At 40.8% G+C, this 44,105-nt stretch carries 43 protein-coding genes, 1 tRNA gene and 1 other annotated feature; of the genes, 36 read left to right on the top strand and 8 right to left on the bottom strand.

The window, feature by feature from the left end; translation table 11 throughout:
* The first annotated feature begins 68 nt into the window (after window positions 1–68).
* Window positions 69–344, top strand: coding sequence for a branched-chain amino acid transport system II carrier protein (locus FFM67_RS09725; protein WP_137614370.1), 276 nt, complete (start codon window positions 69–71; stop codon window positions 342–344).
* A 141-nt stretch (window positions 345–485) separates the two neighbouring features.
* On the opposite strand, the gene trhA is transcribed toward FFM67_RS09725, so the two are convergent.
* The 5 genes from trhA to FFM67_RS09700 all read right to left on the bottom strand — a co-directional run bounded on the left by trhA (window position 486) and on the right by FFM67_RS09700 (window position 4,346).
* Window positions 486–1,121, bottom strand: coding sequence for a PAQR family membrane homeostasis protein TrhA (trhA, locus tag FFM67_RS09720; RefSeq protein ID WP_137614369.1), 636 nt, complete (start codon window positions 1,119–1,121; stop codon window positions 486–488).
* 87 nt (window positions 1,122–1,208) lie between these two features.
* On the bottom strand, window positions 1,209–1,496 hold the full coding sequence (locus tag FFM67_RS09715) for a hypothetical protein (RefSeq protein ID WP_137614368.1): 288 nt from the start codon (window positions 1,494–1,496) through the stop codon (window positions 1,209–1,211).
* A 299-nt stretch (window positions 1,497–1,795) separates the two neighbouring features.
* Window positions 1,796–2,458, bottom strand: coding sequence for a methionine ABC transporter permease (locus FFM67_RS09710; protein ID WP_137614367.1), 663 nt, complete (start codon window positions 2,456–2,458; stop codon window positions 1,796–1,798).
* Window positions 2,459–2,486: 28 nt separating this feature from the next.
* A complete protein-coding gene (locus tag FFM67_RS09705; protein WP_137614366.1) occupies window positions 2,487–3,500 on the bottom strand; it encodes a methionine ABC transporter ATP-binding protein in 1,014 nt (337 codons plus the stop codon).
* Window positions 3,501–3,521: 21 nt separating this feature from the next.
* On the bottom strand, window positions 3,522–4,346 hold the full coding sequence (locus tag FFM67_RS09700; RefSeq protein ID WP_137614365.1) for a MetQ/NlpA family ABC transporter substrate-binding protein: 825 nt from the start codon (window positions 4,344–4,346) through the stop codon (window positions 3,522–3,524).
* 252 nt (window positions 4,347–4,598) lie between these two features.
* Window positions 4,599–4,831 (bottom strand) — a binding site (T-box leader).
* Window positions 4,832–4,966: 135 nt separating this feature from the next.
* Here FFM67_RS09700 and FFM67_RS09695 point away from each other — a divergent pair.
* From FFM67_RS09695 to FFM67_RS12285, 34 genes are all read left to right on the top strand, one after another.
* Window positions 4,967–6,034, top strand: coding sequence for an iron-containing alcohol dehydrogenase family protein (locus tag FFM67_RS09695; protein ID WP_137614364.1), 1,068 nt, complete (start codon window positions 4,967–4,969; stop codon window positions 6,032–6,034).
* A 925-nt stretch (window positions 6,035–6,959) separates the two neighbouring features.
* Window positions 6,960–7,808, top strand: coding sequence for a ParA family protein (locus FFM67_RS09690; RefSeq protein WP_137614363.1), 849 nt, complete (start codon window positions 6,960–6,962; stop codon window positions 7,806–7,808).
* Between the two features lie 12 nt (window positions 7,809–7,820).
* Entirely contained in the window at window positions 7,821–8,360 is a 540-nt protein-coding gene (locus FFM67_RS09685; RefSeq protein ID WP_137614362.1) for a hypothetical protein, read from the top strand.
* Between the two features lie 651 nt (window positions 8,361–9,011).
* Entirely contained in the window at window positions 9,012–10,070 is a 1,059-nt protein-coding gene (locus FFM67_RS09680) for a replication initiator protein A (RefSeq protein WP_137614361.1), read from the top strand.
* A gap of 54 nt (window positions 10,071–10,124) precedes the next feature.
* The gene (locus FFM67_RS09675; protein ID WP_137614360.1) at window positions 10,125–11,642 is read left to right on the top strand and encodes a chloride channel protein; all 1,518 of its coding nucleotides are present in this window, start codon (window positions 10,125–10,127) and stop codon (window positions 11,640–11,642) included.
* A gap of 145 nt (window positions 11,643–11,787) precedes the next feature.
* Window positions 11,788–12,858 (top strand): M24 family metallopeptidase, encoded by a 1,071-nt coding sequence (locus FFM67_RS09670; protein WP_137614359.1) that lies wholly within the window; start codon window positions 11,788–11,790, stop codon window positions 12,856–12,858.
* A 449-nt stretch (window positions 12,859–13,307) separates the two neighbouring features.
* Window positions 13,308–14,066: a threonine/serine exporter family protein gene (locus FFM67_RS09665; protein WP_137614358.1), complete on the top strand. Its 759-nt coding sequence runs from the start codon at window positions 13,308–13,310 to the stop codon at window positions 14,064–14,066.
* Between the two features lie 20 nt (window positions 14,067–14,086).
* On the top strand, window positions 14,087–14,536 hold the full coding sequence (locus tag FFM67_RS09660; RefSeq protein WP_137614357.1) for a threonine/serine exporter family protein: 450 nt from the start codon (window positions 14,087–14,089) through the stop codon (window positions 14,534–14,536).
* 524 nt (window positions 14,537–15,060) lie between these two features.
* Window positions 15,061–16,137 carry a M24 family metallopeptidase gene (locus FFM67_RS09655; protein ID WP_137614356.1) on the top strand — a complete coding sequence of 359 codons (1,077 nt, stop codon included), beginning with the start codon at window positions 15,061–15,063 and terminating at the stop codon, window positions 16,135–16,137.
* A 15-nt stretch (window positions 16,138–16,152) separates the two neighbouring features.
* Window positions 16,153–17,034, top strand: a complete 882-nt coding sequence (pepI, locus tag FFM67_RS09650; RefSeq protein WP_137614355.1) for a proline iminopeptidase — start codon at window positions 16,153–16,155, stop codon at window positions 17,032–17,034.
* Between the two features lie 26 nt (window positions 17,035–17,060).
* Window positions 17,061–18,422 (top strand): peptide MFS transporter, encoded by a 1,362-nt coding sequence (locus FFM67_RS09645; protein ID WP_137614354.1) that lies wholly within the window; start codon window positions 17,061–17,063, stop codon window positions 18,420–18,422.
* 566 nt (window positions 18,423–18,988) lie between these two features.
* Window positions 18,989–20,278: a proline reductase-associated electron transfer protein PrdC gene (prdC, locus tag FFM67_RS09640; RefSeq protein WP_174784475.1), complete on the top strand. Its 1,290-nt coding sequence runs from the start codon at window positions 18,989–18,991 to the stop codon at window positions 20,276–20,278.
* A 27-nt stretch (window positions 20,279–20,305) separates the two neighbouring features.
* The gene (gene prdA / locus FFM67_RS09635) at window positions 20,306–22,204 is read left to right on the top strand and encodes a D-proline reductase (dithiol) proprotein PrdA (protein WP_137614352.1); all 1,899 of its coding nucleotides are present in this window, start codon (window positions 20,306–20,308) and stop codon (window positions 22,202–22,204) included.
* Window positions 22,205–22,213: 9 nt separating this feature from the next.
* The gene (locus FFM67_RS09630) at window positions 22,214–22,519 is read left to right on the top strand and encodes a CBO2463/CBO2479 domain-containing protein (RefSeq protein ID WP_137614351.1); all 306 of its coding nucleotides are present in this window, start codon (window positions 22,214–22,216) and stop codon (window positions 22,517–22,519) included.
* 3 nt (window positions 22,520–22,522) lie between these two features.
* Window positions 22,523–22,975, top strand: coding sequence for a glycine/sarcosine/betaine reductase selenoprotein B family protein (locus tag FFM67_RS12630; RefSeq protein WP_218022200.1), 453 nt, complete (start codon window positions 22,523–22,525; stop codon window positions 22,973–22,975).
* Between the two features lie 27 nt (window positions 22,976–23,002).
* Window positions 23,003–23,248, top strand: coding sequence for a hypothetical protein (locus FFM67_RS12625; RefSeq protein WP_196805502.1), 246 nt, complete (start codon window positions 23,003–23,005; stop codon window positions 23,246–23,248).
* A 147-nt stretch (window positions 23,249–23,395) separates the two neighbouring features.
* Window positions 23,396–24,133 carry a proline reductase cluster protein PrdD gene (gene prdD / locus FFM67_RS09620; protein ID WP_137614349.1) on the top strand — a complete coding sequence of 246 codons (738 nt, stop codon included), beginning with the start codon at window positions 23,396–23,398 and terminating at the stop codon, window positions 24,131–24,133.
* 27 nt (window positions 24,134–24,160) lie between these two features.
* Window positions 24,161–24,640: a glycine/sarcosine/betaine reductase component B subunit gene (locus FFM67_RS09615; RefSeq protein WP_137614348.1), complete on the top strand. Its 480-nt coding sequence runs from the start codon at window positions 24,161–24,163 to the stop codon at window positions 24,638–24,640.
* A 179-nt stretch (window positions 24,641–24,819) separates the two neighbouring features.
* Window positions 24,820–25,836, top strand: a complete 1,017-nt coding sequence (locus FFM67_RS09610) for a proline racemase family protein (protein WP_137614347.1) — start codon at window positions 24,820–24,822, stop codon at window positions 25,834–25,836.
* Window positions 25,837–25,933: 97 nt separating this feature from the next.
* Window positions 25,934–26,815, top strand: coding sequence for a TSUP family transporter (locus FFM67_RS09605; protein WP_137614346.1), 882 nt, complete (start codon window positions 25,934–25,936; stop codon window positions 26,813–26,815).
* Window positions 26,816–27,074: 259 nt separating this feature from the next.
* Window positions 27,075–28,097, top strand: a complete 1,023-nt coding sequence (gene selD, locus FFM67_RS09600) for a selenide, water dikinase SelD (RefSeq protein ID WP_137614345.1) — start codon at window positions 27,075–27,077, stop codon at window positions 28,095–28,097.
* 14 nt (window positions 28,098–28,111) lie between these two features.
* The gene (gene yedF / locus FFM67_RS09595) at window positions 28,112–28,702 is read left to right on the top strand and encodes a sulfurtransferase-like selenium metabolism protein YedF (RefSeq protein ID WP_137614344.1); all 591 of its coding nucleotides are present in this window, start codon (window positions 28,112–28,114) and stop codon (window positions 28,700–28,702) included.
* Between the two features lie 61 nt (window positions 28,703–28,763).
* Entirely contained in the window at window positions 28,764–29,030 is a 267-nt protein-coding gene (locus FFM67_RS09590; RefSeq protein WP_137614343.1) for a putative Se/S carrier protein, read from the top strand.
* Entirely contained in the window at window positions 29,031–30,908 is a 1,878-nt protein-coding gene (selB, locus tag FFM67_RS09585; protein WP_137614342.1) for a selenocysteine-specific translation elongation factor, read from the top strand.
* 39 nt (window positions 30,909–30,947) lie between these two features.
* The gene (locus tag FFM67_RS09580; RefSeq protein ID WP_137614341.1) at window positions 30,948–32,072 is read left to right on the top strand and encodes an aminotransferase class V-fold PLP-dependent enzyme; all 1,125 of its coding nucleotides are present in this window, start codon (window positions 30,948–30,950) and stop codon (window positions 32,070–32,072) included.
* Window positions 32,073–32,086: 14 nt separating this feature from the next.
* Window positions 32,087–33,481: an L-seryl-tRNA(Sec) selenium transferase gene (gene selA / locus FFM67_RS09575; RefSeq protein WP_137614340.1), complete on the top strand. Its 1,395-nt coding sequence runs from the start codon at window positions 32,087–32,089 to the stop codon at window positions 33,479–33,481.
* Window positions 33,478–33,981 (top strand): CD3072 family TudS-related putative desulfidase, encoded by a 504-nt coding sequence (locus FFM67_RS09570; RefSeq protein ID WP_174784476.1) that lies wholly within the window; start codon window positions 33,478–33,480, stop codon window positions 33,979–33,981. Before selA ends, FFM67_RS09570 begins: the two co-directional genes overlap by 4 nt.
* Window positions 33,974–34,519 carry a CD3073 family putative ECF transporter S component gene (locus FFM67_RS09565; RefSeq protein WP_137614338.1) on the top strand — a complete coding sequence of 182 codons (546 nt, stop codon included), beginning with the start codon at window positions 33,974–33,976 and terminating at the stop codon, window positions 34,517–34,519. Before FFM67_RS09570 ends, FFM67_RS09565 begins: the two co-directional genes overlap by 8 nt.
* A 202-nt stretch (window positions 34,520–34,721) precedes the next feature.
* Complete coding sequence (locus FFM67_RS09560; protein WP_137614337.1) at window positions 34,722–35,081, top strand: YxeA family protein; 360 nt, start codon at window positions 34,722–34,724, stop codon at window positions 35,079–35,081.
* Window positions 35,082–35,087: 6 nt separating this feature from the next.
* Window positions 35,088–35,840: an ABC transporter ATP-binding protein gene (locus FFM67_RS09555; RefSeq protein WP_137614336.1), complete on the top strand. Its 753-nt coding sequence runs from the start codon at window positions 35,088–35,090 to the stop codon at window positions 35,838–35,840.
* A gap of 10 nt (window positions 35,841–35,850) precedes the next feature.
* Window positions 35,851–37,650 carry an FtsX-like permease family protein gene (locus FFM67_RS09550; RefSeq protein WP_137614335.1) on the top strand — a complete coding sequence of 600 codons (1,800 nt, stop codon included), beginning with the start codon at window positions 35,851–35,853 and terminating at the stop codon, window positions 37,648–37,650.
* A gap of 297 nt (window positions 37,651–37,947) precedes the next feature.
* The gene (locus tag FFM67_RS09545) at window positions 37,948–40,014 is read left to right on the top strand and encodes an LTA synthase family protein (RefSeq protein WP_137614334.1); all 2,067 of its coding nucleotides are present in this window, start codon (window positions 37,948–37,950) and stop codon (window positions 40,012–40,014) included.
* A 114-nt stretch (window positions 40,015–40,128) separates the two neighbouring features.
* Window positions 40,129–40,482 (top strand): DUF1622 domain-containing protein, encoded by a 354-nt coding sequence (locus tag FFM67_RS09540; RefSeq protein ID WP_137614333.1) that lies wholly within the window; start codon window positions 40,129–40,131, stop codon window positions 40,480–40,482.
* 121 nt (window positions 40,483–40,603) lie between these two features.
* Window positions 40,604–40,700, top strand: a tRNA-Sec gene (locus FFM67_RS12285).
* 647 nt (window positions 40,701–41,347) lie between these two features.
* Here FFM67_RS12285 and FFM67_RS09535 read toward each other — a convergent pair.
* The 3 genes from FFM67_RS09535 to FFM67_RS09530 form a co-directional block, all read right to left on the bottom strand.
* Window positions 41,348–41,668, bottom strand: coding sequence for a hypothetical protein (locus FFM67_RS09535; RefSeq protein WP_137614332.1), 321 nt, complete (start codon window positions 41,666–41,668; stop codon window positions 41,348–41,350).
* A 51-nt stretch (window positions 41,669–41,719) separates the two neighbouring features.
* Entirely contained in the window at window positions 41,720–41,866 is a 147-nt protein-coding gene (locus FFM67_RS12280) for a hypothetical protein (protein ID WP_170178020.1), read from the bottom strand.
* Between the two features lie 704 nt (window positions 41,867–42,570).
* Window positions 42,571–42,870, bottom strand: coding sequence for a hypothetical protein (locus tag FFM67_RS09530; protein ID WP_137614331.1), 300 nt, complete (start codon window positions 42,868–42,870; stop codon window positions 42,571–42,573).
* Window positions 42,871–43,746: 876 nt separating this feature from the next.
* On the opposite strand from FFM67_RS09530, the gene FFM67_RS09520 reads away from it, so the two are divergent.
* Window positions 43,747–43,947: a cold-shock protein gene (locus FFM67_RS09520; RefSeq protein ID WP_071862100.1), complete on the top strand. Its 201-nt coding sequence runs from the start codon at window positions 43,747–43,749 to the stop codon at window positions 43,945–43,947.
* Window positions 43,948–44,105: the final 158 nt, after the last annotated feature.

Here is a 44,105-nt window from a genome sequence, read left to right as displayed (position 1 = left end):
ACAAAAAAACCGCTATATATCAAGCGTTACAGCGGTTTTTCGAGTGATTATCGTTACACAATTCGGGAATGCAGGCTTTAACTCATCATTATTTCAATAAAGAATCGTTCGTTTATCAAATAACCATGGGCTTTACTGTTGTCCCAGCCGTTTTAGACATGCTTGCCAACGCACCCAAAGTTGTCGCTTCTCAACCAGTCGTTGCCAGTCTGCTGCAGCTCTATCATAGCTATGTTCCCTTTGCCGCTTTAGGCCTAGGGTGGGTGTTGCCAACTCTGATCGGCTTTACTTGCGGAGTGATCTACGTAAAAGCTGTCCCACGAGTAGTATTGGATTCAAAATAAGAAGGGCTTTTGTGAAGCCGGACATAGATATACCTGCTGTAAAGCGATTTATTTATATGAAAATTCTATACTTTCTTTAAGAGTTAAAAATAAGGACTATGACAAGTTGTCATAGTCCTTATTTTTTTGAGGGCTTTTCCCTTACGAATAAATCGAAAAGAACATTAGCAAGGCCCCTAGCATTACAAATAAATGCCAAACCACATGCATGAAGCGTTTGTTTTTCATACTATAAAAGACTGAACCCACCGTATAGGCCACACCACCGCCAACTAGTAGCAACAAGCCCTTTAGGCCAACATTTTGATACAAACTAGGTAAGGCGATCACGACCCCCCAGCCCATCACATTATAGAGAATCGTTGAAAGCTTCGAGACCGATTTTACTTTGCTCAGAGTCAAACTCTTGTAGACGATCCCCACGATCGCCGCCAGCCAAATGATACTTAATAGCACGATCCCGATTGTCCCTTTAATATACAACAGACAATACGGCGTATAAGTTCCTGCGATCAATAAGTAGATCGAACAATGATCGAAGACTTGAAATACTTTTTTCGCCTTCGTAAAGATCAAACTGTGGTACAAGGTTGATGCTAAAAACAGCAGCAACAGCGAGATCCCATAAATCGTGAAGGAAACATAATCCAGCCCTGTCTCGGCCTTTCTTAACAGAAAAACAAACCCAACAATACTCAACACCACACCCACTCCATGGGTCACCGCATTCAACACTTCATTTGTGATCTGATACTTTCGGCTAAATTTCATTTCCATTACCTGTCACCTCGTACTCATTTATTAAAGATAATATATCACGGTTAACAAGATAATTCAATCTAGTTTTAAAAACTATTTGTTAAATTATCCTAAAAGAATCCCCTCTTCAACCAAACGATAGCCAAAGATCAATTCCTCGTTAAGGTAAATATCCGCCTCTTTTGACTCATTCAAGACCTTAATGAATTGATTCAAGGTCAAACGCGTGTTAGCTTGTTGCTTCAAAACGATCCTATCCGTTTCGACTTGGATCACTAGTTGGTTGGTTTCCTTTTCTCCCTTACGGACGAAAACATAGGCATAAGTCGATAACTTTTTCAGCTCACCCGCAGCATCTACTTGAATCGCCGTCAATAAATCCTTTGCTTTCACAGTTTCCCCTCCTGCATCTAAAATTCTCTTTCTATTATACCCACCTCAAAGAAAAAAAAGTCAAAAAAAGGAATCCTAGCCCAACGATTTAGGCTAAGACTCCCAGTTTTTATTTCTACCAATTACTCAACAATCAAAATGAAGCAAACGATTCGCAACCCAAACTTTTTCACCGGCTGTCTTCCCCTTTGGTTCGGGCTATGATTCTTTAGTTTCCTATCAGTAAGCCGCCAAATCAAAAGTAAGAGAAACCCTTTTTTAAAATAGTGAAAAATACCCTTCGTTGTGACTTTTTTCTACTAGCTCCGATCTAAGCTTTTAGCCAGTTGATTGCCTAGTGACTGAACGATTTGGACTAAAACGATCAGTAAAAGAATCGTCGTGTACATCACCGCGGGTTCATTTCGCAAAAAACCATATTGATAGGCGATGCTGCCGAGGCCGCCAGCCCCCACCAGTCCTGCCATCGCCGTGGCACCAATCAGACCGATCATTGCAATCGTCAAACCGCGAATGATCCCGCCTCGCGCCTCTCTTAGCAACACACTGCGGATAATATGAAACTGACTGATTCCCATTGCTTGATACGCTTCGATCACGCCACCGTCAACTTCCAGTAACGATGTCTCCACCAACCGAGCGAGATACGGCGCCGTATAAATAATCAGAGGCAGCAACACCCCTTGCACCCCGATCGTGGTTCCTACAATCAACTTCGTCAAGGGTAAAATCAAAAACAATAAAATAATAAATGGCAAGGATCGCAAAACATTAATGACACTGTTCAGTACCGAATACAGCGCTAAATTACTGTTCAAGCCGCCAGGGCGCGCGATCACTAACAACACTCCTAAAGGAATCCCAATCACGATTGACAAACCTAGCGCGACACAGACCATCACTAGTGTCTGCCCCAGCCCTTCCACTACAACCGAACCCCACTGGCTCCAAAATTCACTCATTGGACACCCTCACTTTCTCTTTCTTTCATCAGTAGACCTCTTTAATCAAGACTCCCTGACTCTTGATATAGTCTTTTGCGGCCAGAAAATCCGCTTCTTCACCGCCAGAAAACTGGACTAATAATTGTCCGTGACGTTTCTCTTTCAAATAACCGATCGTACCGCTTAAAATATTCGGTGACAACGCAAAATCCTTAGCGACCCGCGATAAGACTGGTTCCGTCGCATCATCACCGATAAATTGCAGTTGAACCAATCGACCAGTGCCCTTATACGCCGTTAAAACATCTTCTGGGACACCGTAGCTGTCATTTGCCCCAATGAATCGCTTGGTGGTTTCTTCTTTAGGTCGGGTAAACAGATCGATCACAGGTCCGGTTTCCACGATGCGCCCTTCTTCCATCACTGCTACTCGATCACAAATTTTCTGAACCACCTCGATCTCATGAGTGATCAAAAAAATCGTAATCCCTAACTCTTGATTAATTTTCATCAGCAAACGTAAAATCGATTCCGTCGTTTCCGGATCAAGAGCACTCGTCGCCTCATCAGACAGTAAGATCTCAGGCTCGTGAGCCAACGCCCGCGCGATAGCCACCCGCTGTCTTTGCCCACCCGATAGCTGAGCGGGATAATTATCCTTACGGTCTGTTAATCCCACGAGGGCCAAATACTTCGCCACTCTCTCAGCAATCACGTCTTTGGCCACGCCTTCAAGCTTCAATGGCTTCGCAATATTTTCATAGACCGTCGCCGTTGATAATAAATTATAACCTTGGAAAATCATCCCGATCTTCCTTCTAGTTAACAATAATTCCTTTTTGTTAAGTTCCCGCAAATTCTGATCATTAATCAAAATATCTCCACTCGTTGGCGGCTCTAAAAAATTAATCATCCGGATCAAGGTGGATTTTCCCGCCCCAGAATAACCTACTACGCCGAAGATCTCTCCCGCTTCAATTTTTAGACTAACCTCCTTGACCGCCTCGATCTGGCGTTTTTTCTGCTGATAAACTTTGGAGACATTTCTAAGCTCGATCATGTGGATCCTCCTTCTTTTTCACTAAAATGCCGGAACGACCGAACCTTTGAATTTTTTCTCAATAAATTTCTTTGTTTCAGCCGAATGATAATACTTTTCAATTTCTTTAATAACTTTGTCGTCCTTATTCTTCGTCCGTACCGCAAACACATTGTAGTTTGGATTATTCTCTAATGGTTCATGATAGATCGCGTCGTCATTGATTGTCAGCCCCGCCCCAAAAGCAAAGTTTGTATTGATCGTAGCGGCTGCTAATTCCCCTAGTTGTGAAGGAATTTGAGAAGCCTCCAATTCAACAATTTCAATTTTTTTAGGATTCTCAGCAATATCATTTTTGGTCGCTTTCACATTTACGCCAGCTTTCAATTTCAACACACCGGCTTTTTCCAAAAGCTTCAACGCTCGAAACTCATTGGTTGGGTCATTGGGTACACCCACTTTGTCTCCTAATTGAAGTTTACTTAAATCAGAAATCTTTTTAGAGTAAACCCCTAATGGGAAAGCTACTGTTTTAAAAGCAGAACTGATTTGATAGTCTTTATCCTTCACTTGTTGCTTTAAGAAAGAGAGTGTTTGGTAGCTATTACCATCTAAATCACCGTCATTTAACGCGGTGTTAGGTGTATTATAATCATCAAAACTTTTTACGGTTAACTCTATTCCATCCTTTTTTGCTTGCTTGGCAACTTCTTCCATGATTTCCTGATGGGGACCCGAAGTCACTCCGATCGTCACTTTCTTCTGATCTAACTGTTTGGCCTCTCCTTTACTGCCACAACCTGCCAATAAGCCACTCACCGCAAACAACGCCACACTCAATACAATCCCTTTACTCAATTTCTTCATTCGTCATTCCTCCATTTTTTCATTTGAATCTCAATTTGCTAACAACTCACTAACGTATGTAGTATGCAGAAGGTCACACGATTGAGCTCAGCCTAGGAACATAACTTCTAAAAAAAATTTAGACCTACCTTCATCGAGCTACGATTACGCTAAGCCGCAAGACTACTCAATAATTGAAAACAAAATTTCATTTCAACTTTTGTGAATAGTAAAAACAAAAAAAGCTCGTCCTTTTCCGCACATTTTGTGCTGGAAAAGGACGAGCTTGCTCGCGTTACCACCTTCATTTGCAATAGTCTCGCGACTATCACCTTAACAAGTACTAGTATACTTGAGCGTTGTTAACGAGCGCTACCCCGTCACCGTCTACTTATCGACGCTGCCATTCAGAGACCATTTTCTAAATTCTTCCACATATCCGCTCTCACCTACCCGGATTCTCTTTGATGCTTTGTCATTTATACTTTTCTCTTCATCACGTTTTTGTTTTGCAAATTGATAAAACGTATCTTACATCTCAAAATGAAAACTGTCAATATTTTTTATCAGCAAAAACACAGTTGACTTTCATTTATTTTAAGCATAAACTAGTTGAAATTTAATTTTAGGAGCTGATCATTATGGATATCACTACCGAAGTCCGACCTGGCGCGAATCGCTACGTCAGTGGAAGCAACATTTTACAAAGCTTACCTAGCTATTTATCCGATTTTAAAGAGATCGCCATCGTTACTGGAGAAAAATCTTCAGAGGCCTTTAGAAGGTTTTACCATAAAGAGCTCCCTTATCCAACGTATTCCTATGACGGCAGTTCGAGTCATGAAAACGCCGTAGAAATCGCGGAAAAAATTCAACAGTCGGACTTGATTCTGGCGATCGGTGCTGGACGCGTGATTGATACCGCAAAAATGGTTGCCGAAGAGCTGAACGCTGAGCTGATAGTGATTCCAACATTGATTTCCAACTGCGCACCTTTCACACCAATCGTTGCCGTTTACCACCCAAATCAAACCTTTAAAGCCATCGGCTACATGAAACGCGCGCCGTTTTTGACATTAGTGGACTGGAACTTTCTACTAGCCACTCCAAAAGAATATTTTGTGGCCGGTATTGGCGATACGCTAGCAAAATGGTACGAAATCGAGGGCATCACGAGAAATTTAACAGAAGATGAGAAGTCCGCCTACGTTCGGCTAGGAATTGCTAGTGCAAAGGCCATTCAAGCGCTTTTGCTTACCGATGCAATCCCCGCCATTCAGGACCTGGAAAATCGTCAAGCCACCCCTGCCTTTAGTCGTGTGACCGATGCAATCATTGGTTTAGCTGGTGAAACCGGCGGCTTTGCAGCTGGTTTTGGCCGTTCAGCCGGAGCTCACGCCATTCATGACGGCCTATCCTATCTTGAAAACACGCACGAACAGCTCCACGGTAAAAAAGTTGCCTATGGTATCTTAGTCCAATTAGCTCATACGAATAATTTAGCAGAAATCGAAAATCTAAAACCCTTTTATCAAGCGACCGGCCTCCCTTTAAAGCTAGCAGAATTAAACGTTTTTGATCGATCAGAAGAAGCCCTGACACCCGTTGTCAACCATGCTGCATCTTTGAATGAAACCTTTAATATGGTCGATCCCACAATTACATCTAAAAAAATCTACCAAGCAATTCAAACAGTCGAATCTTTATAAAGTTTACTTTAATCCAATGAGGTATACCTCATTGGATTTTTCTTTTATTCAAGTAAACCTCCTTTCAATAGTCATAATAACTGCTAGATAGTGCTTGAATTCTAGCACGCTTCTCCCTAATACGGTATACTTTAATATGTTTTTTACAGTTTACTTTTTATATGATCAAAATTTTCTATTCTAACATTTAAAAAGTACACTTTAATTCCAAGAATTCCCCCTTAGATCCGGCTAACCTTAAAGAACGCAAAAAGAAGTAAACCTTTATTAAATAGAGTTTACTTCTTTTTGTTTTTTGTAGTTTACTTTATTTCTATTTTATAAAAAGTTTACTCTAAACGATTGTAATACCGTTTACCTCAAATTTAAAGAGTTTACTTTTTAAATAATTATAGGGTTTACCTTATAGATCTATTATTCATTATGCTCATTTAAATGTTTACTTTAAACCCTACTTAATTGAGTAAACTTCAATTACATAAGTTTACTTTTATGTTTTTAAGAGTTGACCTTTTAATTTAATTAGGTTTACTTGATTAATTTAAAAGTTTACTTTTTATATGATATAATACTGTAATAAAAGCATTTAAACATTTATATAGTTTACCTAAATGAAATTCAAGTAAACTTTATCATATAATAGAGTCTACTTTATTTCATCTAAGAGTACACTTTATTAATTAAAGTCTTACTCTTTTAATAATATTTGCGGTAAACTTTTTAAAAAAGTGTCTTTGATCAGTCAATTTGAAGTTTACTTATACTATAAAATTAGAGTAAACTTTTATTATACAATTTTTGAGGCGTACTTCAATTTAGTTTGTCATTGTGGTTTACCTTATTAAAACAATTGTAGTAAACTTTATTGCTCTTTCAACCGTTTTATAGTAAACTTTAAACGAGAACTAATGATTGGAGAATCTTTATGCCAAAAAGAGCTGAAACGTATGTAGTAGGAAATTTTAAGGGCGGTGTTGGTAAATCAACAACGGTTCAAATGCTTTCTTTTGAGAGTGCCTTTCGCAAGAAGCGCAAAACCTTAGTCATCGATTTGGACCCGCAAGGAAATACAAGTGATGTATTATCTCTAACCGCAGAAAATTTTGGAAATGACACCTTGCCAGAGGAATTTGACGCGACTATTTGGGAAGCAGTCCGCTCAGGAGACATTCAGTCTTCGATTTATCAAATCATTCCTAATTTGGATCTGATTCCTGCAAATATTTCATTTTCAGATTTTCCAGATTATATGATTGAAAAATATCCTGGCGATAAATTAATGCAATTTAAATATATAGAAGCGTTGATTGAACCCTTAAAGAGTATCTATGATGTCATCTATATCGACGTTCCGCCGACGATCAGCACGTATTCAAATGCGGCCATGTACGTAGCAGAATATGTTATTGTGATTCTACAAACGCAGGTGAAATCACTAAAAGGCGCACAGAACTACATTGATTACATGAATTTCTTCATTGAACAATACGAAACCGACCTAGAAGTCGTCGGCATCGTTCCTTTTATGATGCAAAAACGTGATTCGGTAGACCAAGAGATTTATACCGCAGCAAAGGACATCTATGGGGCACACCTTTTAGACACCGTTGTCTTAAGTCAAAGCCGATTGAAACGCTATGATGGCTCTGGAATTACTTATGAAATCAACAAAAATGGCAAAGTGGAACAGTGGGATAAGCGTGCACATGAAGTTTTCGTCAATATTTTAGATGAAATTGACGAACATCGTCTGATATTAAGCGGAGAAGAGTAGGGGAGACGTTAAATGGCGAAAAAAATGAAACTAGATTCGCTTTTAACGGCGAACAAGAAGAATAAGGGCATTGAAAAAATGTCCGAATATTCCAATCAAGACAAAGAGGAGAAGAAGCCAACCTCTCAGGATTTGTTAGCAAACCGAACCTTGAGTCAGGAAACTGACTTTCGACGCGCTGCTGCCCATGAGGAAACGCGGCACTTCAGTGAACGTCATCCTTCGCAAGAAAATTCCGCTTCCTCTTCCGAAAATGAAGCAGGGAAGAGGGGTAGAAAGCGCCAATACTACGATCCTCGTTTAAAAGCGTTAGAAATGCAAAAAATCTCAGCGCGAACTAAAATTCGTATGCAAAATTTGATCAATGCTAAGTTTGACGGCTATACTCCTGATAAGATGATTGATTATCTTTACGATTATTATTTAGAAAAGGGCTTGTCGAGAGACGACCGAAACTTCCTAAATCAGCTAGAAGAAGCCTCTATGGAGGAGTATAAAGGCAAACCGAAATACCAAAAACTATTCAAAGAATTAGAAAATGATGAGAATTAGAACTAAAAAAAGTAAACCTCAATGTCGATTATATCCTACATTGGGGTTTACTTTTTTTTATGTTATCTTATATTTCAGTTTACCTTTATTAACCTTAATTTTCTTTAAAAAGTTTACTTTTGCAGGAAAGCGAGTCCAATTTCTCTTCTGTGGATAACTAATAGAGGCCTTATCGAGCATACTCTTTATCCACAGCTTCGATAGAAGAGGACGAATGTTTCGTTAAGTTGGAGTTTACCAAAACAGATTTTGTATCCTTTAATAAAGTAAACCTTATTCGTTTTTATTTCAATATTTCGGTAAACCACAATTGCTTTTGCAAACAAATAAAAAGTTTACTCTAAAAAAAGATGCTCAGGAATCGCTTTACAATAGGGTTTCAATCTATTATTCTAGACATGTAGAAAAAAAAGCGAAAAAAAGAGTTTAAAGATTTGGCGATCTTTAAACTCAAAGGTTTGAGCTAATTTTGGCGAATTAGCATGTCACATACAAATAAATCTTTAAAGGGTTAGAAAAATTGGTGTTTGCCTAACCTTTATTAAGTGTACCATATTTGGGACATTTTCTCAATTAGTTAATGTGACAGTAAGCATTCCTTTAAAAACTTTCGTTAATAAATATGAAAGACTAAATAAGGAGGTTTTTGTCATGTCCACAAATTTACCAAACATCATGACCGCAACGAACTTACCCAACGGAAATTATATCCCAATTGATTTGAATTTAATCAATAATCCCCGCTATGAACAACTTTCTATTGAAGCAATGATGCTGCATGCGTTATATACCATGCGTATGACTTGCAGTATTTACAATTCTCAAAAAGAAGGGAATTGGCTGGATGAAGCTGGACTGCCGTACATTTATTTTTCTAACGAAGAGGCAGCTGAATTGCTACGCGTATCACAAAGAAAAATCACCAATTTGAAAACTAACTTGACGAACGCTGGGTTGATTCAAGTTCTTCGTCATGGCTTGAAGAACTATCGAATTTATGTGGCGAATCCTTTGGCACCTGAAAAGGGCATTTTGCCGAAACTGGCCTTTAAAAACTATACAACCACTAAATCTTTAGTTCCTGTGGAAAATAAAGCGGACGAGAGCGAAAAGTTATCCACTGTGGATAGAGAAGCAGAATCTGCGGCTACGAACAAGCAAAATTTGCTTACAAGTACACAAAAACACCTAGTAAAACCAATAACAAATGCAACAAATGTAACGGTCCCAGCCTCGACATCGACCCTTTCTCAAGATCAAACGTTGATCCAGGCCCTAAGTGCTCGTTATGCTCATTTAATTCCGGAACAAGCGTTTCAACGGTTCCTGCCTTTTTGTGAAGGCAAGTATCAAAAAGCACGCTGGTTTGTTGACACCATTTTTAAAGCCAAATTCGCAAGCACGAAACAATTTATTCAAGCCGGGTTACCGGCGGAGTCCGATGTGTTAACGTTTGAGCATAATGACTACTTCCGTGGAGAGCTAGCGGATGCGATAGCCAAAGCGATTGAACAAATGTATCGTTACAAAACCGTCAAAAATCCTGAAGCTTTCTTCTTTGCCTTTATGAGAGGATTCTTCACGGAAAAAACGAGACAGTATTTAGTAGACCATTACCAGCTAACACCAGAGCTAAAGCAAACCCTTTCAGGCGTACAAATGCTGATTCAACAGAAAAAAACGCAAAAAGTCGCTAAAAAGGCCTCCTAAGAAGCAAAACCTTTGTTATAATGTAGCGGAGTCTAACAGAGAAAGGTTAATTTTATGAATAAGTTTAAACTAACGTTTTTTGGCTACAGTGGTGCTTTAGGCTTTGCTGTCGGAGCGATTGTAGCCTTGTTTATGGGATTGTCGGAATTAGGCCATCAGCTTTTATGGCAGTTATTGCCGCAAGCTGTTGGCAATCCGCGGATTTATCCTTTGATTGTCTGCACGATCGGAGGCGTAGCGATTGGATTCTTTGTAAAAATATTTGGTCGTTATCCCCGAACCTTGCAGGAATCAATGAAAGAGTATCAAAAAACGCAACGGATCGATTATCATGATGGGAAGCTGGTCAAGAACTTACTGGGGGCCTTGATCGTCTTGCTTTTTGGAGCCAGTTTAGGGCCGGAGGCGGCGTTAGTCGCGATTATTGGCGGCTTAGTTACCTATGTGGCGGATCGCCGCAAGATTGGGGAGGCGCAGCGGGCAGACTTGGTAGAGTTTGGCGTTGGGACGTCTCTAGGAGTCATTTTTATGACACCACTGTTTGGAGTTGGTCGTTCCCTTGAAGGGGATGATTGGCAGATAGTGACGGAAAGCAAGATCAAGAAATATGTCTTGTATATCTTCGCGACGTTTACGGGCTTTATTGGCTATTTGTTAGTTTACAATATTTTTCCAAATCAAGAGCAAGTCTTTGCAATTCGCAGAATGGAGAGCAGTTTTACTTGGCAGGGATTATTACTAGTGATCCCACTCATTTTGCTAGGGGCGCTTTTTGGAAAATTCTTTTTAGTTTTACAGGAACAAAGTGATAAATTGAACCAACGGATTGCGAATCCGTTGCCGTTAGCGATTGCTGCGGGGATTATTTTAGGTGTACTAGGCATTATTTCACCGTATTTCCTTTTTTCCGGGGAACATAATTTATTGTCCTTTACTCGCCAAGCAGAAACGATGAATTTCTTTTGGCTATTAGTGATTGGTTTTGGAAAAGTTGGGATTACGATGCTTTGCTTAGCCTGTAATTGGCGGGGTGGAACCATCTTTCCAATGATTTTTTCCAGTATTGCCGTAGGTTTAGCCTTTGCGAACCTCTTGCCTTATTCTCCAGGCCTTTTGGTTGCTGTATTTACAGCGAGTGCCTGTGCAGTTATCATGAAAAAACCGTTTGCTACGGCGTGTCTGTTTTTATTGCTGTTTCCAGTGGAATTATTCTTATGGATTTGGTTGGCAGGCTACTTAGGAAATTTATTTTTACAACGGGTCCCGTTTTTCCAAGAGGAACAAACAATCAAGTCCTTCAAATTTCCTGAATTGCCGAAGCGTCCAATAAAAACGAATGTTCAAACGGAGGAAAAATCGTCTGCCACTGAAGTAGCGGAGTTGAGAAGGGCTGCGGAGCGTAAAAAAGCCGCTAAACTTGATACTCAGCCAAGAGTGGAAGCACCGAAAAAAGAACTTTTGACTCGCGAAATAAAAGGCCTACGAACGACAGAAAGAAAGATCAAGACGTCTTCAAATCCGTCTGCAGCTGAGCAGCCACGGACTCGAATGAACCGTCATCGTCGAAAATAAAAAATAGAAGCAGCGATCAATTGATCGCTGCTTCTATTTTTTTGCAAGGTGGGATTTTTTTTTTACAGCGTTGACCAAAGTTCTGCCGACTGCTACTCTTGTTAGTAGAAGGCTAGAACTTCAAAATAGAAAGGAACGTGTGACAATGTTAAACGAAGAAAAGATTCGTGGGTATTTGGAAAAAGAAAAACTGGATGCTTTTTTTATTGCTAAAAGAGTGAATGTTCGTTTTACGAGCGGTTGGACTGGAGACGACTCATTTATTTTGCTCACACAAGAGGGTCAATATTTTTTAACAGACCCACGTTATACGGAACAAGCCGATATCGAAGTTCCCGATTATGAAATCATCAACTGGCGGTTGCCGGGGAAAACCGTTGGGGACACGGTGGCGCGCTTGGTTGCTGAAAAAAATATAAAAACAATCGCTTTTGAAGCGGATTATTTAACTTACGATATGTATTCTGACTTTACGACGAAAACGAAGGCCGAATTTGTCCAAGCGGGTGGTGTGATTGATCGTATGCGGGCGATTAAATCTCCACAGGAAATCCAATACATGCGCAATGCTTGTGAAATTTCTTGTCGTGCATTAAACCGTCTGCTGCCTGAGATTCGAGTGGGAATGACCGAAAAAGATTTAGCCGCGAAGCTTTCAATGTACATGGTCCAAGAAGGTGCGGATACACAACCCTACGGTAATATTTTGATTTCTGGCGCCAATACCTCGCTATTACATGGAATTCCTTCGAAAAAGGCCATTGAATATGGCGATTTTGTGTTGATGGATTTCGGTTGTCAGTATGAAGGGTACATGTCTGATATGACACGGACGGTCGTTGTCGGCAAGGCGTCAGAGAAACAGCGGGAAGTATACGAATTTGAAAAACAAAGTTTAGAAGCTTCAATGGCTGTAATGAAAAATGGTGCTGCGGTAAAAGATATTTATCAAGCTTCGTTGAAACCGCTGGAAGGCACGGAATACCCGCAATATACGTACCGCAATATCGGCCACAGCATCGGCTTATTTGTTCATGAATTACCCTATATCGATGAACAATACGAGGATGTGTTAGAGACTGGCATGGTGATGACCATCGAACCTGGTATTTACATTCCGGATTGGGGCGGTGTACGAATTGAGGACCAAGTTTTGATCACTGATGAAGGCTATGAAAATATGATCAGTATTTCTCATGATTTGATTGAATTATAAGTAGTAGATACGCTATACTATTGACGACGACAGCAAAAAAAGCTGTCGTCGTTTTTGCGAACTGGACTTTTCGCAGAATAAAGAAGTTGTAGACGATTTTAGGGGATTAATCAGAATAGTGTAAGAACGATTTAGTCTGATTGTCTGCGTGACGAGACATAGTACAATTTTTGTGTTTTTCAAAAAATGATTTCTTTAATTGTGATAGCTGTCAGTTGCGCTTGTTGCCGTTTATGGCTGGGATCTATCTATGAATTGAGTAAATCGCTAGTTGGAATTGTTTCGCGCAATAATAGGCGTATGAAAAATATTTTCGTAGTATTAAGGAACGGCAAGTTGGATTTTTAATAGAATTAAAAACCGATAGACAGGATTCGTCTTTTTCTCCGAATGTACATAAGGTTCAGTCAGAAAAGGGCATTTATTTTCATTTAGAGAGGGGGAGGCCGATGAAAGAGCAGGAAGCATTTGATTTTGTTTATGATATAGGCGAGACATTATTAAAAAATGGGGCGGAGATCAAGCGGATCGAGACGACGATTCGCCATATTGCCGAAGCGTTGGAATTGAAAGAATTTGACAGTTTTGTTTTGATTAATGGGATCTTTATGACTGCACGGTTAAAAGATCAAACGGTGCAAGCGCGAGTGCGAGACATTCCCATTTCGCCCATCAATTTGGGGCGGATTGAACAGATCAATACGTTATCTAGACGGCTAACAGAAAAACGGCTGAGTCCAGAAGATGCTCGTGAGTGGCTGCAAGACATCAAAAGTGAGTCTTTTGCTTCAAATCCATTGAAAATTTTTGCGTACGCGTTTGGTAGTGCTAGTTTTTGCTTTATTTTTGGTGGCAGTTTGTGGGATACCATTGGGGCATTGTTCTTAGGGGTTTTGTTGGCCTGTTTTTCGATGTATTTACTGCCAAAATTCAATATGTCAGACATCATTTCAACCATTACCAGCAGTGGGTTTGTCAGTATCTTGGCTTGTTTATTCGTCCATTTTATTCCGGCTTTACAATTAACTAGCTTGATAACTGGCGGGATCATTTCCCTTTTACCGGGTGTGGCGATCGTCAATGGGATTCGCTATTTATTTGATGGAGATTATAGCTCTGGCTGGGGTCAGATGATCAATGCACTGATCACGGCTTTGTGTGTGTCGGTAGGTGTGGGACTCGTCTTGCAAATTTTTAATACGCTGTAAAAAAGGAGAAGGTAAGGTCGATGATCAATTTATTCTTTCAAATTTTGGCGGGTTTTTTAGGGACGATTTCTTTTGCGGTCCTATTCGAAGTCCCGCGTCGCTACTATGTTCATTGCGGAGCAATCGGTGCTTGCGGCTGGTTCATCTATCTATTGATCATGCGCTTTTGGGTGGCACCGGTGGGAGCAACTTTTATCGCTTCATTGGTCTTAATCTACCTTTCCCGCGAGGCCTCCTTTGCCTTGAAGGCACCGGTGACAATTTTTTTAATTTGCGGGATCTTTTGTTTAGTCCCAGGGATGGGCATCTATAACTTTACTTACAATTTTTTCATCGGGGACTCCCTCAAAGCGGCACAAATAGGTGTGCAAGTGTTGAAAATTGCGATCGCGATCGCAGTTGGGATTACTGCAGGCTATGAATTATCCCCCAAATTTTTTTATTCCTATCATAAAATGAAACGCAGCTAATTTCAGCTACGTAAACAAGAAGAGAAGGCAAACTGTTGCACAACAGTTTGCCTTCTCTTTTTGTTTTAGCGGTTTAATAGGAATTTTTTTTGTGAATAAGGTGTTATTGATGATTCCAACTTTTTAATAAAAAAATAAATTAATGAGAAATAGATAATGTAAAGATTATAATAGAGATAGGGAATATTTGTTGCTATGCTTGAGAAAATAATAGTCAGATAGCACGTGACGCGAAAAAAGTTTTAAGAAATGTTTAAACCTCGCGGAAATTATAGTAGAATAATGGGAGCGGATACGAATTTTGAAAAATGATTTTTTTGCAATTAATCCTTGAAATATACATGGTTTTATGGTTATTTTAAAACTAGTATTAGGTGAATAGCTGCACATTTTTCTATCATGAATATTTATCTGTTACATAGCAGATAGATTTCCGCGAACGATGATTATTGACAGCTGAGTGAAATGTCGAGCTGTTTTTAATAATGCCTACGGGCGAATACCATTTAAAGGAGTGAAAGATTTTGAAAGAAAGTCGCGTTGAAAGAGTAATTGAAAAAATGAATGAACAAGGTTATGGCCAACTGTTAGTATCAGATCCAACAACTATTTTCTATCTAACAGGTCGCTGGATTCATCCTGGTGAACGGTTGTTAGTATTAGTAATTACTCCTGAAAACAAAAACACATTGATCGTCAACAAATTATTCCCAATCGAAGAAGATTTGGGCGTGGAAAAAGTATTTATTGATGATACCGACGACGCTGTGAAAAAAGTTTTAGAGTATGTTGATACGGACAAAAAAATCGGTATCGATAAAAACTGGCCAGCGCATTTCTTATTGCACTTGTTAGAACTTGTGCCAAATGCCCAATTAGGCAATGGTTCAGAAATTACTGACGCTGTACGTGCAATCAAAGATGAAGAAGAAAAACAATTGATGCGCGACGCCCAAGCAGATAACGAAATTGCTATCGATCGCTTGAAAAAATTACTGCCACAAGAATTGACTGAAGCAGAAATGGCAGACAAATTAGGTGAGATTTATAAAGAGCTAGGCAACACTGGCTTCTCATTTGATCCAATCGTCGGCTATGGTGCCAATGCAGCGGATCCTCACCATGAAACGGATGATTCAAAAGTTAAAGCCGGCGATTCGATTATTTTAGACATCGGCGGAATCAAAAATTCCTATGCTTCAGATATGACTCGGACATTCTTCTATAAAGAAGTCTCTGATAAAAGCCGTGAAGTCTATGAAGTCGTCAAGGAAGCTGCGCAACGTGCAATCGACCTTGTAAAACCAGGCGTAAAATTCTCTGAACTTGATGCAGCGGCTCGTGATTACATCACAGAAAAAGGCTACGGCGAATACTTTACGCACCGTCTAGGCCATTTCATCGGTATCGATTGCCATGAAACGGGTGATGTTTCCGGCGCTAACGACAATGTGGCGGAAGTCGGCAATGTCTTTTCAATCGAACCAGGAATTTATATTCCAGGCGAAGTCGGTGTGCGGATTGAAGATTTGGTGATTGTGACCGAAGACGGTTGCGAAAACTTGAATCATTATTCGAAAGATTTAGAAATAATCGGTTAGGAGGCCGCGCAACGTATGAAAATCGAAGAAGGCTATATGCCCTATTTAGGGCATCAGACTTACTATCGGATTGTCGGCGAACAAGCTGGCAATAAGAAACCATTGATTGTCATGCATGGCGGACCTGGATCAACCCACAATTATTTTGAAGTACTTGATGAAATGGCGGTCGATGGCCGTCAGATCATCATGTATGATCAATTAGGTTGCGGGAAATCCGCGGTGCCATCTCAGCCAGATCTTTGGACAAAAGAAACATGGGTCAATGAATTAATCGCTTTGAGAGAACATTTAGGTTTGGATGAAGTTCATTTATTGGGTCAATCTTGGGGCGGCATGTTAGAGATTATCTATGTTTGTGATTATGCTCCTAAAGGCGTGAAAAGTATGGTGCTTTCAAGTACATTGCCATCTGCGAAACTTTGGGCTCAAGAACAGCATCGAATGATCAAATTCATGTCTGAAGAAGACCAAGCGGCGATTGCGAAAGCGGAAGAAACGGGTGTTTATGATGATCCGGCCTATCTTGCGGCAAACGATCGTTACATGGTTCGTCATGCAGCTCCGGTCTTTACCAAAGAAGATCCAGAACCTTTGTGGCGAAAGAAAGTTCCGGGAACCGAAAGCTATGTAGTGGCTTGGGGTCCGAATGAGTATTCACCGGAAGGGACATTACAGGACTATGATTACACTGAAAAATTACGTGATGTGACGATCCCAACACTGGTAACCAGCGGAACCAATGATTTATGTACACCGCTCGTTGCAAAAACAATGTATGACGCGATTCCAGAAGCAAAATGGGAGCTGTTTGCCTACAGCCGACACATGCCATTTGTTGAAGAACGAGAAAAATACATGAAGCTGTTGACGGAATGGTTAGCAGCAAACGATTAAACTAGTTGAAGAAAGAAGGAATGATAGTGGAAACAACTCCAGTAAAAAATAAAAAGCCTTTTGGGTTTTATGTCTGTGCCATGGGCTTCACATTTGAACGGATGGCATTTTATACTGCCAAATATATGTTGGCGATTTGGATTGCTACTCGAGCAACCGCATCAACTGGCGGGTTAGGAATGACGACAGCACAAGGCGCAATGATTTCAGCTTATTTTGTAGCAGCAACCTACATCACGCCGACATTCGGCGGAATTATTGCTGATTATTGGATAAGCCCACGGATTTGTGTACCAGTGGGAATGCTGATGATGGGTGCCGGTTATTCCTTAGCTTTTTGGGCAAATTCCATGAGCATGGTAATAGTGATGACTGTTCTAGTGGCTCTTGGAACAGGATTATTTAAAGGAAATCTATCAGGGGTGAATGGGTTGCTTTTTGATGACGAGAAAGAGCTAAACGAAGCCTTCTCCATTCAATATTCATTCGTAAATATCGGATCATTCATCGGGACTACGTTCTTGGTATTGTTAATTCCTAAATTTGGCTTTAATTTTGTATTCTTGATTTGCGGTCTTTTATTAATCCTTGACGCGATTTGGTTTGTTGCAAACGGTCGCTCTTTGGGGGATGCAGGGAAGAAACCATTTAAAGTTGACCAACGTAAATTCGAATCTGCCGGTAAAAAAGCAGCAGACGAAGATACGAAATTGACTTCAGGTGATAAAAAACGGATGTTTGCGATTTTCTTAGTAACGATGTTCTCTGTAATATTCTGGATGGTTTGGTATATGGCATACATGCCAGCATATTACTACTTTGGTTATGGCGATGGTGCGGGATTCTTGGAACGTGCTAATTGGCTAGTCGGTAGTTTTAAAGTTCCAACGTCTTATTTCGACTCAATGAACGCTTTGACTTGTATCATCTTAGGTCCGATTTTAGGACGTTTATGGACAAAATTAGCTGCCCGTCCTAAGGGTGATATGAGTATGTTCAAGAAAACAGCGCTAGGTATGATGTTAGTAGGCGTTTCTTACCTTGCGATGGTATTAGGTGATATGGTTGGTAAAGGACATGCAAGTATCTTGTGGTTAGTTCTTGTTAGCTTATTGATGTCAGTCGGTGAAATGGTCTTCTCTCCATTAGGGAACTCCTTTATTTCGAAATTGGCACCAGCTAAATTCATGGGGATGCTGTTAGGGTTCTGGACGATCGCAGTGTTCTTCTCACAATTGATTTATCCGATTATCTACGCTTATTTGGAAACAAGTGATCCTGCTCGTTTCCAAATGGGATATGGCTTGTTAGGAGCAATTGTTATTGCACTAGGATTAGTCTTATGGATCGGCAGTAAAACATTGGATAAATTAGAAACAGCTGAATAATGTCAATTTACGCAAGCTCTGCCCTTCAGTGGGTAGAGCTTTTTTTGTAGTTTGACTCAAGGAGGAAACGTTTTTAAGCAGTGGAAAAAGAAGACTAACGTTGGCCCTTGTAAAACCGAGTAAAAAGAAAGGATATGTGCACAAGTATACATATGAAAAAGAAACATAATAATTAAATTAACGATAGATTTTGTTTATAGAATAGCTGTGTAATTGATAATAGCTCTCAATTAAATAACGAAAATGGAAAGCTTTAGAATATGTGAAATAACAACTTTTATTTTTGGATGCAAGCTCTTTTTTAACGCATAATTATTTTTAGTGTTCAACAAATCGCTTAATTTGCAACGAATGTAATCGCTTTTTGTAAACGCAAAGAATTCCATTAATTTTTAATTAGAGAATGCAAAAAAATATACTTTTCTTAAAATTGTTCTTCAGAAAATATCAAAAAGATCAGGAAACAACCTTTTATCGTGAGTACGAGTGTGCTATTATTTATTTGAACTACGGGTGGCTGATTTGCTCAAGTTCGAACAAATGTAAAAGTTAGGAGGTGAAATAATTTGACACAAATTCTTATACCATTAAAACAACATGTTGGGGCTCCTTGTAAGGGAATCGTCAAAGCTGGGGACCACGTAGATCGCGGACAACTAATTGCTGAACCCAATGGGTTGGGTGCAAACATTCATGCGAGTTTTTCTGGAAATGTCGTTGATGTAAATGGTGAAAATATTGTTTTAGTGATTGATGAAGAACAAGATTTTTCAACGTATGTACCGATTCCTGAAGTGGAATCACACGCAAAAGCAATTGAATCTGCTGGAATCGTCGGTGCTGGTGGTGCGGGCTTTCCAACTTTTTTGAAGCTTGCCTGTGAAATTCCTGAAGGTCTTTTTATTGCCAACGGTGCAGAATGTGAAGCGTTGTTAATCCATAATGTCAAGCAAATGAATGAACACATTGATCAACTGATCCGTGGAATGAAATACTGCATGGAAATGACGAAAGCGCCAAAAGGTGTGATCGCAGTCAAAGGCAAACATCGCTTATTGGTGGCACGTCTACTGAAGGCTGTTTCTGAAGATGCAACCTTAGATGTTTATCAATTGCCGGATATTTATCCAGCCGGTGATGAGCGCATGATCGTTCGTGAAGTTATGGACATTGTTTTAGAACCTGGCCAACTTCCAACTGAAGTCGGAGCGGTCATTGATAATGTTGAAACAATCAAACGTATCGCGGAAGCAATCGAGGATCGTAAGCCTTTTATTGATAAAGATGTCACTGTTTCTGGACGTGTGAAACAAAAAGAAACAGTCTTTGTAGATGTTCCAATCGGTACACCAGTCAAGACGCTGATCAACAATGTCGGCGGCTATGTCGAACCTCATGGTGAGATCGTCATTGGTGGACCAATGACGGGAAGAAGCGGCGATGAAATGACACCAATTACCAAAACAAGTGGTGGTGTGCTCGTTGCAATGCCGTTCCCACAAGAAAGTCGGAAAGTCGGTCTTTTAATCTGTGAATGCGGAGGCTCCGCTGAACGGATGACTGAAATCGCGAACAATATGGGCGCTGAAGTTGTCGCTGCAGAACGCTGCAAGCGAATGGTAGAAGTAAATGGAAGATATAGGTGTGCCTTACCAGGTATATGCCCAGGTCAAGCTGCGACTGTTATGTCCTTGAAAAAACAAGGCGCGGAAGTAGTAATGACCGGGTCCTGTTCCGATTGAACAAACACCGTCATGGGTGTAGCTCCTAGGTTAGGAGTTCCGGTTTATCATCATACAGATCATGTACTGCGGGCTGATGGGCACAGACTATATCGTAAATTACCTACAAATTAAGAAAAACAATTTAGGAGGAATTAACGAATGTCTATTACAGCAGAAACTGCTAAAGAACATGCCAAAGATCCTGCAGTATTATGTTGCCGTGCAGAAGCGGGCAAAGTAATCGCAGCAGATGATTTAGAAGATCCAGCGATCTTTCCAGATTTAGAGGATTCAGGCTTACTAGAATTAGCCGAAGATACTCTAACAATCGAACAAGTACTTGGTACTACTTTAAAAGAAACAACAGATGCACTGATTCCATTAACAAGAGAATTATTAGATGGTGTTTCTGAGGACACTAAAGAGGAAGCTCCAGCGGCTCCTGCTGAAGACGCAGCTCCGGCTGCGCCAATGGCTCCAGTACCACCGGTTGCGCCAGTTGCATCAGTGGGCGGACAAACAATTAGAATCCATATCGCTGAAGGACGCGGCATTGATTTAGAAGTACCAATGTCTGTTGCCGGCCAAATGGGTGTCGCTCCAGTAGCAGCACCGCCAGCACCATCAGTTGAAGGAGCCCTTGCTCCAACACCTGAAGCAGCAACTCCAGAAGCAAAAGTAGAAGAAAAGGTCGTTCGTTCTGTTCGCCGTGACCATATTAAGATCGAAAAAGTCATCTTCGGCGACGAAACAAAGATCGACGGTACAACTTTAGTTCTACGCAAAATGGAAGACATGTGCGAAGAAGCAGCGGAACTAGAAGAGCTAGTTGAAAGTGTTACTTTTGAAATCATTACACCTGACAAATACAACGAATATAGTGAAACGATCATGGACGTACAGCCAATCGCTGCTAAAGTTGATGGTGCCGATATCGGCCATGGCGTTACCCGTGTCTTAGACGGCGTTGTCATGGTTCTTACAGGTACTGATGCCAATGGTGTACAAATCGGAGAATTCGGTTCATCTGAAGGTGAATTAGACCGTAACATCATGTGGGGACGTCCTGGTGCACCAGATAAAGGCGAAATCTTCATTAAGACACAAGTAACCATCAAAGAAGGCGCGAATATGGAACGTCCTGGACCATTAGCCGCTCATAAAGCATCTGACCACATTACTCAAGAAATTCGTGAAGCTGTTAAAAAAGCAGACGAATCCTTGGTCGTGGAACATGATGAAATCGTACAAACACGCCGGATTGGTAACAAACGTGTGGTCATCGTTAAAGAGATCATGGGTCAAGGTGCGATGCACGATAACTTGATCATGCCAATCGAACCAGTTGGGACATTAGGCGCGAAACCAAACGTTGACCTTGGTAACTTACCAATTATGTTGGCACCAACGGAAGTATTAGATGGTGGGATCCACGCGTTAACTTGTATTGGACCAGCATCAAAAGAAACTTCTCGTCACTACTGGAGAGAACCATTAGTACGTGAAGCAATGGAAGACGAAGAAATTGATTTAGTCGGTGTTCTGTTTGTAGGTTCTCCGCAAGCGAATACAGAAAAATACTATGTTTCAAAACGTTTAGGTATGACGATCGAAGCAATGGATGTTGACGGTGCAATCGTTACAACCGAAGGATTTGGGAATAACCATATCGACTTTGCTTCACATATCGAAGAAATCGGCAAACGTGGTATCAAAGTTGTCGGCGACTCTTATTCAGCTGTCCAAGGTGCGTTAGTTGTCGGAAACCCTGAAATGATCGCGATGGTTGACAACAACAAATCAATGCAAGGGATCGAAAACGAAATCTTGTCAAATAACACACTATGTAAAGAAGACGCAATTCGTGATCTAGCAATGTTGAAGACATTAATGGGCGGCGGCACAATCAAAGCTGCTGAACGTAAATGGAATCCAAATGTAAAAGCGAACAACATTGAAATCATCGAAAAAACGACTGGGAAGAAAGTTGAGTTAGTTAATAACGAACAAATCTTGCCAAAGAGTAAAAAACGTCAAGAAATTTACGAAGTAGAATAAGGTGAAGTAATGGATGGAATGAATAAACTCAAATATATTTCGACGGAACAAATGTTTGAAGGGATCATTGTTGAACTTCATGATGCCAGCGTGACGATCGATTTAAAGGGTCGTTTAGGCCAGCTTAAAATTCCTCGTCGAATGATCATTTCTGAGTATGATTTAGAAATCGGTCAAGAAGTTGGGTTTTTAATGACTTATCCAGAAGTCTTGGCAGAAGAGCCGGATGAACATTACAAAACGGCTATTTATGAACATGAACGTCGTCGAGCCGAGGCCAGAAAAAAACGTGAAGAAACAAGAGAGGAGAATTAACACATGGGCTTAACAGTCTTTGAAGGGTTACAGTCAGAAATTTTTGTGCCGATTACGCCAAAATCTGTCTTTACCCCTGTAAAAAAAGAACTTAAAGAAATGCGTGTGGCATTAGCAACAGCTGCCGGCGTACACTTAAAAACAGATAAACGGTTTAACTTAGCAGGTGATACTTCATACCGTGAAGTACCAGATACTGCAACCACAGATGAATTGATGGTTTCACACGGTGGATATGATAACGCTGATGCCAACCGTGACATCAATGCAATGTTCCCAATCGACCGTTTACATGAATTAGCAGCAGAAGGATTTATCAAAGAATCTGCACCTGTTCACTACGCCTTCATGGGTGGCGGTGGGGACCAAGACGCATTCCACGATGTGACTGGTCCTGAAATCGCTCAAAAATTAGTCGAAGAAGAAGTTGACGCAGTCATCTTAACCGCTGGCTGAGGAACCTGTCATAGAACTGCCGTGATCGTGCAGAGAGCTATTGAGGAAGCAGGGATTCCTACTATTTTAATCGCCGCGTTACCACCAGTTGTACGCCAAAACGGGACTCCACGTGCCGTTGCACCACGTGTACCGATGGGTGCCAATGCCGGTGAACCACACAACATTGAAATGCAGACAGGTATCATGAAAGATACACTGGAAGCACTAGTATCAATCGAAACGCCAGGGAAAATTGTTCCATTACCTTATGAATACATTGCCCACGTCTAAAGTCAAGAGGTCGAGCTAATAAGTGCCTAGCGTCGAGAAATAAGACGGAAATTTCTAAAATAATTGTTCTACTTTTTGTAAATTTTCGGCTTGTTTCTGAGGACGCTACTTATTAATCGCCGTTTACGTTGAAAGCAGGTGTGAATCATGCGAGGCGAAACGTTAAAGATCAAAGTTTTCCATATGGATGAGGTTACGATCGGTAACGACTTCCGGATGGAACCGACTCGCTTGCAAATCAAGCAAGACTTTGATTGCGAGGACGCCGCTATTCAGAAGCTGACGATTCGATTGCTCCAACCACATCAGCATAATGTTGAGACCAACACCATCATGGATATCATCCCGATATCCACGAAGGTGCTGGGTGTGTTGGGTTCTGGGATCACGCATACACTTACCGGTGTTTCCGTTGTAATGACGGGAGCAATCGAAGAAGGAGAACAAATGCATGAATTTGGTTCTTCTGAAGGCGTATTGCGTGATCATTTAGTATTGAATCGAGCAGGGACGCCTAACGCAGAGGATTACATCATTTTGATTGATCTTTTAGCGAAAAAGGGGACCCCTTTTAATCGTGAGCTTTGTCTTAAAATGTTTGCGATCGTGGATGAATTTATGCAAGAAATTCGCGAACGAATGAAAATGCTGGAAGGCAGATTTGCCTGTGAGACCCATGTTTATGAAGAAAAAACAAATCCAGGGAAGCCAAAGGTCGCGTTAGTCAAACAAGTGGCTGGCCAAGGAGCAATGTACGACATGCTGCTCTTTCCCAATGAACCCAGCGGTTTCAAAGGTGGGAATTCTATTATCGACATGAATAATATGCCGGTCTTTTTGTCAGCCAATGAGTATCGTGATGGTGCAATTCGTTCCATGGTCTAAGGTAAATAAGGGATAGGTGGTGGCGTTATGGGAATTGGCCCATCGACAAAAGAAACATCCCTGCATCATTTCCAAGACCCGTTAGTGGATCTTTTAGGAAAGGACCCTGATATTGATTTTCAAGGAGTCGTAGTTGTTGGAACACCGCAAAGCAATGCAATGAAGTACTTAGTCGGGCAGCGAACGGCTGCATGGTTGGAAGGTATGCGCACTAATGGTGTGATCGCTTCAACCGATGGCTGGGGCAATTCAGATGTGGACTTTGCGAATACCTTGGAAGAAATCGGTCGGCGAGATATCAGCGTGATTGGTCTTAAGTTCATTGGTACACAAGCGAAATTTGTGGTGGAAAATGACTTTACGAAGCATGTCTTAGATTTTAATAAATCAGAAGTAGGTATCGAAACCGAGGTCGTTGGTGAAAATACGATCAATCAGCGGGATGCAGTAAAAGCGCTTGCGTCAATCAAATTAAAAATGCGAAAAGACAATCAGCAAATCAGATAAGCTATCGGTGTCTTGATAGATACGGATGCAGAAGAATCAAACGGAGTCGCTCTAAAGTTAGCGTTAGCTCCTACTTGGGGCTACGACTTTTGCTTGATGATACGCGACTCGACAATCAGATTTATTTTTCCCGAATATGGAAAAATAAATACTTTATGATGAATACGAGGAGGAACATCATGAAAGTATCAAAAATGATCTCAGCAATCGATACCCATACAGCGGGTGAAGCTGCACGTTTAATCATCGGCGGAATTCCCAGATTCCCTGGTGAAACAATGGCGGACAAACGTGCATATTTAGAAACAGAAGCAGACGATATCCGTAGAATGTTGATGCTTGAACCTCGTGGACACCGTGATATGTTCGGCGCATTTATTACCGAACCTGTTCACGAAGAAGCGGATTACGGTATTATCTTCATGGATTCAGGTGGCTACTTGAATATGTGTGGACACAATACGATTGCGGCGATGACCTCAGCGGTTGAACAAGGCTGGGTCGAAGTAAAAGAAGGCGAACGGGAAGTCAAAGTTGTCCAAGATACACCAGCAGGAATCGTTCGTGGAACAGTCCATTTAGATGAAGACTATTCAGCTGAGTCAGTGTCATTTGAAAATGTGGAATCATTCCTTTATAAAGAAAATGTCACTGTAAATGTTCCTGAAATCGGTGAATTAACAATGGATATTTCCTTTGGCGGCAGCTTCTTTGCAATCTTGCCAGCTGCGTCAATTAATTTAGAAATCAAGCCAGAAAACGCGTCTAAATTTAATGAAATCGGTATGATCATTCGTGATGCGGTCAATGAACAAATTGAGATCCAACATCCAACGTTGGAACACATCAAAGAAGTTGACTTGGTTGAATTCTATGGACCAGCAACAAGTCCAGATGCAACGTATCAAAACGTAGTGGTCTTTGGTGATGGCCAAGTCGATCGTTCACCTTGTGGAACAGGTACTAGCGCCAAACTTGCAACATTGTATGGCAAGGGTGAAATGAAGGTTGGCGATACGTTTGTTTATGAAAGTATTTTATGTACTAAATTCAAAGGCGAAATTGTTGAAGAAGCTGAAGTAGGTGGCTATAAAGCAATTATTCCGCGAGTGTCAGGCTCAGCTTATGTCACTGGATACAACTCATTCTTAGTTGATCCTAAAGATTCACTGAAGGACGGTTTCTTGTTGGGATAAAAGATGAAGGCTTTTTAGCAGAAGGATATATAGCATGGAAATGGGAATTATTTTGTTTAGAAAAATGGTTTCCATTCACTGAATAGGGAGGGATAATATGGTAACTTTATTATTAGCAATTTATGTAATTTTGATTTTGATGCATACATTTGTTATGGGGCGTGATCTCGTTGCTCATAAAAATGATCTAGGACATGGAAATTGGGCAGTTTCTGGGGGAATCGGATTTATCACTGACTTTTTAGATACTCTAGGGATCGGGAGTTTTGCTCCAACAGCGATGCTATTAGATTTTACCAAGCAATTGGGTCATGACCGTCTATTACCGGGCACGCTGAATGTCGCTCATGCGATTCCGGTATTGGTTGAAGCATTTATCTTCACCACTGTGGTAAAAGTTTCACCGGTTACTTTGTTTTCGTTGATTATTGCTGCAACCGTGGGTTCATTTATCGGTTCAAAATTTGTAACGAAATTACCAGAGAAAAAAGTTCAGTTTTGGATGGGAGTTGCCTTGATCGTCACAGCAGTCTTGATGGCCTTGCGTCAATTAGGCATGTTGGATATGTTAGGTGCCGGCAATACGGCCACAGCCTTGACTGGAATCAAATTAGTGATTGGTGTCGTTATTAACTTTATTTTAGGTGCGTTGATGACTATTGGTGTAGGTCTTTATGCACCGTGTATGGCAATGGTTTATATGTTAGGGTTGAGTCCATTAGTAGCGTTTCCAGTTATGATGGGTTCTTGTGCTGGCTTAATGCCCGTTGCTAGCGTGAACTTCGTTAAAGAAGGCGATTATGCACGTAAAGTTAGTTTAGCGATTACAATCGGTGGGATTATCGGAGTAATTATTGCTGCGAAATTTGTCACGGGTCTGAATTTGGATATTTTGACTTGGATTATTATCGCGGTCATTGTCTATACAGGCTTTACGTACATCACGAAAAGCCGTAAGCCAGTAGCAGCAGTTAACTAGAATAAAAGTGGAAACTACTTGCTCGAATTGAGCAGGTAGTTTTTTTGTGCGAAAACCAATTCATTGTTAAGAAAATCATGAAAATTTAAGCAATTTAAAATTATTTTCGATACTTTGTGCTAGGATGATCAAAGTGGTGGATAAAGCAAAGATGACCATTAGCATAGAACGCTTCCAAGTCACTAGTAGCTGACTAAATATACATAGAGAAATAACAATCAAACTGCTATAATAAAACACGTGAAGGATGGTGGAATACATGGAGTCAGTTCAACAATTAATTGTCTGCGGTGGGTGCAACGCGAAGATTGGACCGGGCAATCTCGGTGAATTATTAGCGGACCTTCCTAAGACGACCCATGAAGATTTATTGGTGGGGTTTGACTCAACCGATGACGCGGCTGTTATTAAACTGCGAGAAGACCTAGCAATTATCCAAACCTTGGATTTTTTCCCGACGATGGTGACAGATCCGTATCTGTTTGGCAAGATTGCGGCGGCGAATGCGCTGAGCGATGTTTACGCGATGGGAGGCGAAGTGTTATCAGCCTTGAATATCGTCGCTTTTCCGGAAGAAAAAGACTTAACGATCTTAAAAGAAATTTTACGCGGCGGTGCGGAAAAAGTACAGGAAGCCGGTGCAATTTTAGCGGGGGGACACTCGATCCATGACCAGTCGGTAAAATACGGTTTGTCGGTGACCGGAACGATTGATCCGAATAATATCTATCAAAACAATACTTGTCAGCTGGGGGATCATTTGATTTTGACGAAGCCCCTAGGGGTTAGCATTATTACGGTAGGTTACAGCGCAGAGGAGATCAGTGAAGAGGCTTTTGTGAAAGCCACCACGAGCATGGAAACGTTGAATAAATATGCGATGGCGATCATTCGTAAATATCCCATTACTAGCTGTACTGATGTAACAGGCTTCGGGTTAGCTGGACATTTGCATGAGATGCTGAACGAACAGTTTAGCGCAAAGCTTGATTCTCAAAATCTACCGTATTTTGAAGAGGCCTATCAAGGAGCAAAGGAATTTATTTTAACTGCTGGTGGTCAGCGAAATCGCAACTACATGGAAGCTAAAATGGATTTTCAGATTGATGATTTTGGAATCGAGGAATTATTGTTTGATCCGCAAACTTCAGGGGGGCTTTTGGTTAGCGTACCGGCAGAAAAGGTTGCGGCGTTAGTGGCCGAGCTGCAAGCAGCGGACATTCCTGCGCAGGATTTTGGAACAGTTGTTGAAAAACAAGACAAAGAAATAATTGTGCATTAGAGAGGCGGAGAGAGATGTTTAAAATTGATGCATTAGGCAAGGCTTGTCCCTTACCGGTAATTGAAACGAAAAAGGCGTTACGGGAACATGAAGTGGTTGAGACGATTGTGGATAATGAAATCGCGACGCAAAATTTGAAAAAAATGGCGGAGCAGTTGGGCTATATTTATCAAATGGATCAAGATCGGCCTGGGCATTATACGGTGGTGATTTCAAAAGGGAACGCAGATTTGACTGAGATTACACCGCAAGTCGCTGAACCTGTCGCAACAGTCGATGATTATATCGTAGTGGTGGATACTAATGTGATGGGTCGCGGCTCGGATGAATTAGGGAAAAATCTTTTGAAAGGCTTTATTTATTCACTGACTGAACAAGATGTATTGCCACAAAAGGTGATTTTTTATAATGGTGGGGTGCAATCGGTAGCAACAGGTGCGGACTCGTTAGAAGACTTGCAGGGCTTAGCCGAGCAAGGCGTGGAAATCTATGCCTGTGGCGCTTGCTTGAACTTTTATGAATTAACCGCCGCAGTCGGTGAAGTAACTAATATGTATCGGATCGTAGAAATGATGCGCCAAGCACCGAAGATCGTGAAGCCGTAAAATATATCCTTTAAAAGGATATGAGATAAATGAATAGTAGTACAAAAAAGGAGCAGTTTTTATGCAGACATTTGGAATTGCCTTGTTTTATTCAACAAGGGAGGCCATGAAAGCGGAGGAACTTGCGAAGAAAGCCCAACTGGCGGTTCGAATCATTCCCACCCCGGAAAAGATTCATGCCAGTTGTGGCTTTTCTTTAAAATATCCGCTGACTGAAGAAGCGCCGCTACAGACATTGTTGCAGGAGCAGAAAATCGCGTCAGAAGGCTTTTATCATGGGACACAAATAGGTTTGAAAACCGAGTACCAATTAAGAGAGGATAACTAAATGGCAAATATTGTGATTGGAACGGCAGGGCATATCGATCATGGGAAAACCACTTTGATCAAGGCGTTGACGGGAATCGAGACGGACACGACGAAGGAAGAAAAAAAGCGGGGCATGTCGATCAACCTTGGCTTCGCTTATTTGGATCTGCCGAATGACAAACGGGTCGGAATCGTGGATGTGCCAGGACATGAGAAGTTTATCAAAAATATGGTAGCCGGTTTACCGGGAATCAATCTCGTATTATTAGTCATTGATGCGGCGGAAGGTATCATGCCCCAAACGAAGGAACACATTGATATTTTGACCTTATTGGGGATTCGCGACTTTTTAATTGTCTTGACGAAGGTGGATACCGTCGATCCTGATTTGAAGGAACTGGTGGTAGAAGATATTCGCGAGCAATTAGCAGACACGCCTTTAGCCGAAGCGGATCTGATTGAGACGGATGCAGTCAGTGGCACAGGGATCAACGAATTGTTGGCAAAAATCCAAGAGCATTCTGAAGAAGCGCAAGAACGCTCAGCAAATGGCTCCGCTCGTTTAAACGTCGATCGGGTCTTTAGCGTTAAAGGCTTCGGTACGGTAATTACAGGGACGTTATTGGATGGTGCGATCAATGCTGGTGATGAGATGTATGTCTATCCTAGCGGGAAAAAAACACGGGTACGGAATATCCAAGTTCATGAGACCGATGTGAAAAGTGCCCAGCCGGGTCAACGAACGGCGTTAAACTTAGCGAATCTTTCCACTGATGAAATTCAACGAGGAGATGTTCTGTCTCTCTCAGAAAAATTAGAAGCGACTTGGATGCTGGATGTCAAAGTGAGTTGTTTGCCAGAAGTTGAAGGCGGAATCGGTTTGTGGGATCGGGTTCGTCTGTTAGTTGGTACGCGGGAAGTCATGGCTCGTACGGTTCCTATCGGCGTGGACTGGATTGGGCCGGGAGAAGAGGGCTTTTTACAGTTGCGTTTAGAAGAACAAGTAGCGGTCAAAGAACGGGATCACTTCATTTTGCGGGCGTATTCACCAATGCAGACGATCGCCGGTGGAGAAGTGTTGGACGCGGCGCCCCATAAGCATCGCCGCTTCAAGGCCGAGATCATTGAAAGCTTGAAAGCTAAAGAAGAAGGCAGCCTGGATGAATTGATCGCTGATTTTCTGAATAATAAGAAACAGCCGTTTACGAAAGCAAAAGAATTGCAGGAATACTTAGGTGTTGATCAGGAAGAACTACAGCAAGTGCTGGCTGATATGGTCAGTGACAAGCGGGTGCTTGAAACGAAAGCTGGTTATTTAGCACAAGCCCGCTATCAAAAATTAGCAGCACAGGTGACAGAAATTTTATCAGCGTATCACAAGCAATACCGGTTGCGTTTTGGCATGCCGTTAGAAGAATTCCGTTCCCGAATGCGAGGAAATTTAGCGGAAAAAGAAATCTCAGCACTCATTGTTCTATTAAAAGCAGCAGCGGTCAAAGAAGCCAATGATAAGATTGCCTTACAAGAATTTGAAGTTGTTTTCAATAAATACCAGCAAGCCGCCAAAGAAAAAATTGAACAGACCTTAGCAAACAGTGGTTACACGCCAGTCAAAAAGGAAGAACTGGCGGAGTTAGACAAAAATGCGGAAGAAGTATTGGAAGCTCTGAATGGTGAGAGTGTTATTTTCTTAACCCATGAATACGTCTTGCTAGGGAAAGTTTTCGCTCAAGCGGTTAATGCGATCCAAAACTATATTGGTGAGCATGGGCAGATGACCTTAGGTGATTTTCGTGATGTGACCGATTCCAGCCGTAAATCGTCAATGCTGATCTTAGAATACATGGACAAACAAGGAATTACGAAACGTGTAGAAAATTATCGGGTCTTAGGCTAGGAGCGTTTGCGAAAATCTTTCTTCAGAGGGGGAGAATCAATGAGTATTTATTTAGATAATGCAGCAACAACGGCCCAAAAACCGAAAGTGGTGGCGAATGCAGTAGCGGAAATTCTCAACGGTCAATATGGCAATCCAGCACGGGGAGCCCACGGGTATTCCTTAGCTGGCTTTCGTGTCGTGGAGAATAGCCGTCAGCAGGTCAAAGAATTATTTAAAGCGGGTTCAAAGTATGAGGTTGCCTTTACCAATAATGCCACCGTCGCTTTGAATGAGGTCTTAAAAGGCTTGATCCAAGCCGGCGACCATGTACTGACGACGGATTGGGAGCATAATTCAGTCTTACGTCCGTTGTATCAACTGGAAAAATTAGGAGCGAGCGTTGATGTGGTTACTAGTGAAGCCGTGACTGGACGCTTGCATTATGAAGAGTTCGCTGAAAAATTGCGACCTGAAACAAAAGTTGTTGTCTGCAATCATGCCAGCAATGTTACCGGGAATCTTTTGAAGTTGGAATGGGTCAAAACTTTTTGTCAGGAGCACGATTTGTATTTAGTGATTGATGCCTCCCAGACTGCCGGTGTCGTTCCGATCGATCTTAGTGACGGCAAAATTGCGGCAGTCTGCTTTACCGGGCACAAATCGCTTTATGGGCCACAAGGGACTGGCGGGGTTTGTGTCCGGCAAGATCTTCCATTAGAGCCACTATTAACTGGCGGCGATGGGATGCAATCTTTTTCCAAAGTTCAGCCCAAGGAGCTGCCGACCTTATTAGAAGCGGGGACATTAAATGTTCCAGGGATTGCGGGGTTAGCCGCCGGCATTGAATGGGTGATGGAAAAAGAAAAAGACTCAGGCTTAGGCACCTATTTTTATCAAGCATTAAAAGAAATCGATGGTTTGACGCTTTATGGGGATTTTACTGAACCACGAGTCGACGTCTTTTCCATCAATCTCCATGATGCCGAATCGGCGGTTGTCAGCGATCTTTTGTGGGAAGAATACCAAATCGCTACGCGCCCCGGCTATCACTGCGCCCCTTTGATGCATCAGGCATTAGGGACGGCGGATCGCGGAACAGTCCGCTTGTCGTTCTCCAGCTTTACGACAAGAACGGAGCTTGAGCTGACAGTGAACGCACTAAAAAATTTAGCGCAACGCTAAAAAGGAGAGGACTTATGTCAAAAGAAATCCAGCATATTTTTGCGAGTTTGCCTTCCGTAGATGTGCTATTAAAGCAACTAGGTAGTGATTTTCCCCAAGGTGCCGCAAAGGAAGCCATTCAAAAAGTCTTAACAAGCATCCGTAAAGAAGTCATTGATGGCACGCAAAAAAGCGTGATCGACCACGCAGAAGTCCTGACAAGGATTCAAAAAGAATTAACTGAAAAGCAATTTGCCTTACGTCGAGTCATCAATGGGACAGGAACAGTGATCCATACCAACTTAGGCCGCTCTTCTTTAAGCCAAAAAGTTCAGGAACAATTACTCGCTACAAGCTTTCATTATTCAAATTTGGAATTTGATTTAGAAAGTGGCAAGCGGGGGTCCCGTTACAGTCATTTAGTGTCGATCGTCAAAAAACTGACCGGGGCGGAGGATGTTTTAGTCGTCAATAATAATGCAGCGGCGGTCTTACTAGTCCTAAGCACATTGACGCAAGAAAAGGAAGTCTTAGTCTCACGTGGTGAATTAGTTGAAATCGGCGGAGCCTTTCGGATTCCTGATGTCATCACTTCCAGTGGCGGAACGATTAAAGAAGTCGGCACGACCAATAAAACCCATCTAGCTGATTATGAAACGGCTTTGACGGAAGAAACTGGAGCCGTTTTAAAAGTCCATACGAGCAATTATCGGATCGTAGGCTTTACCGAAACACCGGAGTTAAGTGAGTTAGCGGAGTTGGCTCATGCCAATGATTTGCCACTGATCAATGACCTAGGCAGCGGACTGTTGTTAGATATGCGACCATTTGGGCTACCTTATGAGCCAACGGTCAAAGAAGTGCTAGAACAAGGCTGTGATGTCGTTACCTTTAGCGGTGATAAATTATTAGGCGGCCCTCAGGCAGGAATCATCGTTGGAAAACGAGCTTACATCGAAAAAATGAAAAAGAATCAATTGCTACGGGCCTTGCGGATCGATAAAATGACCCTCAGCGCACTAGAAGCAACGCTAGCGCTGTATCTCAATGAAAAAGAAGCCTTGCAAGCAATCCCAACGTTGGAGATGATTGGCTTAAGTGAAGCTGCTTGTCTTGAAAAAGCCACGAAGTTAGCTACTATGTTAAAACCAATTAGCCACCTAAACGTTGAAGTGGAAAAAGACAGCAGTAAAATCGGCGGTGGTTCCTATCCGGAACATTTATTGCCGACCTATGCCGTCGTTTTGAATAGTTCCGAATTCTCAGCCGCTGAACTGCAGGAAAAATTGCGTCAAGGGGCAACACCAATCATTAGTCGGATCAAAAATGAAGCCAATCTCTTAGACGTGCGAACCATTGCGTCGGATGAATTTTCTTTAATTCAGAAGAGTTTGCAAATAATTTTTAAAGAAGGAAAGGAGGAAAAATAATTCAACCACAGAAACAATTAATTGCAGTATCCCATTGTATCTTGAATCAGAATGCGGTAATTCACGGCTGGGAGCGAGCACGAGGAGCTTTTCCATTTGCCATCGAGCTGTTAAGCCGAGGCATCGCATTGATTCAGCTGCCCTGTCCAGAATTTTTAGTGTTAGGCGGTGATCGACCGCCAATGAGTTATCAGGAGTATCAAGCACTTCCCGATTATCGGCAAACGTGTCAAACGATGCTTCAGCCCATCATTCAACAAATTCAAGCGTATCAGGCAGAAGACTATCAGTATTTAGGTGTGATTGGCATTAACGAAAGCCCCAATTGTTCCATCAGTGGCCAACGGGGCGTGTTAATGGAAGAATTTTTCGCCGCTTGTCAGGCGGCCAAGATTCAAACGTCATATTTGGAAGTTCCAACTTGGTATAGTGAGACGGAGCAGCAAGATTTTTCGGAGGAGTTGCAACGGTTTTTAGCAAAAGGAGGAAGAAATGAATAATAAAGCAAAAGTGATCGCGATGTGTGCTATCGCGGTAGCATTGAATGTTGTCTTAGGCGAAGCGGTAGCACTGCTGCATATCCCATTACTGTTTTTAGATACGATGGGAACGATTTTTATCGCCGCAAATTTTGGCATGGGCTATGGTATCTTAACAGGGGTTTCTACGAATTTATTAATGGGAATGATCAGCGGGCCATTGTCGATCCCCTTTGCATTAGTCAATGTGGCGGTCGCCGTGGTTGTGGCGTTGCTGGCGAAGAATGGTTTTAGTTATAAAAAAGCATTTTTAGCAGGTATTTTATTAGCGTTTATTTGTCCAATGATCGGCGCTCCGATTCGATTAGCGTTGTTCGGGGGCTTCACCGGTTCCGGGACGGATGTTGTAATCATGGCATTACGGGCTTCAGGTAAAGAAATGATCAGCTCTGTTTATTGGGGTGCGGTTACAGGGAACTTTGTTGATAAGATCGTTTCTTGTCTTTTAGTCGCATGGTTTATCAAATTGCCGCAAATGCGCCGCTTTGCTGTAAAATGAGTATGAAACGTTTCTAAAGCTAACGTGCTTGGCTTAGAAAAATTTAAGTGAGCTAGTATCAACACAGGATGGTTGAGACTAGCTTATTTTTTTGTCCATTTTTAAAATGACAAAACTGTTAGGTGAGGAACAGTTGATTCAATGGTTGGATATATATAAAGGTTGTATAGTGTGTAGAGAAATTAAAAAAGGAGCAATTAGTATGAAAAAATTCTTGATTGGCTTAGTGAGTCTCATCGTAATCGGCTTTGTCGGTTTGCAAATCGCTGAAAAAGTCATGTCCAGTGGGGATGCCTATTATGTTCAAATCACCAATGATGGCGAAAAAATCAATGCTAAAGATGACAGCGGCAATTCCTATGTTGATTATAAATATTCATTACCAGGTTATGACAAAGAAGGAAATAAAAAAGTATTGAACTTCAATGCTTCGAAGGACCGGCCTTTACGTCGTGAAGCCTTCCTAAAAGTGACTTGGAACAAAAATAAAGGTGTGACTTCTTATGAAGAGGTCCAACAAAAACAATTACCAAAAAAAGCCGCAGAAAAATTAGGAGTGTAGCGTAGGATGGAAAAAATCGTAACAGTTGATGAAGTGAGAAAAACCTATGGTAAAGGCAACCAGAAAAAAACGGAAGCGTTAAAAGGGCTGTCCTTTGAAGTCGAAAAAGGTGAATTTGTCGGCATCATGGGCGCATCAGGTTCTGGTAAATCAACATTATTGAATTTATTGGCGACCCTCGACAAACCTACTGCTGGCAAGATCGCCATCAATCAAGCCGATGTGACGAAACTATCCGGCAATCAACTGGCAGATTTTCGCAGTCGTGAGATCGGTTTTATTTTCCAAGATTTCAATTTATTGGAAAATTTAACAGCGTCAGAAAATATCGCCGTGCCTTTGTCCCTTCAAGGGGTGAAGCCTAAAGAAATCAAACAACGGGTCAAAGCAATCGCAGAGCGTTTATCCATCGATGGTATTTTAAATAGTTACCCAGCACAAATCTCCGGTGGACAAAAGCAGCGGGTCGCGGCGGCACGGGCCTTGATCACCCAGCCAACGATTCTTTTAGGCGATGAGCCAACGGGCGCTTTGGACTCAAATAGTGCTCGCGACTTGTTAGATACAATGGAAGAATTGAATCAACAGGATCAAGTTTCCATTCTTTTAGTCACTCATGATCCTTTTTCAGCAAGTTATTGCCAACGGATTTTGTTCATTAAAGACGGGGTAATCTATCAAGAGGTCAAACGCGAAGATCAAACACGAGAAGCTTTTTATCGTCAGATTTTAAGTATTCTCGGTAATCTGGAACAGTAGGGGGAATTCGATGCTTTTAAAATTATCACTTACTGGGATTAAAGGTCGTTTGCGTGACTATGTCGTTCTTTTTTCTGGTTTAGTCATGGCTTCAGCGATCTTTTATATGTTTGAATCATTAGCAACAAATGAAGTCTTTCTACAACAAAACTCGTTAGTCAGCTCTGTTGTCTTTATTTTTCACTTAGGAACGGTGCTGCTATCGATCATTACCTTTGTGTATATTTTATATGCCAATTCCTTTTTAATGACGATGCGGCAGAAGGACTACGGCATGTTCATGATGCTAGGAGCCAAAGGTCGGAAGATTGCTGAACTAATCTTCGTAGAAACTTTTGTTGTCGGCGTTGCCGCAACAATTGTCGGTATCTTATTAGGCTTGGGTCTGACAACCATCGTGGAAAAATTGTTGACAAAACAGTTGGAAATCGCGATCACACATTTTTCAGCAGTCAATGGTAAGGCTATAGTGATCACCTTGATCTTTTTTGCCATCATTTTTTTACTGGCGGCAGTTGTTAATGCAACGACGATTGTGAAAAAACCAGTGCTTTCAATCTTGAAAGCCAGTGAAACACCTGCACCCGCAAAACGTAAAAAGGTCACATTATTCTTTGAAGCCGTTTTTGGTATCGCCTTATTGGCCATTGGCTATGTCATGATGACTTTGGTCATGAAGCTGGCTTTTGTGGCATTGGTGATTGCATTGATTACGATTGTGGCAGGAACGTATTTTTTCTTCCATGCCGTGCTAATTTTCATTTTAAATTTATTGAAACAAACGGATTCATTAGCCTTGAAGGGGTTAAATAATTTTACCTTCTCACAATTAAGCTTCCGGATTCAGGATTACACACGGATTTTGTCGTTAGTGGCAATGTTGTTTGCCCTAGCATTAGGTGCGATCACCGTTGGCCTTGGTTTTAGAAATGAAATTCCTAAAATGACCAATCAAACGACTGTTTACGATTTAGTCTTAAACAATAGCCAAAAAATTGCGGCGGATAAAATCGAAAGGTTGAATCCGACACTAAATGCGACCTATCAGCAAAAGGAAACGGATACGACCGTCTATTATGACAAGACGGAGTTCAATCAGACGCCCTTAGAAAACAAAGAATTTACTGGTAGTCGCAACACCAAAACGGTGCGCTATTCAAGGGAAGAATTGGCCAAAGACGTTACGAAGGTCGACGCCTTGCGACAATTAGAACTGCCAGAACAAAAAACCAAAGAACACCAATTCGTTTCACCAGCAGAATTTTCTGCAGTGCAAGGGAAAAAGAGTAGCTTGCAAGTAGTTAAGGTCAACGATTTTATGGCCGAGAAAAAAGCGTTGCAAAAGCTAGCGACACAAAATGATAAAAATAATCCAACATTGGTGCAAGGAGACAACTTTACACAAAAGACAGCAGTGTATAACACCTTTAATTCTTTATTCTCTGGGTTTGAATTTATGGGCTTTTTCCTAGGAATCGCCTTCTTGACGATGCTGGCCAGCTGTTTGATGTTTAAAATTCTTTCAGGTGCTAAAAGTGATGTTCAACGTTATACCATGCTAGAAAAAATCGGAACGCGGCGCCAGCTTTTGACGGCTTCGATTCGGAAAGAAATTGGTGTCTTATTCCTCGTCCCAGGATTACTAGGTGTGATCCATGTGTTGTTCGGGCTAAAAATGTTTACTTCGCTATTGAGCGAACCGTATAGCAATATCTGGGTACCATTCTTGATTTTCTTTGTTTTATACTTTGTGTATTACGTGCTGACGATTTGGATTTATACCGGAATCGTTATGAAGCGAGAAGCTTAAGTAGCTGTGGGCGAGGTACATCACTTGTTCCAAAAAAAGACGGCACCGGTATTCGGTGTCGTTTTTCTGTTATTTTATAGTAATTTCTTAAGAATGTGAATTTTTTATGTCTAAGGAAACTTTTAGTTGGCTTGAAAAAGCAACGCCGAATGCGGATCTGCGAGTAAATTTTGAAAGAAAATATGGTGTTTTTCTGAAATTTATAAAATTACACCGGAAACACCTATTCTAACGGTATTTTTTTAAAAATCTGATATAGTAGATACGGACAATTTAATAAAGAAAGAAGTGTTCCGGATGGAGCGGGTAAAAAAAGCTTTTACGAATCGTTGGTTGATTCTGTTAACGGTCAGCGTATTATTTTGGGCAAAAACAATCTTTGCGTATTACGCCGATTTTTCACTAGGCGTGCAAGGATCAGTACAATATTTTATTTTGTGGATCAATCCAATCGCCACGACGTTGTTGATCTTTGGTCTGTTTCTCTATGTTAAAAAGATCAAGCCAGCCCTGATTTTCTTATTTTTACTAGACCTGCTGAATACGGTGATCTTATATTTGAACGTGATTTTCTATCGTGAGTTCACTGATTTTGTGACGATTAAATCGGTTTTAGGGTTCTCAAAGGTCTCGCAAGGAATCTCCGGCAGCTCCTTTGCCTTGATGAAGGTGCATGATGTGTTTTATTGGATCGATCTGCTGGTATTTTTAGGTCTCTTGATCTACATGTTTGCGAAAAGAAAAGAGATCGTCAGCAAGCCGGTCAAAAAAACCTTTGCCATTGCGATTAGCTGTTTATCAGCCTTGATTTTTTCCGTGAATTTATCCATGAGTGAAGCCAATCGGCCGCAATTATTACAACGGACCTTTGACCGCTCGTATATCGTCAAATATCTCGGTTTAGACGCCTTTACGATTTATGACGGAATCAAGACCGAACAGACCAACAGTGTGCGGGCTCATGCCTCAAGTAACGGCCTAACAGATATTTTGAAATATACAAAGCAACATTATGCGGCGCCTGATCCAAGTAAATACGGCATTGCTAAAGGGAAAAATATCATCGTGATCCACTTGGAAAGCTTCCAACAATTTTTGATCAATATGAAGGTAGATGGTCAAGAGGTCACTCCATTTTTAAACAGTATTGAAAATGATAACAAGCAGACTTTAGCTTTTGATAACTTTTTCCATGAAGTTGGCCAAGGAAAGACCAGTGACGCTGAGAATATGCTAGAGACGGGGACCTTTGGGTTGCCACAAGGGTCGTTGTTCACTCAACTGGGCAATGACAACACTTTCCAAGGGGCGCCAGCCATTTTAAATCAGCAAGCCGGTTATTCGAGTGCCGTATTCCATGGGAATGTCAGTAGCTTCTGGAATCGTGACCACGTGTATAAAAATCTCGGCTATCAAAATTTCTTTGACCGTTCGTATTTCAACGCCTCCGATGAAAGCTTAGGCTACGGTATCTTGGATAAGGATATGCTGAAGGAAACCGTTGGCCACTTGGAACATTTGCAACAGCCTTTTTATACAAAATTCTTAACGGTCACCAACCATACGCCGTATCTAACGGATGATAAGAACTTTACTTTCCCATCATTGAAGACCGGCGACAGTACCGTTGATGATTACGTGCGAACGGCTCATTATTTGGATGAGTCTTTGCGTCAGTTCTTTGATTATTTGAAAGCTTCCGGCGTGTACCAAAATTCGATCTTTATGATCTATGGCGATCACTTCGGAATCTCCGACAGCAACAATAAAGATCTAGCAACAGCTTTAGGCAAAGATCCTACGACTTGGAGTAAATTTGATGATGCGCAAATGCAACGGGTGCCACTAATGTTCCATATCCCTGGATATACCAGTGGCGGAATCCAGCACCAATACGGCGGCGAGATCGACGTCTTGCCAACTCTATTACATTTAGTAGGCGTGGATAGTCAAAAATATATCCAGTTCGGGACCGATCTGTTTTCACCAAAACACGACCAAACCGTCGCCTTTAGAAATGGTGATTTCGTTTCGCCAAACTATACTGAGCTGGGCGGTCAAACATATGATAATAAGACCGGCCAAGTCGTTGATCCGAAAGTTCTAGGCATCGCACCAATGATCGACGCGGAACAAAAACAAGTCAAGCAAGCCTTGAGCCTGTCAGATAAGTTGAACCAAGAGAACCTCTTGCGGTTTTACACACCAGCAGACTTTACGCCAGTCGATCCGAAGAAATACGATTATCATGACTTAGACCAAAAAAACGCCGCTATCGAAAAACAAAAAGGCGCACAATCAACCAGTATTTACTCGAAGAATGGCAACAAGACTACAACAGCTCTGTATCCGCCAATTCAGTAAACAAAAAGCCATCCCTTTAAAAAGGGATGGCTTTTTGTCGTGCCACAGCGAATTAGTTGCCCTTAAGGAATTTTCTTCGTATGATTGATTTATCAAGGAAGCAGGTGAGAGGTGATGGCGATGATCGAAAAGATGATTCAACATTTTTTTCAACCAATCGTATTGTTGCTAGATGTTCTGTCGATCGGGATCATTATTGTAGGGGCGATTCTTGCCTTTATCAAGCTAATTCCTCGCAAAAACGGTAAAGTTTTTCCATCGATCTTGCAAAAGAATAAATACATTAAAGCATACTTAGGCAGCTATATTTTACTGAGCTTGGAATTTCTGATCGTGGCCGATATCATTGAAACGATCGTCAATCCAACCTTTCAAGACATTCTCAAATTGGCCTTGATCGTGTTGATCCGTACAGTGATCTCGTATTTCTTGAATAAAGAAATCAACGAAGTAACGGATGCGCATTAGCTGCATATAACAGTAATTTTAAAAAGGAGAGAAGAACCCAGTGAATGGGAATTTCTCTCCTTTTTTTGTAAAAAATTGTTATTGATTACTAAGTAAAGTAATGGTATGATTATCTTGTTTCGGGAGTGGATGGGTTCTGGTGTTCCCTCTGGTCTTCAAAACCAGTATGAGGAGTTAAGAGCTTCTTGGGTGAGTTCGATTCTCACACATTCCCGCCAATATGAAATTGATGTCCGTTAAACGTTGAGATTCTTCGTTTAGCGGATTTTTTTGATTGTTAAAAAATATAAGAGCAGAAACAACGAATAATGTGGAAATACTATACTTGCCCATATCGCTCACCTATTTTTTTAAAATTATAGAAAAATACGATTAAGAAGTAGAACACGAGATAAAATGTGAGAAGTATATACATGAATAAGTAGAAAAGTAATGGATTTGGGGCTATCCATGACAAAAAAACTGCTACAAAGGAGTCTAATGGGATTCATGTGTTTTTTTTAGGCCTAATCGCACATTTAATATGAACGTTACAAAGAATAGGATACCAGCTAATTTTCCAACATAAGTTTGAGTGGTAAAGAATATCGAGGCTGCAATAAGATAAAGAATTGAAGTTAGTATATAAATATTTTTAATTCGATTCACTATATAGTCTCCTTTTTAAAAAGATTGTACACAAAAAAATGTTTTTAGAATAGTCGATTTTTCAGCTAATGGACCGCTTTCAAGTAGAAAAAGAGGGAAGTTATGAAAGATAAAAAAATACAAGAAATATTGGAATGCTATCCAATATTTCTATAGATGAACAAAAGAAAAGTTAGTATTAATGATTGCAATCATTAATGCGATGAAATGATGGTAATTACTTTTTGTTCTTAATAAAGTTTGAGTTTTGAAGTTTTTGGGCTTTTTCATTAAGAGCATTAAGATCATCAAGTGAATCTGTGATTTTCCCTAGATTTAAATCGCCACTGAAAAATTTTCCCATTAATTCATTTTGGGAGTCGTTATCTTTTTCTTTGAGCTTTAATTCATATTCAAGTTTCATTTTTTCTAATTCAGCTTGGTTATTTTTTTCGACTTGCTGCAATTGAGTTTTTGCTTGCTTTGAAGCTGAAAGGTATGCTATTGCAGCAGGAATACAAGAAGTTATAAAGCTAACTAAAACAGTTTGCCAATCCATAGAAAGTTTACCTCCGCGAGAACTATTTTGTAAACAAAAAACTGAAGCATCTTAAGCAGTTTTCTTTTTCAATTCTACAAAGTACCAAACAAAAAAAGCAATTCCTATCACTATCAGAGATCTGTCGTTCAAAAAGAAACTAGCGACAATAAATAGTAGGCCACCAAAAAGTAGTGCTTTTATATTTTTCTTTTTCAATAAAATCGCTCCTCCATGCTTGTCTAAGGTAGTTTATGCATCTTTTTAAAGGATGACCGTACATTTAATAAGAAGCTCAGAAAGAATAGAATTCCTGTCACCTTACCAACATAATTTTTGCTAGTAAAAAAGAAGAAAACGGATCCGAAAAAAGAGATAAGTGAAGTTAATAGGTAATTATTTTTAGCATGTTTGAACATACGATCACTCCTTTTGAAAGAGCATATCATCTTGTGAAATCGATATCAATGTTGCGATTTTAGAAAAAATTGAAGGAATATGAGTATTTGGGTTGAAGATAACTACAGAGAATGAATTTATGAGTGAAGAATGGAAAATACTTGAACTAGAAGGGGATTAGCAAACAGATCATTAATTATGCATTTGATGTTTGTAGACAGCTAAATCATCGTTGTGTATGTTTATCATGAGTTAATTCGGGAGTGGATAGTATAAAAAAGAAGGACCAGCACACCAGTTTTATTCACTGTAGGAAGCACATTGTTATCTGAAGCTAAGAATGTTGCGTTTTTTTGTCTAAGCCATTTTCTGTGAATGACGTGAATGTTTTTGTTTTCATTTGAGACTTCTGGATTGTTGGGTTTGACTATATGCTCCTAAATAAAAATACGGAACAAATTTTTAAAGTTTATTTATTCAACTGATCAAAAAATACAAGAGATTGCTCTCTTGTATCATCTGTCCTAGTTATTCGAAAAATAATCATCGATATGCGTCTTTATTGCCGCAAAATCCTTCGTCATAAACAATCTTGCAGGTACTTTGATGATTGGTAATTCATTTTCATTATCAAAAGGCGTGAATGGGTCGGGAACAACTAAATAATCCACTGTGTCCTTGTCACGAATGTAATTGATAGAGACATCATAATCGTTTGAGAAGTATGCTTTTAAGTCCTCGTTATTTCTAAGAATTGGAGCAGCAGAAATCGAACCATAGTTTATTCCGGTGCTGACCGTCAATACAAAACAGATTTTTTTCATTATAAATCCTCCTACTTAAAAAATAATTTTAGAAAACAGAATCAAGGTGTTTTCTAAAAGTCTAGAAATTAGTAAATAAAGAAACAAAGGATCGCAACATATAGAGAACAAAGTGCAAAGACCAAACTTCCCCATAGGCCGAACAAGATAAACGGGGAGGTACTTTCGTTACCTTTTTTTCTAATCTGACTGAATGTCCGCTTAGTGATATAAAATTGCCAAATGCTGATTAATAAGAAAAAAATACCGATCATGTAAGTCATAGGATCACTTCCGTTAAAAGATAGTTTGTAGAAAACTTTTTAAATCACTACTTGAAAGCCTGGTTTTTGCTCAAAAAGAGCTGAGAACCGGTTAGTTTGAAAGAAACCCTTCAATCATTCCCAAGAGCATCGGCAGTAGCCCACTTATAGAAACTAAGATAAGAGAAATTTTCTGAAGTAAGGTTAGTTTTTTGAAATCGCGATAAAATGCGTAGACCATTATTAAAATTCCTACACTCGTTAGGAAACTGAACAAAATATACAATGTTTGCATGTTTTTGTACCTCCGTCACCACAAATTCTAGCAAAAAAGACCGGGAAGGGGAAGGCCATGAATGAAGATAAGGGTTAAATGGCGTTCCTTATGGAAGACAGTTGTTTATATAGCCATGTAGTTTGTAAGTTTTACTAAAGGGAAGCGCTTACTCTCGGTTTGGTAGGATGAATTGACTGATTTAAGTAGCTATTTGTACGAAGACATGGTAAAGTAACAAAGTAATCGATTTTGAAATGTGATTTGAGCCTAGATATTTAACCGTATTAATCTCCTTTTACTATCAACAATTAATTGCAAATAAGAACGTACTTTGATACGTATCAGGAGGAAATATTTATGAATAACGGTACTGTAAAATGGTTTAACTCAGACAAAGGTTTTGGCTTTATCACTGGTGAAGATGGAAATGACGTATTTGCACATTTCTCAGCTATCCAAGGCGACGGCTTCAAAACTTTAGAAGAAGGTCAAGCAGTAACTTATGATGTTGAAGAAGGCCAACGTGGACCTCAAGCAACTAACATCGTTAAAGCTTAATTAGATAAACGATAAACCGCCTCCTCCTAGGGACGGTTTTTTTGTTGTCCGGGTAAGGTTCTTCTGGACGACTATTTATTCCCTGCATTCCCGAATTGTGTAACGATAATCACTCGAAAAACCGCTGTAACGCTTGATATATAGCGGTTTTTTTGTAG

It is taken from the genome of Enterococcus viikkiensis (assembly GCF_005405345.1).
Classification (GTDB): Bacteria; Bacillota; Bacilli; order Lactobacillales; family Enterococcaceae; genus Enterococcus_A; species Enterococcus_A viikkiensis.
This window is presented reverse-complemented; position numbering and strand designations above follow the sequence as displayed.

Coding starts and splice junctions, on each gene's coding strand:
- FFM67_RS09685 (WP_137614362.1), top strand. CDS start 7,821: ATGGCGAAAAAAATGAAACTAGATTCGCTTTTAACGGCGAACAAGAAG.
- FFM67_RS09675 (WP_137614360.1), top strand. CDS start 10,125: ATGAATAAGTTTAAACTAACGTTTTTTGGCTACAGTGGTGCTTTAGGC.
- pepI (WP_137614355.1), top strand. CDS start 16,153: ATGAAAATCGAAGAAGGCTATATGCCCTATTTAGGGCATCAGACTTAC.
- selA (WP_137614340.1), top strand. CDS start 32,087: ATGTCAAAAGAAATCCAGCATATTTTTGCGAGTTTGCCTTCCGTAGAT.
- FFM67_RS09550 (WP_137614335.1), top strand. CDS start 35,851: ATGCTTTTAAAATTATCACTTACTGGGATTAAAGGTCGTTTGCGTGAC.
- FFM67_RS09615 (WP_137614348.1), top strand. CDS start 24,161: ATGGGAATTGGCCCATCGACAAAAGAAACATCCCTGCATCATTTCCAA.
- FFM67_RS09535 (WP_137614332.1), bottom strand. CDS start 41,668: ATGGATTGGCAAACTGTTTTAGTTAGCTTTATAACTTCTTGTATTCCT.
- FFM67_RS09565 (WP_137614338.1), top strand. CDS start 33,974: ATGAATAATAAAGCAAAAGTGATCGCGATGTGTGCTATCGCGGTAGCA.
- FFM67_RS09660 (WP_137614357.1), top strand. CDS start 14,087: ATGATCAATTTATTCTTTCAAATTTTGGCGGGTTTTTTAGGGACGATT.
- FFM67_RS09695 (WP_137614364.1), top strand. CDS start 4,967: ATGGATATCACTACCGAAGTCCGACCTGGCGCGAATCGCTACGTCAGT.
- FFM67_RS09700 (WP_137614365.1), bottom strand. CDS start 4,346: ATGAAGAAATTGAGTAAAGGGATTGTATTGAGTGTGGCGTTGTTTGCG.
- trhA (WP_137614369.1), bottom strand. CDS start 1,121: ATGGAAATGAAATTTAGCCGAAAGTATCAGATCACAAATGAAGTGTTG.
- selD (WP_137614345.1), top strand. CDS start 27,075: ATGGAGTCAGTTCAACAATTAATTGTCTGCGGTGGGTGCAACGCGAAG.
- FFM67_RS09665 (WP_137614358.1), top strand. CDS start 13,308: ATGAAAGAGCAGGAAGCATTTGATTTTGTTTATGATATAGGCGAGACA.
- FFM67_RS09530 (WP_137614331.1), bottom strand. CDS start 42,870: ATGAAAAAAATCTGTTTTGTATTGACGGTCAGCACCGGAATAAACTAT.
- FFM67_RS09710 (WP_137614367.1), bottom strand. CDS start 2,458: ATGAGTGAATTTTGGAGCCAGTGGGGTTCGGTTGTAGTGGAAGGGCTG.
- selB (WP_137614342.1), top strand. CDS start 29,031: ATGGCAAATATTGTGATTGGAACGGCAGGGCATATCGATCATGGGAAA.
- FFM67_RS09540 (WP_137614333.1), top strand. CDS start 40,129: ATGGCGATGATCGAAAAGATGATTCAACATTTTTTTCAACCAATCGTA.
- prdD (WP_137614349.1), top strand. CDS start 23,396: ATGCGAGGCGAAACGTTAAAGATCAAAGTTTTCCATATGGATGAGGTT.
- FFM67_RS09555 (WP_137614336.1), top strand. CDS start 35,088: ATGGAAAAAATCGTAACAGTTGATGAAGTGAGAAAAACCTATGGTAAA.
- FFM67_RS09705 (WP_137614366.1), bottom strand. CDS start 3,500: ATGATCGAGCTTAGAAATGTCTCCAAAGTTTATCAGCAGAAAAAACGC.
- FFM67_RS09520 (WP_071862100.1), top strand. CDS start 43,747: ATGAATAACGGTACTGTAAAATGGTTTAACTCAGACAAAGGTTTTGGC.
- FFM67_RS09580 (WP_137614341.1), top strand. CDS start 30,948: ATGAGTATTTATTTAGATAATGCAGCAACAACGGCCCAAAAACCGAAA.
- FFM67_RS12630 (WP_218022200.1), top strand. CDS start 22,523: ATGGGCTTAACAGTCTTTGAAGGGTTACAGTCAGAAATTTTTGTGCCG.
- FFM67_RS09690 (WP_137614363.1), top strand. CDS start 6,960: ATGCCAAAAAGAGCTGAAACGTATGTAGTAGGAAATTTTAAGGGCGGT.
- FFM67_RS09630 (WP_137614351.1), top strand. CDS start 22,214: ATGGATGGAATGAATAAACTCAAATATATTTCGACGGAACAAATGTTT.
- yedF (WP_137614344.1), top strand. CDS start 28,112: ATGTTTAAAATTGATGCATTAGGCAAGGCTTGTCCCTTACCGGTAATT.
- prdA (WP_137614352.1), top strand. CDS start 20,306: ATGTCTATTACAGCAGAAACTGCTAAAGAACATGCCAAAGATCCTGCA.
- FFM67_RS09545 (WP_137614334.1), top strand. CDS start 37,948: ATGGAGCGGGTAAAAAAAGCTTTTACGAATCGTTGGTTGATTCTGTTA.
- FFM67_RS09680 (WP_137614361.1), top strand. CDS start 9,012: ATGTCCACAAATTTACCAAACATCATGACCGCAACGAACTTACCCAAC.
- FFM67_RS09605 (WP_137614346.1), top strand. CDS start 25,934: ATGGTAACTTTATTATTAGCAATTTATGTAATTTTGATTTTGATGCAT.
- FFM67_RS09560 (WP_137614337.1), top strand. CDS start 34,722: ATGAAAAAATTCTTGATTGGCTTAGTGAGTCTCATCGTAATCGGCTTT.
- FFM67_RS09590 (WP_137614343.1), top strand. CDS start 28,764: ATGCAGACATTTGGAATTGCCTTGTTTTATTCAACAAGGGAGGCCATG.
- FFM67_RS09725 (WP_137614370.1), top strand. CDS start 69: ATGCAGGCTTTAACTCATCATTATTTCAATAAAGAATCGTTCGTTTAT.
- FFM67_RS09610 (WP_137614347.1), top strand. CDS start 24,820: ATGAAAGTATCAAAAATGATCTCAGCAATCGATACCCATACAGCGGGT.
- FFM67_RS09670 (WP_137614359.1), top strand. CDS start 11,788: ATGTTAAACGAAGAAAAGATTCGTGGGTATTTGGAAAAAGAAAAACTG.